Genomic DNA, 57,084 nt, shown 5'->3' with positions numbered 1-57,084 from the left:
AAAAGAACTTACACAGTTTTCTTGACACTCCCATAAATGGTGCTTTTTTGTTGTCTTTTCATAGTTAGGATGGTATATATTTATTTTTATAAACTTAATAACTCTTTCTTTTTCTTCTCAAATTCTTCTTGTGATAATATACCTAGATTAATAAGTTCTTCAAGTTTTTTGATTTCATTTAAAGTGATATCAGTAATGTTTTGTGAATTATTATCATTATCTTCCTTTAAAACCGAATGGTTTTGCCTAACAATTTGTGTAAGTAAATCAATAATTTGCTTATTTTGTTCTTCAAGATTTAACATATGTTTTAAAAATAGATAATTTTGGTTATACATAGCAATAGAAGCGTATTGTGCTTCATAAGTGGCTTTTGAAAAATGCTTTTTTCTTGTGCTTATATTGATAGAGTATAATAAACTTTTTATCATATTTAATTCATTATCATCTAATGTTTCTAATCCAAAAAGATGAATAAATTCCTCAGTAGTTAAATCTTTATCAATCATATTTAAATCCTCACTTTCATTTATACTTATATTATATCGCATTAAATAAAAATAACAACAAATAAACATAAGGAGGTGTTTATATGGAAAATGAAATAGTATTAACTTTAGATAGAATTTCAGAAACATTAAAGAATTTAGACTTGTCAGTACGATCAATTACTAGACTTAGTGAAGAATTAATTGGATTAAATGAATCATTTAAAACTTTATCGAATACAACATCACAATTAGACTCTAATAATATATTTACGTTTTTTAAAGCTTTTGATAATGTGATAGCTCCAGTAAACAGTATTGCAAAATTAGATAGTACTTTGAGTGGACTTGGGGGATTAGGCGATAGATTAGGAGATACTAAAGATGATCTTTCTAAATTTTTTAAGGAAACAGAAATGGGGGCATCTATAGCTACATCTGCTACAGGACTATTTTCATCTGCGCTTACATTTTTAGCGTCTAATCCTGTGGTGGCTCTTATTGGAGGATTGGGACTTTTAACTGGAGCGGCTTTGGCATTGAATGATGCTTTTGGTAAACAAGATGAAAATTTACAGAAATTGACTGAAAAAAGTAAAGAATTAAGTGAAGAATCAATAAGTCTTAGAGATGCACAAAAACAATTAAATGAGAGTAGTAATGATTCAATGAATTCACAACTTGGAAAATATGAAGTTATCAAGTCATATGCTAGTGAGTTGATTGATTTAGGAAAAGGAAATGTTGAAGAAATTGCGAATGCACAGGGAAAAGTAGATGAATTAAATTCTTATTGTGGGGAAACTGTTGTACAAATTGAAAATGGGAAATTAGCTTGGATAGGAAATACGGAAGAAGTATTAAGAAATGTTGAAGCTATGCAGCTAAGAGCGATGATTACAGCGAATGAAGAAGCATATGGAGAAGCTTTGTTAAACAATGGGGCAATTATGTCAAATATGACAGAATCTCAGCAAAATTTAGCAGAGGTTCAACAATTATTTAATGAAAAAGTTCAAGAGTATATTGACAAAGGAATGAGTTATAGTGATGCGTATGCACAAGCATCTATATGGAATAGTGATTTGAAAACAACTATGGATGAATGTTCTGAAGCATATAGAAATTCAAGTTCTGCTATGGTAGAAAACCAATTTGCTCTGGATAAACAATCAGCTTTGGAAATACAATATATGTCATTATCAAAAGAATCTAAGATAGGCATTGATGAACTTGTAGGAGCATATGTTACCCTCACAGGAAAATATGATGAGCAATTAGGAAAAGGAAATGAAGTAACAGCAACTTGGGGAACTTTATCACAAAAGTTAAATGATTATAATGAAGTTATAGCTGGTCATGGTGATAAATTTAAACAGATGACTGACAAAGAAAAATCAAACGCTCAAGAATCAAGAGATGTTGTTATTAAGATGATGGCAGAAAAAGCTGTGAATTCGGCGCAGTCATATGATGAAATGGTTGTTAGTATGGGAAACGCTTATAATAAAATGACAGATAGCGAGCGTGCGTCTCTTAAAGATCAATATAATGCAATGGTTAGTAACTGTGATAGCGAGGGGGCTTTAATGCTTAGACAATATGCTGCTTTATCATTATATCTTGATAAACATAATATAGACATTAATAGCAAGAAAGGGAAGCAGTACATAAATAGTCTTAAATTAGCACAAGACCAAGGCTCAGCTGAAGGAAAGAAATATTTAGATTCAATTGATGATGAATTTAAAGATAAAGAAAGACACCCTGAACTAGATATAAGCAACAAGACTGCTATGAAGAGTATTGATGATATTCAAACGAGAATCAGTAATTTAAAAGGAACGACAGTATCTGTTAAATTTAAGTCAACTCCAAACGGCTTTGTAGTATCTGGAGATAAGTTTTCAGTTAAGCCTTATATGGCTGGTGGTTTCCCAGAAACTGGGCAATTATTCGTAGCTAGAGAAGCGGGACCGGAGTTAGTTGGTCGCATTAATGGGAAAACTGCTGTTGCAAATAACGATCAGATTGTTACCGGAATTAGTAGTGGGGTTTATAATGCTGTCAGAAGTGCAATGCAAGGTAATGGTGGTAATGGAAATATGAACATTCATGCGACATTTGTCATGGATGGAGAAGTTGTCGGAAAACAAGTGATTAAATATCATAATGGTGTTGTTAAACGTACTGGAACAACACCATTAATGATTTAGGAGGGTAATTATGGATATTTTAAAAATTAATGGTCAAGCTATTCAAAATCCTGTTGCATTGCAGTGGGAAGAGTCAGACTTGGATTCAAGTGAAGGAACAGGTCGTAATCAATTGGGTGATATGTTTAGAGATCGTATTACTATAAAAAGAAAGGTTTCTGTTTCATTTCCACCAATGAGAGATACACAAATGTCTTCATTATTAGAAGCAATTTCTCCAATGTTTTTTGAATTGGAATACCCAGATCCTAAACTTGGTAGACGTCACACGATGACTGTCTATGTGAGTGATAGAAGTGTTCCAGTGTATATGTTTGATAAAACAATGAATCAGTGGATATGGCAAGGCATGTCTATTGATTTTATTGAGAAGTAGGTGAGTTTATGATAACAACAACACAAGCATATAAAGATAAGATTTTAAGTGATCATCGAGAGATGAAAATGAAGGTAATATTTAATGGTCGTCAAGAAATTGACGGCCATTATTTAAAGAATGTTACGATTCATGAAGTGAGTAATGGATTGGATACATTAACAATTGGAGGAATATGTTCAAATAGTATTAAAATTGATATGTTTGATCCTGGAAATATTCCTTTTGAAGGAGGAAGTCTTGAAGCTTTTATTGGGATTCAACTCGCTTCTGATATTGAATGGGTTCCGATGGGTTCTTTTTTTATAAGTGAAATAACAAGAAATAATGATTATGAAGTGAGTCTTGAAGGATATGATGGTATTTCTTTATTAAATGATGAATATACGCCACGTATTGAGTATCCAGCAATGCTTGAAACTGTTGTTTTAGATATAACAAATCAATGTGGTTTAACTCTTAAACAACAGGTTTTCGAAGAAATTATGATAGAGAATCCAATGGATGTTACATGTAAAGAAATGCTTGGATATATGGCTTCTTTAATGGGAATGAATGCAAGAATGAATCGTTTTTCTGAGCTAGAATTTTATTGGTATGAAAGTGGACAATATGTTATTCCATTAGAATCACAATATCAATTGGGATTTAAAAAGACAAACTCAGCTTTGACTATTTCTTCATTGACAAGTGGTGATGAAGAGAATGTGATGAGTGTTGGAAGTGGCTATGGAATTACATTTGCTAATCCATATATGACGCAGGAAAGATTAGAATCTCTTTTTGAGAAAATCAATGGTTTTACATATACACCAGCCACATTAAAATGGCGTGGAGATCCTAGCCTTGAAGTCTGTGATATTCTTCATGTTCAGGAAAGTACCAAGGATATGTCACAAATTCTGATTATGGAGCATACGCTTTCTTTTGATGGTGGTATGAGCAGTACTATAGAAAGCAATGGTCAAAATGAGAAAGAAGTCGTCATGTCTAAAAGTCCTACGGAAATCAAATTAAAGAAATTTTATAATACTTTGATTGAATCTTATAAACAAACAACTGAAAAGATTTTAGGACATGATGGTGGATATTATGTTATTGATGTAGATGATAATGGTTATCCAAATGGATGGACAATTATGAATACACCGACTTTAAGAGATGATACGCATCTATGGAAAATGTCTATGGGTGGTTTTGGTTATAGTCAAGATGGTGGAAAGACTTTTGAAAACTTTGCTTTTGATTTAGATGGAAATTTTAGTGCTAATGCAATTAATACAGGTCAATTAAATGGTGATGAATTTGAACTGAATTTAGAAACAGGTACGATTTTAATTGGTGAAAGAGATTCAGATGGCCAAATTACACATCCTGTCTTTAGTTATGATAGAGAAAATGGTCTAACGATTGAAGCCATGAAAGAATTGAAAAAAGAAGTGAATACCATTAAAAACAATATATCAGTTTCTATCACTAGTAACTTTGTCAATCAGCAGACTTTTGATGAACAACCTCATCACTATTATCCAGATTATACAGTTCAGCCATTAAAACTGAACGCAATTGTTAAAGATACATTGCAAGATGTCATGAGTGAAGCAACAATTACATGGAAAAGAAAAGGACGTACTGATCAAGAATATGTTGATTTACTTGAACATGAAATTGCTGAAGGTTCACTCTTAACAATATCTCAAAATCTTGAAGAAAGTGTTGAATACAAAGCTTATGCATCCGTATTAACAGTTGATCAAGTTGAATTGCATGCAACTGCAAGTTTAACTATGAATTATAGTGTTTTAAAGGACACAAAAGTCAATGGGGAAATTTGTTCTATTGAGGCGTCAGCAACTTCGTTTGTTGAAGATCAAGATAATTATAGTCCTGGTAATATTACTTTAATTCCACATACATTGAATTGCCATTTTGATATTTGGAGTTATTCTACAGATTTAGGTTTAAGTTATATCAATATTGAATCTATTTTAACTTCAGAAGATGATACACATATTTTAAAGACAAATGTTGAAGGTATAACTTTCCATAATGAAACCAATGAACTGATGATTTCTAATGACTGTGTATGTTTTGATTATACAAATATAGTTGTTTTTAAATTAAAATGTGATGTTGAAGATGCTAATGATACTATTGCTTTAACAAAAGAAAGTGATATAGCAACACAAGTCAATCACATTGTGAGTGAAATGAATCAGTTAAGTGAACAATATCATTCGATTGTTCAAGATTTAGATGCTGTTAATGGAACGATTACAAGTAAAGTTGAAGATATGGAAACAAAATATAATGGAAATATTGAGGAAATCAATAAGAAATTAACAACAGTTATTCAGACATCTGAATCTATTGAAGAACAATATCAAACATTAAAAGAAATTATTGATGAAAATGATAGTGATCTTCAAACTATTACAACTTATATTAGGAAAACTGCCAAAGGTATTGAGGTTGGAGAATTAGAAGCCAATGTCAAAACATTAATGGCACCAAGTTATTTTGCTATACTTTTTAATGATGAAGAGGTTATGAAATTAGAACAGAATCTTTTAACAATTGAACGTATCAAAGCTTTATCTGTTTTTCAGTTAGGTGATGCGATATTCACAACAAAAGCGAATGGTTTTGATATAACATGGGGAGGTCAGTAATTATGGCTAGTATTACAATTGGAAGTACAAGTGGATCTCGTCCATATTGTACATTATCAGTCACACAATCATCTCAAAATATTGCTAATAACTCATCAACAGTTTCTTATTCACTTGTTTTACATCGACCAAGCGCTATTTCTTCTAGTGCAACAAAGAAGTGGTCATGTACAATTAATGGAACTGTTCATAGTGGGAGTGGTACCATTGGTGGTAGCGGGAATAAAACCTTATTAAGTGGAACCCAAACTATTTCCCATAATCAAGATGGAACAAAATCTCTTTCTTTTAGTGGAAGTTGTGGTTTAGAGATTACATGGGGAAGTACTTATATTGGAACAATTAGTGGTAGTGGTTCCATGTCATTGACAACAATTCCGCGTGCATCATCTGTTTCAATGAGTGCAAGTACTGCTTATCCAAATGGGAGTATTACAGTAAATATAACACGTGCGAGTTCAAGTTTTACACATACACTGACATATAGTTGTGGAGGAAGTAGTGGAACAATTGCAACAGGAGTGGCTACTTCATATGCTTGGACAATTCCAGCTGCCTTGATTCATAACAGTCCTAATGCGAATCAGGTATGTACAGTGACTTGTTATACATATAATGGAGGAACACATATTGGAACAAAGTCAACAACATTTACAGTTTATTGTTATAGTCCATCAAAATTGAGTTCAACCAGTGGAAGTACAATAGGTAGTCTTTTTTCTATGAACATATCAAGGAGTAGTGGATTGTTTACCCATTCTCTTTGGTACTCATTTGGTAGCAAGACATGGCAAGGTATTGGGAATGGTATTTCTACAAGTAGCAGTTTTACTCCACCAATGAGTTTGTGCAATGAAATTCCTAAAGCAGCCAGTGGCAGTATGACAATTATTTTAAGAACTTATTATGGAAATACGCAAATTGGAAGTGATCAATATTACTATTATACAATGAATGTTCCTAGTTCAGTTGTACCAACTTTGAGTCAAGTTACATGTTCAGAATATATGAGCGATGTTCATAATCTTATTGGTGCATATGTTCAAAATAAAAGTCGTTTATCATTAGCCATTATAGGAGCAACTGGTTCCTATGGGTCAGTTATTACAACCTATAAAATTAGTGTTGCTGGACAAACAATCAATGCTGTTAGTGGTACAACAGGTATTATGACAACAAGCGGCAACCAGACAATTACTGCAACAATTACAGATTCAAGAGGCAGAACAGCAACCAAATCTATATCAGTCAATGTTTTACCTTATATTCATCCAAAAATTAATGGTGTTGGAGTAGAAAGAAACACAGATACAAGTGCTCTTGTCACTGCTAATCTTTTATCAACAAGTTTAATTGTTAATGGTATTGAAAAGAATTTTTCTCGATACTTGATTGAATACAAATCAGTTGATGCATCATCATATACACAAATAGAAGCATCAGCAGAATCTTTAAGTTATGCTTTATCTAAAACAATAACAGGTTTAAACGAAGCCAAAAGTTATGATTTTAGAGTTTATGTAGGTGATGTTTTTGGGTATAACTCTGCTTATGAAATATTACATATTTCTACAGCATTTAAAAGTTTTGATTTTGATGTCAAGACTGGTCGCATTGGGATTCAAAAAGTACTTGAACATAAAGATAGTATTATTGAAGTTCCACATGGTTCTAAACTCTATGTTGGTGAGACACCTATAGATTTAGATAATATTTTAATATTTATAGAAGAATAAAAAAGAAAGGAGGTTTATATCTAAGCAATTATCTCGTTTAAAATAAATGGGTAAGGAAAGGTGGTCAGGTTAATGACTTGGAAAAGTCCTAATGGACAATTATTATATAGAATTGGAGATGTTATGATTTCTACAAATTCGGAAAATCCATCAACATTTTTTGGTGGTACTTGGCAATTATTATGTCCTGGTAGAACATTGGTTTGTGTAGATACTAATGATAGTGATTTTAATACAGTGAAAAAAACTGGTGGAAGTAAATATTTGCATAGTCATAATCACTCAATTGATTCCTCAGGAACTCATACCCATACTGCCTATTCCACAAGTGCAGGAAGTCATTTTCATGCAACAAGTTCTACAGGATATAGAGAAGGAGCAAATAATTGGAGAACATCAGGATACACAGGTACTATAACAAATTGGGGGTATGATATAGCAACTAAATATGCTGGAGAGCATTCGCATAGTGTTGTTATTAATAGTTGTGGAGGACATTCTCATGTTTTGAGTTTAACTGGGAGTGGAAATTCTCAAAATTTACAACCATTCATGGCAGTATATATATGGGTAAGAATTGCTTAGATAAACTTAGAATGACATTTCAAACAATAAATGGGAAACTGTTTTATAGAGTAGGTGATGTTATCATGACAACAAATAAAGAAAATCCTGCTAAGTGGTATGGTGGGACATGGGAAATATTTGCACCTGGAAGAACAGTTGTATGCATTGATACATCACAAAGTGAATTTAATTCTGTAAAGAAGGTTGGCGGAGAGAAATCGCATGTTTTGACAATCAATGAAATTCCTTCACATAGCCATATGCAAAATGCTCATTTACATACAGCATCATCTCAAAGTGCAGGATCACATGGGCATAGAATTAGACAGAGGAATAATGTTTTTGGACAGGGCAATAATGATGCAAACTATAGTTTAGGATATCATACAGATGCTCCAGATAAAAATCCAAGCTGGGTCTCTAGTTCTATTGAACATGCAGGAGAACATACACATACTATTAGTGTGAATGCTACAGTTGGAACGAATCAAACTACAGGGGGCAGTTTATCTCACAATAATTTACAACCTTTTATAACTGTTTATATGTGGATCAGAGTTACTTAGATAGAATTTAAATATGTCATATAAATTTAAATATGGAAATACGGAAATAGAAGTTCCTAAGAAAAGTGAAAGTCTTTGTTATCAATATGATTTAGGAAACAATGTCAATCTCAATAGTTTAACAATGGAGGGATATTATCATCAAGCTATAAATGCAAACGCGTCGACCGCATTAAATTATCCAATAGCAGAGGCAGGTTTATTAACGGTTATAAAAAGAGGTTATATTTATCAAACATATCATACATATTGCAATAGTGGATTTTGGTATCGTAGTCAGTATAATGGAAGTTGGTATCCATGGAAAAAAAGTGCTGATACAAATCTATTAACATGGAATAATATGTCTGGAAAGCCAACGAGTTATACTCCAACTAATCATAATCATGCTTATGCGACTTGGTTAGGAGCACAATATGCAAGTGGAGGAGACTGGTTGGGATTTTATAGTGCATATGGGGGAAGTAGACGTGGTTACTTACAACATACTGCGTCTTCATTCTATATTTTATCAGAAACAGGGAATATTATTCTTTCGCCAAAAACGGACGTATTGTGCAATGCGAATCTGATTTTAGGTAATGTCAATTTTATTAGTGGACGTACAACAAGTGGAGCAAGTGTTGGTATGCTAGTGCGTGGAGATGATAATAATGTATATGTTGGCTATTATAATAATGGTACAATTATTCGAGGATCTTTTTGTAAATTAGGAAGTGCTAGTGGTGCAACAATAACTTCTGATAGAAATTTAAAAAAGAATATAACCCCATTAAATGATTATGAATTGTTTTTTTCAAAACTAAAACCGGTTTCTTTTGTTTATGATATAACTCATCATAAACGAACGCATTTAGGATTTATTTCTCAAGATGTTGAAAAAGCATTAAAAGAATCTTCATTAAATAATGAAAAGTTTTCAGGTTTATGTATAGATAAAATATCGAATTGTCAAATCTATGATGAAGATTCTGATGAAAGAATCTTATTAAATAAGGGTATAAAAGAAATTTATTCTTTAAGATATGAAGAGTTTATAGCTTTAAATACTCATATGATTCAAAAACAACAAACTGAAATAGATTCTCTTAAAAAAGAGATTCAAGAATTAAAAGAAATGATTTTGTCCTTATGAAGACAATAAACTCATTATAACTTTAACAAAAGTATAATTGTTATAAGAAAATAATTTAAAAATCTGGAGGATATCAATGGATATTGTAGATATTTTAAAAAGACATGGATGTCACATGTCTCAAGAACAACTTATGCACTTTAAGAAAGAATTTCATAGACATTATAAAAGCAATGCTGAGGTTGAACATGTCTTTCAAATCAGAAGAAAACAAGAGAAAGATTTAGAAGATTACAAAATATTAGTCAAAGTGATGAGAGAAAAAAATAATAAACTCAATATAGATAATCAAAAAATTAAGAATGAATTGATCATATATTATGGCAAAGAAAAGACCAAACAAGCAGGAGTTGATATAAAGTATATTGATTTTATAACATATAAAATTTTATCACTAACAGATAATATCGATGATTTTGAGATTATATTAAATCATTTTCTTAATACTCATGATGAGTATAAAAACTCAATAAAATCAGTAGAAGTTGAAAATAAAAAAATCACTACTGAAAGGATATAAAGACTATGGAATATAAAGCAATTATTAAAAGTATGAAAGAATACATTATGGGATGTCCCTATCTTGACGAATTGATAACTACCTATGAGAATGATATCAAGAGTTGGTTTCTTGAAGAAGGACCTAATCATAAAGAAAATATTTCTCAACATTATGTTGATGGTAATACCGAGAGAATCTTAAGATTCTCTTTTTCAATTCTTTTGAGTAAAAGTCAGGATTTAAAGATAAGTATAGAAGAAAGTGGATTCTATGAGTTATTTCAATCATGGATTGAAGATAACAACAATCTTCGGATATTTCCAATATTGAGAGATGGAATTCTTCCTCTTTCAATAGAACTTTTAACAACGGGATATTTTATAGACCTTAAACAAGTTGAAGATATAATGAAATATCAAATTCAATTACAATTTAAATATGAAAAGGAGAATGAAAAATGGATAGTGTAAGAGTCAAAAGAAGCCAATTTGCTACATTTTTAAATACAACACCAAATGGAGATACAGCAACTTATGCACGTATGGGTAAAGGAATTACTTCTGCATCAGTCGCTTATAATCCAACCGTGAATGATGAATTATATATTAGTGAGGATGGAGCAAATAAATCATTAGATAGTTATGCTCCTTCTATGGCAAGTGAACAAATTGCTTTTGCTGGTGACCCTGTTTTTGATTATGTTGATAGTTTAAGACAAGCACGTGCTGTAGGAACTGATGCAAAAACAGATATGCTAATGGTATATATTTATGATAAAGAAGCAGATGGTTCATATTGTGCAGAAAAACAGGAAGTTATTGTTTCTATCAATGAATTTGGTGGCGAAGCAGGTGGTGCAGTGACTATTTCTTATGATGCAGGTTTCTGTGGTGAGCCAGTTAAAGGAACAGTGACAATTACTAATGGAAAAGTCATTTTTAAGGAAGCAACAAAGCCAGAAGTGAGTGAATAATAATTTATCAAGAAGGTACAAGTTACCTTCTTTTTGTTATATAAAAGGGGGATAGTATGGAGACAGTTAATACAATAAGAATAAAGAATAAAAATGAATATATTATTCAAGTGAATGAGCAGGGAGATACAATTTCTTTCAATTTAGAAGATCCAGAACTTATGTTAAAACTTGATAAAACTTATCAGGATATTAGACGTATTCAGCAAACTGCAAAAGCACAGGAATTAGTTATTCGTAAAAAACAGGATCAAAAAACAGAAGGAATGCTTTCCCAAAATGAAAAATCTTTAGCTAAGTTAGCAGTAAAGATGTTTCAGGATATGAGAAAAGTCATGGATAACTTTTTAGGAGAAAATGCATGTCAGAAGATTTTTGGTAATCGTAATTATATAACAATGTATGATGATCTTTTTGAACAGTTAGAACCACATTTTGCAAAAATGAAATTGAATGCAGAATTATTTAAAAAACAAATTCAACAAAAATATACTCAAGATCAAGATGACATTCTCCGATGAAATATCCAAAATATGCATTCATTCATGACAAACAATATCAGATCAATACAGATTATCATGTTGCTTTAGAATGCTTACAGATTATTGAAGATGAGTCTATTGGTGATAGTGAAAGAACTTATGCAATCATTTATAAACTCTTTGGAATGATTCCAGAAGACCAGGATATGCATGAATTTATACGTATTGCTGGTCATTATCTTGGTTGTGGAGAACAACAGGAAGTTCAAAAACAAAGAAAAAGAGATATGGATTTCCAACAGGATTGGAAATATATTGTTGCAAGCTTTATGAGTGATTATCATATTGATATACAAGAGAGTCATATGCATTGGTATCAATTTATTCACTTTATACAAGGATTTACAGAAGAGTCTATGATGTCTAGAATTCGTGAGTTACGAAATTATGATTTAAGTGATATTAAGGATCAAAAGGTCAAAAGAAAAGTCATGGAAGCACAAAAAGGTGTGGAATTATCTACAAAGTTATCTTCTGAAGATCAGAAGGCAGTAGATGAATTTGAATCACTTTTTATTTAGGAGGTGATTGCTTTGGCAAATGAAATTATGATAATAGATGTAGAAGTGAAAGAAAAAGAATCAAAAGTTAAATTTGAAAATTTATTAAAGATGGCTGATAAATGTGCAAAGAACATTCAAAAAGTTTTTACGACAATTGGTCCAACTATAAACAGTAGTATTTCCCATACAGTTTCAGGAATTTCTGCTGTTTTGATAGGTACAAAAAATGTGTTGGTTTCATTATCAAAATCAGTATTAGGTTACTTAGGGGCTAATCAGGATATAATAGGGCTTATAAATAATATTAAAAATGTGATTGGAGATATGAGTTCACCTATAGAAAATATTTTAAATAATGGAATTAAAAAGTGTGTTGATTCAGCCAATCAGTTGGTCAACTCTTTTGTGAATGCTGGAGTTGCACAAGGAGCTTGGGCGAGTGCTGGTCAGGTGATGAGCGAAACAATGACAAAAGCATTTGATCAAATCAACAGCTTAATTCAAGTGGTAGGACAAAGTTTTCTTAATATATGGAAAAATGGTACTGGAGAACAAACGTTCAATCTGATTCTAGGAATCCTAGCAGCTATAAGCGATATTGTCAATGTCCTCATTAGCGGTTTCCAAACTGCTTGGGAATCTGCTAGTGTTGGAGAAGCTATTATCCAGAATATTTGGAATCTATTTAATAATGTCTTAAGTATAATAACAACTCTTTTAAACTTTATTGGTCAACTTGTTTCCATGATTGATTGGACACCAATTCTAGCAGGTGTTGAGATCATTTCTCAAGCCTTGGCAGATATTACAAGCATTTTTGATGAAGGATTACAAGGAATTATAGAGTGTTTATTAAATGGTGATTTTAGTGGAGCAGGACAAGTTTTGTCAGATACTTTTCAAAATGTCATTAATTATATTATTGAATTTATTGGATCTATCGATTGGGTACAGCTTGGATTAGATGTTGCTCAGATGATAAGTGATGGGATTGGCGCAATTATAGAATTTATTATGGGAATTGATTGGTTGTCTGTACTCACATCTGTTGGCCAATTATGTATTGAAGGATTAATGGCAGGTCTGCAATTTTTAGGAACTGTTGTTTTAGATTTGTTTGGAAAGATGGTTGATACGGTTTTTGAGTTTTTAGGAATTAATGGGGCGTCGTCTAAGTTTTTTGAAATAGGTTTATCAATATTAACTGGAATAAAAGAAGGTCTAACTGGAGTAGCAGAATGGTTTGGTGAATTGTTTACAAATGCTTATAATAAGGTCAAGGAAGCATTTTCTTCTGTATCAACATTTTTTACTGGGATGTGGGAAAATATTAAAAGTACATTTGGTAATGTTGTTAGCTGGTTTAAAGAACGTTTTTCTGAAGCATGGACGGCTGTTAAGAATGTTTTTTCAAGTGGTGGAAAAATATTTGATGGTATTAAAGATGGTATCTTAAATGGTCTTAAAACTGTTATTAATGGAATTATTGGAGGTATTAATAAGGTCATTAAGGTTCCTTTTGATGGTATTAATTATGCATTGAGACAAATTAGAAACGTAGATATACTTGGTTTTCAACCCTTTAGTTGGATTGGAACAATTAGTGTTCCTCAAATTCCGAAATTAGCACATGGTGGTATTGTTAATCGTCCAACTTTGGCAATGATTGGAGAAGCAGGTAGAGAAGCTGTTTTACCTTTACAAAATAATACCCAGTGGATGAAAGAACTTGCTGATATGATCAGTTTGAATCGTCAAAACAATAATGAAGAATCAACAATTAATCTTTATATAGATGGAGAAAAATTATACCAGTGGTTTATCAAAAAGCAAAGAAAAGAAAGGATTGTTCTTAATGGCTAAACAAGTATTAATTATTGAAGGATGGGAAGTCCCACACCTTATTAAATATGCAGTGAGTTATAACAAAGTTTGGGCAGATGATACTGGGCAAGATATGAGTGGTGAAAAAAAAGGAACTTTAATAGGATTATTTCCAAAATTGAATGTAGAAGTAGGTTCATTTCAAGCAGATGAGATGGCACTTTTTCTTTCTCAAGCAAATAAAGCAAAATTAAAAATTGAATGGCATGATGCAGAAAATCAAGTTATGAGAAGCGGTGAATATTCGCTGGATGATGTTACAATTGATTTGAAGAATGTTGAAAGAATGGTTTATAATCCGTTTTCATTTCAATTGACACCTATCAAAAAGAGGTGACAATATGTTTAAACAAAAGATAGATGAATATGGAAAAATGATTTCTATTCAAATACAATATGATGATATTATGATAGAACGTCATAATGTTATTTCGTGCACAAAGACTTTCAAAGGCGATATGTTTAAGTCTATTATGCAATATATTGATATTGAATTAGAGGGATTTCATAATGTAAAAGATAAAGAAGTTGTGGTTTCTTTTGGAGTGAAGCTAGAAGAAGATGAGAAATTTGAATATATATCATGGGGAACTTTTATCGTTGATAATGAAAGTATAGAGAAAGTTATTGAAACTCATTCTACTCGTTTTACTGCTTATGATAACTTGTATAAATCTCATATTAAATATGATTTGAATTTAGTCTATCCTATGACAGTTAAAGAATTTTTGATAAAGATATGTGAGAAATTAAATTATCATCTTGTAACATATGATTTTATCAATGCTGATAAAATGATTTACGAGGAAAAATACATTGATGAATATGAAGTAACATATCGTGATATCTTAGATGAAATTGCAGGTGTTGCAGGTGGTGGTATTTTATTAAATGGAGATGACTTATCTATTGTTTATCCTAGGACAACTGATTATGTGTTGGATGAGCATAATTTAAAGAGTTTAAATATATGTGATCAATTTGGTCCTATAAATACATTAGTATTATCAGATGATTATCAAGATGATACTTTTTATAAGGAAGATATATTATCAGTTGCTGAAAATGGCAGGACGGAAGTTAGAATTTCTCAAAATCAAATGATGCAAAAGAATAGAGAAGAGTTTATTGATGATTTATTTAATCAAATCAACGGTCTTGAATTCTATCCTTTTGAATTAGAAAGTTTTGGTTTTTGTTATCTTCAACCTTATGATCTTATCGTTATCAAAGACCGATTAGGGCAAGAACACAAATGTCTCATTTTGAATGATGTCATAAGTGTCACAACAGGTTTAAAAGAAACGATAAGTTGTTCTTTACCTGAATCAAATGTTACTGATTATTCTAAAGCGAGTAAGGAAAAGAAAAAGCTTTATCAAACAATTTTAACAGTTGATAAGCAAAAACAAGTTATTGAAAGTGTTGTTAAACAAAGTGAAGAAAGTATAGAACTTGTTAATGATTTTAAAATTTCACTTGATGGTATTGAAAGTCAAGTCGAAAAAGTCTCAAATGCTATTTATAAATTTGAAACGGGTCATCATAATATATTTGAGAATTGTAATCAATTTCTTTATAAAGATATAACTTCTACTGATATTGAATATAAAGATGATATGATTTTAGGAATTAATAAGGATTATATGCAAGGCAAGGATATATGTATTTCTGTAGATATTTGTGTTATTGGTGGAAGAGTTGGAGAACTTGGCAATTATATTGGAGCCGAGTTTGAAATAGGCTATGCAGACAGTACAAAAAAATTGTATAGCACAAGATGGTATCTGGGGCAGTACAGTTTACAATATCTTCTTCAAACAAGTACCATTGACCATGAAGAACGTATATGGGCGCATTTCAAGATTGAAGATAAAGAAATTGTTTCAGTTTCAAACTTGAAAATAATGATTGCTTTAAATGCACAAAAAGCAGTTATAGCTAATCCAAAAGTTGAGTTTGGAACATATCCAAGTGGGTTTGAATTTGATGTAACTTATGTAAGAGATAACGTCGAAACAATCCAAAAAGATTATACTGAAATGAAACAGGAAGTAGGAAGTTTATCTCTTCAAGCTGTTTCGCTGGAAGAACAAATAACAACGATTCAAGGTGATGTCTCGTCAGTAGAAACAAGATTACAAAGTACTGAATTCAAATTAACACCAACCGAAATTACTGCGATGGTTAATGAAAAGATTGGAACTGATGGTGAATTAACATCAATGAAAGTGACAATTAATAAGGATGGTCTTGATGTTAAGAATGGAGCAATTTCCATTACAAACAACAATGGAGTAAAAGTATTATATGCAGATACTTATGGAAATTTGATTGGTAATCAAATTACAATTAATAACTTGAAAACAAGTTCGGGATTGATAGGGAAATTTATAATTGATGATAAAGGATTATCTTATAAAGAAAACTTAAATATCGATCAAAAACCATGTACATTCCAATTGGATATTCATCCTAATGCTCAAGATAGTTTTATGAATTGGAGTCTTAAAACAAATGATCAAAGTGCTGATGAATTTACTGGTTCTTTAACATATTCAGGCATGGATTGTCGTTCTATAAATAGTATGTTTTTTACATCTGCAATGGCAGATATTGGTGATTGTTCAATATCAGAACTAGCAGCCTCATATATAAATATAGAACAAAATTTAAGAGTTCTGGGGACAACAAATTTAAATGAATGTAATATAACTGGACAATGTTATGTTCGAAACAGTAAAGGACAATCAGTATCTATGAAAAGAATTGCCGATTTAGTCGGCTGAGGAGGATGTATGGAATTTAAAAATATAGAAATTATAAATATTGCTAATGCATTAACAAATATCTACAATTGCTCTAAGACAGCAAAACAAAGATTTTATATTGCCAATGTTGCAGATGATTTTCTACACAAAAGCAGTATGTTAAAAATAGAAATTAACAAAATAATCGAAGATGAAGGAAACGTTGAAGATGGCAAAAAGAAATTAGAAATAACAAACGAACATTATGTTGGTTTAATGGATGGTGTTACAAAGATTGAATTTGATAAAGTTCCTTTATCATTGTTGAATGATATTGATGTACAAATAAACGATATGATTGCAATAAAAAAAATAATCAAGGAAGGTGATTGATTGTGAATCCTGAAATAGCACGTATTACATTTAAAGATAAAAAAGATTATCAAGTCCCAAATGCAGATGAAGAATTTCTTATTCGTGCTAAAGATATGAATGAAATAAAAAATACCTTTAATGACAGTGCACAAGCTATACAGAACGCGTTAAATCAAGTAAGTGAAGCATACAACTACTTAGGGGATTATAAGGTAGAAAATGGTTTATTCTATTTTAAAAAGGCTGATGGAGCATGGGGAGAAGGAATCAACCTCAATGTGTCAGTTGAAGAGTTTGAAAGCGTTGTGAGACGTGTGACGAGTTTAGAAACAAACGGTGTTGCAGTTGGGGATACATTGCCACATGGTTCTATTGTTTATGTCGAAGGTGATGAAAAAGATATTCCAACTGGATATCAAAAGCTCGATATAGTTCCCCAGCCATCTAAGCAATTGTTAATCAATAATGATTTTCAGGTTAATCAAAGAGGTCAGACTGCATATAGTGGAGAAATGAAGAAATGCTTTGATGGTTGGTTTTTAATAAGAGGATATGTAACAAATGTCGCTTATGCCACTTATCCAAAACCTGAAAATGGGATATTGATGGTCTATAACACCGAATATGAAAACAATCAGTTATGGCAATTTCTTGATGGAGAACTAGATTATGAAAAATATTATACATTATCCTATATGGTAGATGGAGTTCATTATAGTTTTACATTTAAGCCAACGCCAACTGGATATCAAGAAAATGTCCACGATAAATTTAGGATTTATACTGCATTAGAAAGTTCTAGACAGAAAAGAGCTGTTTGTATTGATCTGTTTAAAGGAAAAGCTATTAATCTGGAATATATAGACCTATTCGAAGGAAAGATTGCGTATCAACATCGAAAAGATTATGCAACAGCATTGATTGAGTGTCAAATGGTCGCTAGAGAAATAGAGATTAATCAATCTGGGTACGTCGCTGGATCAACACCAGTAAAAGGAACGATAAATTTTTGCATAGAGATGAATGTGATACCTACTTTTGTAATTATTAGTGCTGGAACAAGGCAAAATGTAGCTAGTGTCAGTATAGAAGTAAATAGTAAAAGACTTATTTATACAATAACAACATCCGCAGCTGGGTATTTTACATTAGATGGATATAAACTTATTCTAAGCTGTGAAACAGCATAGAAAGGAGGAAACTTATGGGATTTTATGTACAGAAAGTATCACAGACTGCACCAGTATCCAATGTATCTGTAGATGATTTGGAAATAGGAAAAGATGAAGATGTTATAAATATTAAAGGAACAAAAGTTCTCTTAAACAGTATTGGTTTCTACTGCGGTGAAAGAAATGGATGTATTTTAATAGGGAATTATCAGGAATGGTTGGAGGCTGGAAAGCCAGTTATGCCAACAGAATAGGAGGAAAAGGCAATGTTTAAAGAATTCAAATTTACTCTCCGAAAACTCGGGGGGGGGTACAAATCCCCATTATTACAAGAAAGGAGGACGCTATCGCTTAGGGGTAGCAACTCCAAAAAGAGAAGAGGTGGATGCATGTAGCATTCACTGTGATAAGTTATGTTAGCCCTATTGACAGAAGGCAGTTTTGAAAGTGGAAGAAACGACTATGGAGCATATATAAAGTTTCCAGATGGAACATTAATTATGTGTGGATCTGTAAAAATCAACGTAACTGAAAACAACACTTATTCAGGATCTGCAACCGTAAAATATCCAATGTCGCCATCGATAATTCATTATATTGGAGTTACAAACATTTACACTTATTCTCCTGCCAACATATGGTCGACCGCTTCTCGGGAATTATCTGGATGCAAGTTGTATTTTAACAATAGAGTTGGCTTAAACACTGGTCAGTCTGCTGATGCAAATTGGTTTTTAATAGGACGCTGGAAATAACTTATCACAAATGCTATTAAGCAAAACATATGCTAAAAATGCAAAAATACGAAGATACGAAATGGATAACAATTTCGAGTGGAATTTATTATAGAATTATAAATGGAATATTATATATAAGGTTTGTATATGTTAATTTTTCTTTCGATTCATTAAACAAATGGAAGACTGTAGGGTTCTTACCATTTGAAATAGATTCACAGTTTGATTATCAGATAAATAATAACTATACATACAATAATATTGTTGATATAAGAGTTATGAGCAGTGGTGAAATGGTTGCTGCTTCTGCAACAAGCACAACAGTTCAATTGGCTGGTATGGTTATAATTCCACTATAATAGCAATTCTTTTCTTTTAGATAGCAATATAAAAAATGTATATTGTACCAACAAGTGAAAGTTTTAAATGGGAAAAATACAATCTGATCAATCCAGATACCGTAAAATTTGTAACATATAATGGAACTGTATATTACAATAAATATTTAGGGCTTATGCAAATAACATTAGCTCTACAGGATAATAGTCATCACGGTGCCGATTATTATATTATTGGAAAATTTCCAGAGCAACTTAAACATTTAATCAAAAAAACAGTACGATTAAACGATGGGATATGTACATCCATCAATGGAGCAGCAACAGCAATGTATCTGGAAATTATGGAAAACGGGGATTTGCGAGCAGTCACAGCTGTAGGTAATCCAGAAGGGTATAGATATAGATACAACTGTGTATTTAATGTTGATATGTTTGATTAGTTCTCATGCACTCATAGAGTGCTTTTTATATATAAAAAATTGAAGGTGAGGAAAATGAAGAAAATGGAAAAAGTTTTCAATAGCATTGTAGCAGTCATTGCTACATTTTTTACTTATTTGTTTGGAGGATGGGATATAGCTTTAATTGTACTTGTTGCCTTTATGGTTCTTGACTATGCAACTGGCATGATGTGGGCTTATATACAAAAAACTTTAAATTCACAAATCGGATTCAGAGGTTTGATAAAAAAGTGCATGATTTTGGTTGTTCTTATTATTGCAGTTTTACTAGACAGAATGATTAATTCAGGAACAGCTGTATTTCGAACTTTAGTTTGTTATTTCTACATAGCAAATGAAGGAATCTCTTTATTAGAAAATGTTTCTCATTTGGGATTACCTATTCCAGATAAACTTAAAAATGCATTACAGCAATTAAATGAAGTTGAAAAATAAGATGCGATGTATGACTAATCTTAATTAAGGAGGAAAATATTATGGTAAAAATGAAAGTACAAGATTTTATTACAAAAGCTATACAAGTTGAGAAAGTTCCTACATTGTATGGATGGGGTAAGTTTATGAATAGTTATAATGGGAATTATTTACTTTGTGATTGTTCAGGATTAATTAAAGGAATTTTATGGGGATATCCTGAGAAAGGGAAATATGCTTCCAATCAGGTTCTAGATATCAACGCAAATACAATGATTAAGCAATGTTCAAAGGTTTCTACAAACTTTCATAAATTACCTTTAGGAGCGCTAGTTTGGATGAATGGACATATTGGAATTCATGTGGGAAGTGGTGTATGCGTTGAATCTAGTCCTATTTGGGAAGATGGTATCCAATGCACATTTATTAAGGGAAGTGGGTATTCTAATACCAGAAAACTTAAAGAGCGTAAATGGACAAAACAAGGCTTATTTGATAAATATATTGATTATTCCCAAAATCCAGTTCAATCTCATAAATCAATTTTTGAAATTGCAAAAGAAATTATTGCTGGACTATGGGGAAATGGTCAAGAACGTAAGCAAAAACTTGAAAAAGCAGGTTATAACTATCATGATGTTCAATCAGAAGTCAATAAATTAATATCTAATCCCAAAACAACAACAGAACTTGCAAAAGAGGTTATAGCTGGAAAATGGGGAAATGGAACAGAACGTAGAAATAAACTGATTAAAGCTGGATATGATTATGATGCAATTCAGGCAAAAGTAAATGAAATTTTAAAATAATAAAGAATAGTAAGATTTAATTGTTCAAAAGAATGATTAAGTCTTTTTTATTTTCAATTCTCATTTTATTTTGTTATGATAATAAAGAGAAGGTGAAATCATGGCAAAAGGAAGATTATTTGAAATATTATATTATTTAATTGATAAAAAAGAAACAACTGCAAATGAATTAGCAGAGTATTTTGAAGTTTCTGTACGTACAATATATCGTGATTTAGATCGCCTACTGGTTGCTGGAATTCCTATTATTACAAAACAAGGGAGTAAAGGAGGTGTTTCATTAGATAAATCCTATGTTTTAGATAAAACATTATTAGACAATCATGAACAAGAACAAATCTTATTGGCTTTACAAAGTCTATCTTCTTTACAACTAGATGAATATAGTAATTTATTTCAACGTATGAAAAATATCTTTCAAAAAGAGAGTCATGATTGGATAGAGGTGGATTTTACATCATGGCATCAAAATAAAGAAATGAATGATAAATTCAATCTTTTGAAAACAGTGATTTTTAAACATCAAATTATATCTTTTGAATATATCAATGCACATGGTGATAAGAGTTATAGAACAGTTTTTCCTATTAAAATATTCTTTAAAGCCAATGCGTGGTATTTACAGGCATATCAGTCAGATAAAGATGTTTATAGAACTTATAAGTTGTCACGAATGAATGAAATTTGTTTACATGAAGATTATTTTGACTTACACAAACTGACTAACATTCCTCAAGTTTTAGAATACCATGAAGATGTTAAAAAAATAGATGTTATTCTTAAATTTCAAAAGTATCTAGGTAGTTTTGTCTATGATGAATTCCCATATCATGATATAACAGAAGATAACGATGGTTATTTGGTAAAAACAAGTGTACCTAATCATCAATGGCTTTTATCTTTTCTATTATCTTTTGGCAAAGGTATAGAGATTATTGAACCTTTAGAATTAAAACAAGAATATGTGAAAGAAATACAAGATATTCTTAATATTTATAACTAACCTGACATATGTTGTCAGGTTAGTTATGTTATGATGGAAGCAGAAAGAAGGTATAGTATGGAAATGATTACACTAACACCAGAAAATATTAAAAAGGAACATATTTGTTGTGCCATTGCAAGTGAGAAAGATCCACAAGTTCATTCTAAAAAAACTTGGTTAAAAGAACAGATGAATAATGGTTTAATCTTTACGAAAATGAATGTGAGAGGAAAATGCTTTATTGAGTATTTACCACTAGAATATGCATGGGTTCCTATTCAAGGTGAAAATCTTATGTATATTGATTGTCTTTGGGTTGCGGGTAAATTTCAGGGACAAGGTTATGCTTTACAGTTGTTAAACAGTTGTAAGCAGAAAAGTATAGAATTAGGTAAGAAAGGGTTAGTTATCCTTTCTTCACAAAAGAAATTGTCTTATCTTATGGATTATCATTTCTTAGTGAAACATGGATTTAAGAGTGTTGGAACATGGAATGGTATTTATGAATTGATGTTCTGTTCGTTAAGTGATGATGCGAAAGTACCAATATTTGCAGTACCGGAAATGGTTGATGATGGTTTGGTTCTTTATTATACTCATCAATGTCCATTTTGTGTTAAATATGTTCAAATGCTTAAAGACTATTGCAAAGAACAAGATATTCCACTTCAATTAAAACATATAGAAACTCTTGAACAGGCGCAAAACGCTCCTACCCCATTAACAACTTACAGCCTGTTCTATAATAAAAAATTTATGACAAGAGAAGTTCAATCAATAAAAAGATTTGAAAAGACTTGGGGTGAACTTCATGGTTAAATTAGATTATAAAAAAGAATATAAAGATTTATATATGCCTAAGGGCATACCTACATTTATTGATGTTCCACCAATAGCTTATGTGATGGTGGAGGGAAAAGGAAATCCAAATACATCAAAAGAATATCAAGCAGCAGTTGGTATACTTTATGCAATTTCATATGCAATAAAAATGAGTAAAATGGGAAAGAATCAGCCAGTTGGTTATTTTGATTATGTTGTTCCACCATTAGAAGGCTTATGGTGGGGAGATGATGAATATTTTGATGGTAAACGTATAGTTGATAAAGATAAGTTTTATTGGAAGTCAATGATTCGCTTACCTGAATTTGTAACACCTGAATATTTTGAACAAGTCAAAAAAGAAGTTGCTATTAAAAAACCAGAAATTGATGTTAGTTTGTCACAGTATTTTGTATATGAAGAAGGACAATGTGTTCAAATCATGCATAAAGGTTCATATGATGATGAACCTGAAAGTGTGGCGAAAATGAATCAGTATATGAAAGAGCACAATTATATATGTGATATCAATGATCATCGTTATCATCATGAAATCTATTTGAGTGATCCTAGGCGTTGCAAACCAGAAAATTTAAAAACAGTCATTAGACATCCAGTGAGAAAAAAATAAACTGGATGTTTTTTCTATTAATTTTAATGATAGAACTCATCATCACTGATATATTCATAATGATATACAGGATATGATTTATTTTGACTGATTAACTTTATGAGAAAAATTGAAGGGAAAATACATACAAGAGTGATGAAATATTGTGCTATTAAAAATATGACATTTTGTTATTCTCTCAATCTGAATGTCCATTATGGAAGTATGATGAGAACTTTGATGGTTTGTCTTGAAAGATATTGTTATAGTAAAAAAAGAATTTAAAAATTTTATTATTTTTTTCTTCTAGATTGACGATTATAGATGAAATACATCTTTTCCAATCAATTCTAGACAGTGATGAAAGAATAAGAATAATCATTGCAAAAAGAAGTCAAAAAATAAAAATGCATATGATTTGAAAGATTTCTATATCTTATTATACTGTTAAGAAAAAGGAGGTATGTTGCAATGGTTAATATGCAAAAAGTAGCAGTCATTGGTTGTGGGTTTGTTGGTGCAACGTCAGCTTTTAGTTTAATACAAAGTGGATTATTTTCTGAAATGGTATTGATAGATGCAAATCATGAAAAAGCTGTTGGTGAGGCTATGGATTTAAGCCATGGAAGTGCTTATTCAACACCAGTTAAGATATATGCTGGAAGTTATGATGATATTGTTGATGCAGGGTTAATTGTTATTACAGCAGGTGCGAATCAAAAACCAAATGAGACAAGATTAGATTTGGTGAAGAAAAATGTTTCAATATTTAAAAGTATTATTCCAGAAATTAAGGAAAGAAATTGTGAAGGAATTTTATTAATCGTTTCTAACCCTGTAGATATTCTCACATATGTAACATTAAAGTTATCTGGATTTCCAGCAAATCGTGTGATCGGATCTGGAACTGTTCTTGATACTGCTAGATTGAAACATGTATTAGGAGAGCATCTTCAAGTAGACAGTCGTAATATTCATGCTTATGTTATTGGTGAGCATGGAGATAGTGAATTAGCAGTTTGGTCAGGTGCACAAGTTGCTGGAATTCATATTAATCATTTTTGTGAATTACGAGGCCATTTTCAGCATCAGGAAGCTATGAATAGGCTTTATCAGGAAGTACGTGATAGTGCTTATCATATTATTGAAAGAAAAGGTGCAACATATTATGGTGTTGCTGTAGCAGTGAAACGAATTGCTGAAGCAATTGTTAAAAATGAACATGCTGTGTTGCCTATTTCAAGTTTGATGCAAGGTGAATTTGGTTTAAGTGACCTTTGTTTAAGTATTCCAACCGTTGTTGGGAACAAGGGAGTTGAAATGGTTGTTGATATTTATTTGGATAACGAGGAAAAGCAAAAACTCTTAGAGAGTGCCCATGCATTAAAACAGGTTTTAGAAAGTTTGGATATTTAAAAAGGAGTGTATAACTCCTTTTTATTGTGGATAAATATGCTGATCAATTTGAAAATATAAGGATTGTAAATCTCTTTTCAGAATTTCTAATGGACCAATCATATCAGATTTATCCAAAGTTGTACAAGCAACAGACATCATATCTATCATATCAATAGCTTGTGATAAGTGCTGTAAGGTTTCATCTAATAATGTCTTTTCTTTTTCCATTTTGTATACCTCGCTTTTTGATATAGTATACCTAACTCTTATCATTATTATAATATATTGCCGAATATTCGGCAATATTATTGTGAAGAATATCACTTTATAATAAGAAAAGAGAGGAGTGGTTTTCATGATTACTTTTGAACCATTTTTTGAAACTTTAGAGAAAAAGGGCATATCACAATACCAATTAATTAATGATTATGATGTTAGTAGAGGAACGTTAGATGCATTGCGTAAAAATAAAAGTGTGACTTTAAATACTATCGTGGATTTATGTATGATATTAGATTGTGAAATTCAAGATATTGTCAGAGTTATAAGGGATTAGTACAGCCATAAGGGCTGTTTTTTTCTACATTTTTTTTCGAAAATATAAAAAACAAAATAAACCGACTCTACAATGTAAAATATTTATGATATAATAAAATAATTGATTGGAGGGGACAAAATGCATATTCAAGATAAAGAAATTAGAAGGGTGATTCATGATGAAAAAGAATATCGTTATGGGAGATTTATAGATATTCAATCTCAATTAGAAAGAATGACAATTTCTTTAGATGAGGATAATGGCTGTTATCGTATTAATGCAAGAATGAATGATCATAATGAACGTATTATTATATCGATGAAAATTTCACACGATGGAGAAATTATTCAAAGTTCATGTTCATGTCAGATGCATAATCATTGTCGGCATATGGCTGCGATTTTATTTCATTTGAGAAAATTAACAATATCATCTTTTCCATATTTTTATGAACAAAATGGTGAGGATAATAAAGTATTAAAGTTAAAACAGATAGAGCAACAAAGACAAGAACGTATTTTATCAAAGAAACAGCATGATTCATTAGATTTAATACAATTATATAAAGATCAACTGTTAAGAGAATCACTGATTCCACTATCATCTCAGCAGTATCAATTAAAGATTTTTGTTCAAAGGAGAAAAGAAAAACTAATTATTGCATTAAAAGTTGTTAATGAAAATCAAAGTTTTGTAGTTAAAAACATTGAAACTTTTTTAAATGCAATTGTTCATCATGAGAGTATTAAATATGGCAAAACATTTGAATTTATCCATAGTGAAAGTGCTTTTGATGATAATTCATTAGAAATATTAAATTTTATAAAAGAATGCTTTTTAAAGAATCAATTCTTACAAAAAGGTTTAATGAAAGCACTGATTGTCAGTGATGAACATATTGATGCTTTTTATGATCTTATGAGTTCACTTCCTTCATCATATTGTGATATAGGTTTTGATAAAAGAGAATATCGTATTCCAATAGAAATATCTTCAAAAGAAGAAAGTTATATACTAGATTTAAAAGATTATCAGGAATTTGATCAGGTCATGATGACATCAATGTATATGTATACATTAGAAGATGATATAATGTATAAATATGATTTTCACGAACCGGAGAAATTAATAGCATTTTTACGTAAATTATTAGAAAGTCGGGGAGGACTTTATATTTCAAAAGAGATGCTAACTGATTTTTATAAATACATATTGGTTGATTTATTAGATGATATTGATTTAGATACACATCTATTTGATGAATATCGTCAAGAGAATATGATTAATTTATATGGTGATATGAGTAAGGATGATCAGATCTGTATTCAGTTAGAATATATTTATGATGATGGCATCATGTACGGATTTGATAAGGATAATCAACATAAATCAAAGGAAGCTGATTTAATTGAAAACTATCTAAAGCCATATATAGAAGATATTGATGATCATGTTATTTATTTACAGTATGACCATGAGTTTGCATATCAATTTATGAAAGAAAGTCTGCCATATCTTTCAACTTATTGTCAGGTATATGTGACTGATGCTTTAAAAGGTTTTTCAACGAGTCAGGACATGCACATTCAAGTAGGGGTGAATATGAGTCATGGCTTGCTATCAATCCATATTGACAGTGTTGATGTAGATAAAAATGAATTGATAGATATTTTAAAAGCATATAAGAAAAAACGTAAGTTTTATAAATTAAAAAATGGAAAAATTGTTTCTTTAGAAAATAAAGAGTTTAAGGAATTGGATGAATTGACAACATCCTTGCAACTTAAATCACAAGATATTGTGAATGGAAATATAGAAGTTCCAACATATCGTTTATTTGAATTAGATCAAATGATGAATCATGAATCAGTTATTGATTATACAAGAGGAGAAGAATTTGATCAATGGATGAAGCGATTGGAGACATCATCTCAAGATTATCAGGTGCCTACACCTTATCAAAATATATTGAGAGAGTATCAGGTTGAAGGATATCAATGGCTACGTTTAATGGAACATTATGGTTTTGGTGGTATTTTGGCAGATGATATGGGATTGGGAAAAACACTGCAAATGATTGTTTATCTTGAAAGCATGAAAGATCAAGATACTCATTTGGTGATTACACCAGCAAGTTTACTGTTGAATTGGCAGGATGAAATTGAAAAGTTTTCAGCTTCATTACGTGTTTTGTGTATATATGGACAAAAGGCACATCGTGATGAATTGATTGAAAAGCTTGATCAATATGACGTTGTTATTACTTCATATGATTATTTAAGAAGAGATATTGATATGTATGAAAATAAAAATCTACATACTATTGTTCTTGATGAAGCACAATATATCAAAAATCCTAAAACACGCAATGCGATATGTGTCAAAAGATTAAAAGCAAAACAGCGTTTTGCTTTAACAGGAACGCCTATTGAAAATTCATTAGCAGAGTTATGGTCTATTTTTGATTTCTTAATGCCATATTATCTATATCATTATGCTTATTTCTTAGAGAATTTTGAAAAACCTATTGTGAAAGAACATGATGAGGATAAACAGTTAAAACTTAAAGAGATGATTTCACCATTTGTTTTAAGAAGAAATAAAAAAGATGTTTTAACTGAATTACCTGATAAAATTGAACAAACATTATATTTACGATTTAATGAAGAAGAAGAAAAGTTGTATTTAGGGAACCTTGTTCAAGTTAATAAATCTTTACAGGAAAAATTAGATATTCATCAATTAGGAAGAATTGATATTTTAGCAATGTTAACAAGATTGAGGCAACTCTGTCAAGATTCACGTTTATTGTATGAAACAGTTGAAGAACCATCTTCTAAACTCAAAGGATGTATGGAACTTATTCATTCTTTAAAAGAGAATCATAAGAAGATTTTATTGTTTTCATCATTTACAAGTGTCTTGCATTTGATCGAAGAACAGTGTCATAAAGAACATATTTCATATTATTTATTAGATGGAAGTATCTCTAAAGAGAAAAGAAAGAAAATGGTTGATGCTTTTCAAAATGATGAAACAACTTTATTCTTAATATCTTTAAAGGCAGGTGGAGCTGGTTTGAATTTAACAAGTGCTCAGGCAGTTATCCATTTTGATCCATGGTGGAATATGTCAGCCAAAAATCAAGCAACTGATCGAGCTCATCGGATTGGTCAAAAAGAAGCTGTTCAAGTCTTTTCACTCATTATGAAGAATAGTATTGAAGAAAAGATTATGGATTTACAAAATCAAAAGAAGAATCTTGCTGATACTTTTGTGGAAGGAAATGAAGGTATGATTTCTACAATGAGTATTGATGATATGAAAGCATTGTTTGAAATATCATAATATATATAAATGAAGAATTGAGAGGACAAAAAGTCTTATCAATTCTTTTTTATTATAATGAATAGTTGAAAGGAATGACGTCTAGAAGAGGAGGAGAAACAAATAAGTTTTTATCAGATAAAATATATTTTTATATTTATTGATATAGAAAAGGTATTTTATAGAAAATAAAAATACGAAGTCTATATAGTTTGTGAAATACAGAAAAGTCCTGAATAAAGGAGTGAAAAATATCAGGAGATAAATAAAAAATAAAGATAAATATAGAAAAGTGTAAAAATGTATATAAAATTGGTAAAAGTGAAGAATTTACAAATTTTTGAATGTCGAATATTGTAGAATAAAAGACAAATTAATGCTTTATTTGTCATTTTAAAGGTCGTTTTGCGCCTAGATATTGCAAAAGTGCTTGAAAAAGGGTATTTCGTATATAGGGGAGGTATTTATATGAAAGTCACATATCGTGAAGATTCAAAGATGAATCACTATGAAATGCAGTTAGTTGTTCATCCAAAGAATAGGAGACTGGCAAAATTACTAGCGAAACAGTTTAAAGAAACGCTTGGAGAAATTGAAGTTTTGGATGAATATAGAAATAAATATCCTTTATCATTATTAGCAGTTTATTATTTTGAAATGGTTGATCATAAAATGTTTGTTTATACAGAAAATGAGGTTTTTCGGCTTCATTGTGTAACAATGGCTGCCTTAAAGGAAGCTGTAGAATCTTATGGTTTTTATCAGGTTAATGTGAGGACACTTGTCAATGTGAAGCATGTTGTAAAATATAAAAAACAAAAAGGATGTCGTCGCCAAATGATCTTAGATAATGGTGATAGATTAATTTCAAGTCGTCATTATCGTGAAGAATTTGATCGTATGATAGAAGAACGACATGAGTCAAGAATTCTTGAAAAAGACCCAGATAATCTGAGTCATGAAAAGTAATGATGAATTTTATTACGTGGATTTTTGTGGGACATAATTTCTTTTTGTTTATGTGCTGACATATGAGTATAAATCTGGGTTGTTGTGATGGAACTGTGACCAAGAATTTCCTGAATATATCGAATATCTACATCTTCTTCTAACATCATTGTTGCAAATGTATGTCTAAACATGTGTGGAGTAATATGTGAATCGATATGAAACAGATGACAGTATTTAACAATCATAAAACGAATAGATTGTTCAGAGAGATGATGCCCTAATCTATTAATAAAAAAGTAAGGGCTTTTCTCAATTTCATCTTGGAAAAGTCTTTGATAGGATAGTAGAGATTGAATGAGATTTTGATTATCAATATAGATAATTCTCTCTTTACTTCCTTTCCCATTAATAATGATGGTATTCTCACGAATAAAAACATTTGATTTTAAAAGATGGGAAACTTCACTGACTCTTATCCCTGTACAAATTAACAATTCTAAAATAGCGATATCTCGTGTAATAACACGATTTGATGTTTGTTTGGAATAAGCATAGAGAGACTGGTAGAGATGGTTTAATTCATGAAGTGTTATTGTTTTTGGTAAGCGTATGGGTTCTTTAAAGCGATAATCTATTTTATGAAATGGATTCTCTTTTAAGAAATCCTGTTTTTCTAGATAGGTATAAAAAGCTTTAATAGCAGCAATCTTTCTTTTCACAGTTCTTGGTTTATATGTTGTATGAAGTTGTTGGATATATACAGATATATCTTTTTTATTTTTTAAGTTTTTAAACTGCATATAGGTGTAAAACTGGTTAAGGTCAATCCGATAGGCTTTTAGTGTTTTGCCAGTCAATCTCTTTTGATATTGACAATAATTTAAGTAATTTTCTACATGTTTATATTTCATTTTTGTATCCTCCTAATGATATTGCTATATTAGTATGACAAATTTTGACAAAAAAATGAATGGTATGAGATAAGAAAATCATTAAATATTGTCATTAATACGACAATACCAAAAATAAATAAAACAATATATAATGTAAAAGTATAATATTATAGATGGTTTGTAGTTCATATGTTATCTTCATCTTTAGTAAAAATGTGTATATATGGGTAGTTATCCTTGGGGAGGATGACTTTTCTTTTATAGGGTGTTATCGCAATAAAGATAATATTAATATTTGAAATTCCTTTTATAGTAATATATAGGAGGAAATTGTATGAAAATTAGTTATGATCCGTTTTGGAAAACAATTAAAGACAAAGGACTTAATCAATATATACTCATCAATAAGATGGGTGTAAGAAGTAGTTTAATCCATAAATTGCGACATGACTTAGATATCCGTGTCTCAACTTTATCAGATTTATGTGAATTACTTCAATGTAAAATTGAGGACATTGTTGAATTAAAGGAAGAATAGTTTTTAAGCATAAAATTATAATAACTATAATAATAAGGATAACCTAAGGGTTATTTTTATTTTTAATGAAAAGATTATTTGGGAAATGTGGAGACTTCTTAAAAAGAATTTCATATCTGAGATTTTTTATGTTTATTTTTATAAACGGAAGTTATAAAACGATAATGAATGATAAATACACGTTTGTGAATTGATTGGTATTGGGAGATAGTTATTATTGTCGAAATATGTTATAAGAAGATTAAGGACTGCCATATACCTCTATAAAATAATAAATATGTAAGTCAAAAGAGTGCGTATGGCAAGATGATTAATAATTTTGTATGCACTTATTTTTATTTTAAGGAGGTCTATGATGAAAGATAAACCATATCCTTTTATAAAAAATCGTTATTATAAAGGGAAACTACTACGTACTGAAGACTTTGAATGTGAACAGAATTATCATGTTCACAAATTGAATATGCAAAATGCTCTATTTTATGGTGAAGGAATTGTTTGTGGTTTAGATATTCAAAAAATTAATCAACAGCGTTTGCTTATTCGTAATGGTGTTTGTATAAATCAACAAGGTGAATTTATCTATGTTCCTTATGATATAGATATTTCTATTGAAGAAATAGAAGGATATGAAACTTTATTAGATTCTAGAGCCTATTTATATATTCATTATCATGAAAAGGATGAGGATTTAGTATATGCATCAATGAGTGAACATGAAGATCATTTAGAGAATAACTTTATTCAGGAAACATTTCATTTATCTTTAGAGTCAAATGATTATCATCAAAATGATACTTTGTTTAGTGAGTGTATCTTATATCAAGATGAAGAATTAAGTATTATTCAAAGGATACCTCTCTATTTAAATTATGATGATCAGTTTCAAATTGAAGTTATTTTAAGAAATAATAGTCTTCATAAACATAGTATATCTTTTGAATATAATCTTGAGAGTTTGGAAATAAAGGATCAAACAACTTATAAAGATATTCATATTTATGGTCAAGTTCAAAATTTAGAAAAGGAAAAGCATTTGTTTTATCCCATTTTTATTCAAAAGACATGTGGAGGGACACAACATGCTCACGTGACCTTGTTGAAGAATAATGCATGGATTATGGTGGATGGACAGCAGTTTTCACTCAATGTGACATATGAAGCTTCATTGCATATTGTTGAGAATATAAAAACATATTTTCAAAAAAAAACTTCAATGTCAATCATTGAATGCATTGACTGAATCTCATTTACAACAAAGAGTTGTTCTTGGTTGTATTGAAATCATGAGAACAAAAGAAGATGTTCAAATAATATCAATAAATCAATCACTTGTTCATCGTTTTATGACAGAGCGAATTCGTCATATTGAACAAAATATACGAGATGCTTATCATTTACAAGAAAAGCCTAAAATTCTTGAAACTGTGCAACCTGAAATATCACAAACCATATCATTAAGTGATTATATTTCAACAGGTACATTAGAAATAGAAGTTCCAGAATATGGGCGTCATCAGTTACCCATTATTACCAAAGCTATTCCTTATCAATTAGAAGGCAGTGTTATGATTGTATGGTCTATTGAAGAACGTGAACATTTTCGCAATGCAAAAGTGAATCAATATTATTTTGGAGATGCTTACTTATTTCCACAATTAGAACAATATAACTATGAAATTGGTTGTCGTGTGAAAGAATCCATGCAATCTTTTAAAATAGCTGTACGTGCCAAAAAAGGAACACCTAAAAGTACATTGAAACTGCGCTGGTATGCTATAAAGACATCTGATTTTTCACAAGAAGAAACCGTTTTGCTTCCACGCTTTAAAATGACTCCAGAATTTGTGATTTTAAAACCAGGACAAACACAATACTTTCGATTGGAATTTGCTGAAGAAAAATATAAAGAGTTATGTCAGTTTGTTGTGGAAACACCACAAGGAGGTACGATAGATGAAGATGGAAAATATATGGCTCCAGTTACAAAAGGAATTTATAAGATTAATGCTATTGGAAATGAATCACAACATGTTGCATATGCAATGGTTGTTGTTAAAGGAACATAGAGTTTATGTTGCAAAAGAAACAACTGTTATTTAGTGGCCAGGAAATTAACTGTTATATATATGAAGATGATAATCAAAAATATTATGGATATGAATTTATGGATCAAAATATATTTTATATTCTTTTGCCTTATCAGGAAAGTTGGAGATTTCAAGTGACTCTTGCTTATCAATATCCAATCATTCTATTTTCAAATTATCATGATGAAAGATCAGTCTTTAAAGATATCCATCATTTACCTATTGAAAGACGTTTTCAGCTCTGTTTATCTTTTTTAGAAAAAATCATGACTTTACAATTATCTGATTCAGAGATCTATTTTTTCTGTGATGAAAATAATTTATGGTTTGATAAAGATTTCAATTGCGAATTGTTTTATATGCCTCAAGTTTTAAGATTAACAACAACAATGACTCATCAACACATGCTCATATGTTTAAGTCAATTTCTATTTCAACATATTCAATTAGATGCTGTGATTCCTCAAGATGAATTGTCTTTATACAATTTAGAATATATAACATTTTATCAAAGAGTTGTTCATCGTCAAGATTTCACAAGTATTATGGATATCTATGATACACTCTATCAAGCGTCACGGACATATCAACATATGGAAAAGACAGAATGGTCATTAATGAGCCAGTATTCCAAAATAATGGTCGTTGTTGTGAAAGCTGCTCTTGTTATGATTGTGTGTTTATATGCTTTTTATGCAATTGTTATGGTGAAGAATATGTTGACAAAAGATTATAAAGGTATGTATCAGATCGGTAATCAGAATATTGCTGAGGTAGGTGATCCATGAGATGAAAATTGATTTTTTCAAGAATGCTCATAATAAGAATTATATTTATTTTGCTAAGCGTTATATTTATGACAAGGTTTTTTATGGGGGATTGATACTTTTAATCGTTATTCCTGTTCTTTTCTTAAAAGCACCTTGGAATATGTTAGAAATCAAGACAAAAGAAATTATTACTTATCAATATGATGATAAAAAATTAGAAAATGTTTCAGGAACTGTGAAAATTGTTGATGATCAAGGCGTTTTAAGATATCAAGGAGAGGTTGAACAGGGTGTTTGTCAAGGTCAGGGGAAATTATATGATCAAAATGGTCAACTTGTGTATGAAGGAAGTTTTATAAATAATAAATTTGAGGGTGATTTAGGAACATTATATAAAGATGGAGAGGTTTTATATCAGGGAGGATTTCGAGAGAATATGTACCAAGGGATAGGACAGCTCTATCATGATGAACATTATCTTTATCAAGAAGGAAGTTTTATGAATGGTCAGTTAGAGGGTGAAGGAACAGTTTATAAAGAAGATGGAAATATTTTATATACTGGATATTTCTCTAATGGTCTTTATGATAAATCTGGGATTTTATATGATGAAGATTATAATCGTATTTATTATGATGGTGAATTTGTCAAAGGGATTGCTGAAGGGCAAGGGAAACTGTTGGATAATACTGGTTTTACATATTATCAAGGGAAAATGCATGAGGGGAGTATTGATTATTCAGCATTTCTAGGAGAATCTTTAGAGACTTTAGAGAATAGTTTTCGTCATCATTATGAAATTTTTATTTATAAAGATATGACCCTCTTTGTTTATCGAGAAGAGAATATTATGTTTATCACTCATAGTCCATTGACTATTCGTTATTCATCAAAAAAACAATTGAAAGATTTCAATGGACAAGATGTTTTTATTGATGAAGTTGAGTTAGATAAATCATTAGATAAGAAAGATATTCTTATTGATAGTATTTTATTAATGGATTGTCAGTTATTACCTAAAACAAAGGAAGCAAAGACAATTGATGATGTTGATAAAGTAATTGATAAATATCTGGGAGATATGAAAACAGATGTTGAGACCTATTATCCAACCTTTATTGAACTTGTTGAACGTCTTTATGATAAAAAGAGTCTTAATGCAAGTCAACTTGGCAGTTATGTTTATTCTTTTCCATCGGTTCAAAAAACATCATTATCAATGAATATGTATGATATTGAAGATGTCAGATATACTTATGTTTATGCTGATGTTGGAACAATCCAATATATTTTGATTGAAAAAAGCCCAGAAAGGAAGTCATAATCTATGGACGAAGTAAGTTTCAAACTTTGTGAGTATTTACAAAATGCTTTATATCCAAAGTATATTCATTCTAAAGAAGATGTGTGTTTAACTGCTCCCTATGAATCAGATCAAGATTATCGTATTGGAATTATGATGTATGATATGAGTGGAATGCCTTTCTTACAACATCACTATAAAGATGAAGGGCAAAATATTCGTTATCCACCTCAATCTGTAGAACTGTTTTATGTTATTTATTTAAATCAAAAACATCATTTTGGTGGACAAAACCAGTTATTAAAGCAGGAACTGTTAACTCGTATTTTGATGATAATAGAAGAACAACCCCAATTGACTGTTCATGATTATGATGCTTTGATGACTTTAGAAAACCTATCTTTAGATGATAAAATCAGATTATGGCAAAGCCTTTCATCACCATTTCAGTTTTGCTTATATATAAAAGTTTCACCAGTATTTATACCTTCTACGCGAGTTAAAGAAGCACATCGCGTTCAAGAAATAGACTATCAATATACAAGAAAGGAGGAATAGTATGCCTTGCATGATATCATCAGGATGTATGTTAAAGTGTACATTTGGACAGGCTCCAACACCTTTGATGGTCTTGCCACCACGTCCTTTAGCAAATGCTATGCCAGTTGCAACAATGCTGGATTATGTTCCATTCAAGAATATTTTACCTTTTGGAATGTGTAGCAATCCAGCTAATCCAATGGTTGCATCAGCAACTGCTGCAGCATTAGGCGTCCTCACACCTATGCCTTGTCTCCCACTCATACTCTCACCTTGGTTAAATACTTCTACAAAAGTACAGATTCAAGGGGGCATGGCAATCCACGATAAATCACAGTTAATCTGTAGTTATGGCGGGCAAATCACAATTATTCAATCAATGACACCAACAATTAATATACAATAAAGAGAGGAGGAAGATATTATCAAGGATAATATCATATAAATTATGGCTGAATATTTAGCACCAGGAGTTTATGTTGAAGAGTTTGAATCAGGAGTTAAGGCAATGGAAGGTGTTGGAACCAGTACAGCAGGCTTTGTTGGTATGGCAAGTCGTGGACAAACAATTGGAAAACCAAGACTGATCACTGGCGTTGCAGAATTCCGCAAATGTTTTGGAGGTTACCTAGGTGAAGAATTTGGTGAACATCGTTTTTTAAGTTATGCAGTTGACCAATTCTTTGCAAATGGTGGAAGTAGTTGTTATGTTATGCGAGTGGCTTCCTCTGAGCAAGTCAGTGCATTTGCTGATATTGAAGATGCATTAAAAGTGACTGCTACGAGTTCGGGGACTTGGGGTAATGCTATTAAAGTGCAGATTCGTAAAGCTTATCAGGCAAAAACATATGTGACTCGCCAAGCAACTGAAGATGAAGTTAAAAAAAATCAATACACAGTGAATTCATCAGGTGGATTTTATTCTGGTGATGTTGTTGAACTTAATGAAAAGTTTTACACAGTTACAAATGTTTTTGATAACATTTTAGAATTGAATAAACCTTTAGAGGGTGATTATTTTAAAGATGCATTACATCCTAATGTTTTTTTACAAACTGTTGTCATTGATATGCAAATTATATGTGAAGATTTTGGTGAGGTTTATGAGAAATGTTCTCTTAATCCAAGTTCGCCATCATTTGTCGTCAATGTCTTAGAAAAATCGGATTTCATCAATGCTAGTCTTATAGAAACTGCTGAGAAAAAGTTAGATACTGAAGCATTTTATGCAAAATACACAACAGATTTTAAGTCTTATTTATTAGCTGGAGGAACTACGGTTATGCCTGCTGCTGGATATGAAGATATGTATATTGGAAAAGATGATGGACCATCTCAGCGATCAGGAATTCAGGCTTTTATAGAAATTAATGATGTGAGTATTATGGCTGTTCCTGGAATGACGAGTGCGGCTGTTCAAAGTGCTTTAATTACACATTGTGAGAGTACAGCAAGTCGTTTTGCTATATTAGATGCACCATTAGATGTAAGTGCAGTAGATAAGTTAAGTGAACATCGTGAACAGTTTGATACAACTTATGCGGCAATGTATCATCCATGGTTAAGTGTTTTTGATCCTTTATTAAAGAAAAATTCATATACACCACCAAGTGGGGCAATGGCTGGAATTTATGCACGAGTAGATAATACACGTGGTGTCTGGAAAGCTCCAGCAAATGAAGTTGTAAGAAATGCCACTGGCTTATCTGTTCATTATAATGAAGCAGAACAAGGAAAGTTAAATCCTAAAGGTATAAACTTGATTCGTTCTTTACCAGGTATGGGAATTCGTGTTTGGGGTGCAAGAACATGTTCAAGTGATGGGAATTGGAAATATATCAATGTGCGTAGACTATTTATTTATTTGGAAGAATCTATTAAAGCAAATACAAGTTGGGCTGTTTTTGAACCTAATGACGAAAATCTATGGTCAAGAGTTTCTGGGACTATTCGTGTTTTCTTAACAACTTTATGGCGTGATGGTGCATTAACTGGTTCAACATCTGATGAAGCATTCTTCGTAAATGTTGGAAAGTCAACGATGACACAAGATGATATTTTAAATGGTCGTTTGATTTGTGTGATTGGTGTTGCTCCAGTTAGGCCAGCAGAATTTGTTATCTTTAGAATCACGCAAAAAATGGAAGATGCAAGTTAAAGGAGGGAATAGACAATGGCATATGTATATCCATATAAAAAACACAATTATATTGTTTTAATTGATTCAAAAGAAGTTGGTGGTTTCTCTGAAGTCAATGCTGGAGATATCACAATTGATCCTATTGAGTACCGTGAGGGAATTCATCCTGTAAATACTGTTCTTAAGCAGCCAGGACTTGTAAAATATGGCAATGTGACTTTAAAATGGGGTCTCGCTACCGCAACTGAATTGATGACATGGCTACAAAGCACAGTAGATGGAACCTGTGAAAGAAAAACGATTACCATTCAACTTTGTGATGACTTGCATAAAGTGGTTGCTGAATGGGAAGTTATTAATGCATGGCCAACCAAGTACACACCAACTGATTTTAATGCAACAAGTAATGAAATTGCGATTGAAAGTGTAGAGTTGGCACATGAAGGTATTAAACGTATTAAACCATAAGGTAAAGGAGACTTAAAAAAATGAATTTTCAAACAGCATATGATTTTACATTACCCAAAGGTTATGTGGATGAAGCAGGGATTGTTCATCGTCAAGGAACGATGAGGCTTGCAACAGCTGGAGATGAAATACATGCTATGCAGCATCCCAAAGTAAGACAAAATCCAGATTATGCAAGTTTTGTTGTGATTTCTAGTGTCATTACGCAATTAGAAGGTTGTGATAGAGTGACACCTGAAATGCTAGAAAAAATGTATTTATCAGATATAAATTTTTTACAAAATATGTATCAAACAATCAATGAATCAGAAATACCAACGATTCATGTTGTCTGTCCACATTGTGGTAAGGAGTTTACTGATACACTAAATTTTACGAATCAGAAATGAGTTTGTATACATACAATGAACTCATGAAACAAATCTCATTTCTGAGTTATTATTTTCATTGGTCTTTAGATGATATTCTCGATCTTTCTCATCTTTCCAGACAACAGTTCTGTACCCAGATTAATCAGATTCATCGAGAAATTAATCATGAACCAAAAAATATTTTTGAATTATAGGAGGGAGCTTTATGGACGTATTCACAGCATTTCATTTTGTTATATCTATAGATAATCATGTTTATGGTTTTAAAAAAGTGAGTGGTATTGCACGTGATATTGAGACACATCAATATCAGGAAGGTGGTTGCAATGATTACGTTCATATTTTTCCTAAACCTGTTTCTAGCTGTAAGACATTATCACTAGAAAAAGGTGTCAGTCAATCTGGTTTTTTTCCATTCTATTTTATTGGGGAACATATTGAAAGTTTGACATTGGAAGTCAGAGATAGAAAAAATGTATTGGTTAAAAAATATATGTTTCATCATTTAATTGTTACAAAATGGGAAGTCCAAGAATTAAATGCAACGGATAATGGGTTATTAATTGATCAATTTGAGTTACAATATGAAGAATTTACAGTTGTTGATATATCCAAGTAAATATCTTCAGTCCAATATTCTATGTCTAAAAAAAGTTAATAATCATTTATATCCATTTTCATTTATTTATCATCAACCGCAAATACAAACATTATTTAAAGTTATTCATAAATCTGAAATCATTCAAAAACAACCTCAGATCAGTGTTCATTATGATAGTCAAAACATGAGACATATAATTTCATTATCCTATCATAGTCATCCTGAAAAAATGAGAATACAATTTCAGTCATTGTTAAAAAATACGAATGTGATGAGACAGATGTATCCTTTTTATAAACGTATCTGGAACAGTATGATTCAAGAGGAACAACATTATTATAAAAGTAGACCAACTGAAAGTTTAGGGCTTTTAGCACCGTTATTATCTCATCGTCAAACATTTTCTATATTAACACAGTTTTATCTTGGAAAAATGAAGAAATCTGATCTGATGGTCTATGCGCCACAGAGAAGATTGCCATTTTATACAAGTCAAATTTTACAAAATGAAACGTCATCTACATATAAGAGTCTTTCACTTCTGCCACATGCATTAAGAAATATTTCCAAGCGTCAAAGTGACCAAAAATATGAATATTTAAAACCAGTAGAAAGAAATGCTGATATATCGTCGCACACTGAAACAGATAAAAAGGTTATGAAACAATCGACTGTAAAAGAAACAATAGAGACAGTTCGGCAGATGGATGGACAACCTACATTTCATACAATCAGTCATCAGGAAATGAAGCAAATTGTTGATCAGGTCACAGCTCAATTAGAAAAACAATATCGTCAGGAAAGTAAGAGATATGGGAGGAGGTTATCATGAAAAAAGCAAGAATCATGCATTGTGATAGTGGGGGCAGTCCTATTCCAAGTCAAGTCTTTTATGTTCAATTTAATCCAAGTGAATTATCATTGGTCCATACAACTGGTAAGTATCATAAAGTAACAAATGATGATAAGAATGATAATAATTCGTCAGTAGATCAGCAAAATACAGAAGAAGTATCCTTAACATTAAAATTATTTTTCAATACTTTTGAATCAACTTCACAAACAACATATCAGGACGTCAGAGAATTGATGAAGCCATTTAAAGAGTTTTGTAATTATGGTATTACTGATGAAAAACAAATGGAAAAGATTTGTTTTCATTGGGGAACGATGAATATTATTGGTTTCTTAACGGCATATCAAGAAACATATTCTATGTTTTCGCCAGATGGAAAACCTGTTCGTGCAGAAGTATCCTTAACAATAAATGGGAAAGATGATGGCTATGAGAAAGTGACTTCTTCCAAAATAAAAGAACCTGAAAAAAAGGTGGAAACACCATTTGATAAAGCTATGAAAACTTATAATAATCCAGCCCGCTGGAAAGAATTTGCCTCTCAAGATACTGATATGAGAAAAATATTAGGGTAAATATGATGGCAGCTTTAAAGATGAGAGAACTTTATCATAAATATCATTATTTTGAACATTGTACTGTTGATATCTTCATTGATCAAACAAAACTGGATAATTATGAAATATTAACACTTGAGTCTTTACAAATAGAAGAAACAACAAGTGTCAAATCATCAGTTGCTTATTTGAATATGAGTGTTGAAGATTATACAAGTGAAATAAAAAAGACATTACAAATTGGTGCCAAGATGCTCATCAAGGCAGGTTATGAGAAAAATAAGCAGATTGTGTTTTGTGGTTTTATAGAAGAATTAATAATTAGAAAAACAGAAGATAAACAAATGAAAGTAGATATTATTGGAATGGATGTTTTGGCATTGATGACAATGGGAAATCATTATGCTCAAAAGGACCAGAAGACTATTCATATGATTTTAGATGATATAAGTAAAAGAAGTGTTTATAAGAAATATATATCTAAAATAGAGATGCCTTCAGTATCTCAAAGCAATAATCAATTGATTCCTATATATTTAAAAAGTGATTTTGAGATGTTAAAGGAGATATGTTCCTATTTTCATTTTGAGACATTTATTGTGAAAGAGACTTTATATATAGGAAAATTTCAGCAGTATACATTTGATACACTTTATCTTGAAGATGATTTGGGTGTTTATGAAACACAATTAGATTGTAGTGTTTCATCGCTTGCTCAAGAAATTGAGGTCGTGAGTTTTGATTTTAATAGTAAGCAATTAAGTAAGAAAAAGAAATTGAGTTATACTTCATTTCCAGTTTCTTCTCAAGTGACTTCTTTGATGAAAGAAAAAACACAGCGAATTGTTATTGGTGGAATAAATGAAATGGCAGGACTTGATATCTTTATTGATGGTTATAGTCAAAAGATGTTGAATCAATATGGTGAAATCTCTATAACAACAGTATTCTTACCAGAGTTGACATGTGGAATGACTGTTGAATTCACATTAGCAAATCAAAAATTAAAGTGTTATGTCACAAGTGTTCATCATTATTTATTGGATGAAATGAAAACCAGAATAAGGGGGGTGCTGTTTATGATATATGATGATATCTTCAATCAAAATACTTCAATCATGCAAGGACAATCACATTTCTTTATAGGCATTGTAAAAGGATATGGGAAAGATGAAAAAGAAGGGACTTTTGAAGTTGAACATCCTTTTATGGAAAGTGAAAGTAATATCATTAGTGATGTTCAGCTTATGATGCCATATATGGGTAAAGAATATGGAGGCTATTTTATACCTGAGATTGATGATCATGTTGTTGTTGTATTTTTAGGTGATCATCATACAATGCCAGTTATTATGGGGAGTATTGTTCCAGCGGATTCAAAGTTCTACAAAGAGTATATTAAGGATTTACAGAAGTATAAAGTCATGAAAACAAAGGGTGGAAATCTGATCAAGATTGAAGATGAAGATAAGAAACAAAAAATGATAATTCAGACTGCAGCAAAACAGCAACTTATTTTAGATGATGAAAATCAGAAAATTATATTAGGGGATAAAGAGGCTAACAATCAGTTAGAAATCAATATAAAAGATGGATCATTTCAGATTGAATCTCAAAAGGAAATAAAGATTGTTTGTGGGTCTTCACAGCTTCACTTCAAAAAAGATGGCAGTATTGAAATGAAAGGTAAGAAAATAAAGATAGAAGGAACTGAACTTCAAATAAAAGGTCAACAAAAAATTGACTTAGAGGGACAACAGTTATCTATTGATGGCAAAATGTCAACAAAGATGAAAGGTGGTTCTCAATGCGAAGTGAGTTCAAGTGGCGTCTTAAGTGTTAAGGGAGCAATGATTAAACTTGGATAGGTGGTGTGAATGATGAATGATGAAAAAGTTGGATTTAAATTCCCAATTGGATTGGAAACCGCAGGGAAAACAATTCGTTTAAGTGATGAATTTGAAAGTATTAAAGAGGCAATTCTCATTATTCTATCAACACAAAAGGGAGAAAGAATCATGTGTCCAGATTTTGGATGTCGTTTAAAAGAATATATGTTTGAACCATTGAATTCATTAACTGAAGAATTGATTCGACATGAAATTATTCGTTCATTAACCAAATGGGAAAAACGTATTGAACAAATAGAAGTGACTTTTGGAAAGGCTGAACAAGGTGTATTGAAAGCTTATATTCAATATGTTGTTGTAAGTGAGGGTGAAAAAGATGGAACAGAATTTAAAATTGTTATGGTCTGACCAGATAGATTCATCACTTGTTAAAGAGATGATTTTAAGTGTCGATACTTTATCCCAAAGCTATCTTAATGATTTATATGATTTTAGTCATACTCAGGATGCATTACATATGTTGACATTGCTTTGGACGAGTATGTTAAGTGAAAGTGCTCAAAGTATCACACAATTATTTGATAAGCATCAGATTGAATTTTATAATATGATTCATCCAGAATTTAAACCATCTTGTCCCCTGTCAACCCTTGTTCAATTTGTATTGACACCAGGATGTGCAGGGGTCTTTTTGAAACAAGGAACACAAATGGAGGGGATGAGTGAAGAAGGTGAACTGTTATCTTTATTACTTCAAGAAGACATATTTGTTTCACCAGTTCAAGTTCATGATATATTCTTTCAACAAGGAAAGACAGGTCACTTGATTTATTTGGAGCATCCTCATTCTTTTTATGCATTTGATTTTCAACAAGAGTTTTTAGATAAACATATTGTTCGTTTTCATTTTCCTTATTTATTTGAAAATGAGCCACCAAAACAATGGAAACTTTATTTTGAATATTTAAATCAACCATCAGATATTATTGATCAACTTGTCTTGCCTTGTATGCAGTGGAAACTTGTGAGTAATGGGGCTGAAATTTGTGATTTACGGGTTCATAAAAGTGAGACATATATACAAGTGAGTTATGATGATATAGATTATGAGAAAATCAAAGTGAGAAATGAAGATATAATGATTCAAATCAGTTGTCTGGATATTCAACAAATTCATGAGACAGCATTTGATCATATCAGTGTGAGTTGCCATGAAGCTTATCATTCACCTACTTATATTTTTGTAGGAGAGGTTTTAGAGGAACCAGATTTTTTTGCTCCTTTTACAAATACATTAGAAATATCAAGTTGTTGTTATATTGCGATATCAGAGGTTTTTTGTAAAAAAGATGCAATGATTTCTTTACAGTTTCAACTGATTTTTGAAGAGCATGTTCTTAATCCTTATGAGGATATTCGAAAAGAGTATCATGCAATTATGCGGACTTTACCACCAGAACCTAAGGAAATGATTGATGTTTATGCTGATGTTGTGATATTTGAGTATTTTGATGGTGAAGATTGGACAATGATACAAGAATTAAAAGATATGCGATATTTATTTAGACATACTGAACAATTTCAATGTGAATTCTCTTTTTGTTGTCCACAACAATTTTCACCAGTACTTGTTGAAGGCATCGAAGATTATTGGATTCGTCTGCGTTTACTTAAGTGTGAGTCACGCTATCAGTTTCCTTGTTGTTTACATGTTCCTTTCATCAAGAACTTACAAGCACAATATACATATCCTCAAGGAAAATTAAAATTAGATACACTATATCGTGAAGAAGAACTCCATCATGAAGATTTAATGTTGTCATATAAGCAACAATTACCAATTGTTTTATTCCATGAATTTCATCAAGAGAATGACTGTATGTATTTATTTTTTAAAGAACCTATTATTGGAAGTCCTTTTTCTCTTTATATACAATGTGATATTCAAAAGAATCAAAATGTGGAATGGAAATTCTTAATGAGCTCTTTACAAGGATTTCAAAAAGTCATTGTTGAAGATGAAACAGAAGGATTCAGTCATAGTGGATTGATTCATTTCTATTTGAATAAAGAAATGTCAGCTATGTTGTTATTTGAAAAATATGGTTATTGGATAAAAATAGAAAGAGTTGCTAAAAATCAGTATTCTCAATTCATAGCAATGAAAGATATTCAATGTAATGTTGCAACATTAAAAGAAGGTCAATACAATGAATTATCAGGTACAATTCAAGATTTTACACAAGATTTAGAAATTGTCTTGCCAGCTTTTCAATTATTAGATATACATGTTTTTTTAAGGAAAGAGAATAATGAATGGATTGATATCATAGATGAGTGGCAGGATTCGCAATTTTACCATATAACTCAAGAAAAAATATGGATTGATAAATCAGTACTAGCACAGATAGGTGTGAATCAGTATCGTATTCATTTTCTGCAATATCATAAAGTTCAGCAATCAATGCAAAGAGAAACTGAGATTTTCATGGCACAAACAGTTCCTGAAATTTCACAATGTCTAAGTCTGGTTCATAGTTATGGAGCTGTATCACAAGAAATGCAGTCACAAGCTATCAAACGTCTATCCTCATATATAGGATATCATAATGGACTTGTTTCCCCTTCTCAATTTCATCAATTTGTCCAATCTGAATTTCCACAAATTCATGATTTCAAAATGATTGAATTTCAAGATGAGTTTGGACATGTTATACCTCATCAATATACGATAACATATCTTGTAAAGGACTTTCTATTTGGTATTCAATCCTTCTATGAAATCAAAAAAGCATTAAAAAAAATGATTTTTCAACAAACACTTTTTCATGCTTATGATTCAAATATAAAAATTGTTGAACCAGTTTATGTCAAAATGTCATTGTCATTAAAGGTCAAAATCTATGAAGAAGATATTTTAACGATTCAAAAAAGACTGGAAGCAGAATTTCAAAATTACTTTCATCCTATTGAAGGAAGACATCATATGGGATGGAAGATTGGAGAATTTCCTAGAATTGTTGATATTATAGAAGTTGTCAAAAATATAAATGAAAAATATGTAATTGAAGATTGTCATGTAAGTGGGCAATATGTTTATCAGAATAAAATGATGACAAAGAGTACAGAAAATTTATTAAAGATGCAATTAGCAGTCATGATTGGCGGTGAGTCTTCTATTCGAGTCGTGAGAGGAGGATTGAAAGAAAATGTTAGATACAATTCATCTAGATCAAAGTGATTTTACAGAAATGTTTGAAAAAAATAAACAAATGATGAAACTCTTACTGCCTTTTATAGACGTTGAAAGAAGGAGTGAACCAGCAGTCACATTGTTAGAAATGATGACAATGTTAAGTGATATTCAAAACTTCAATATTGATCGTATTTCTTCTGAGCATATTGAAAAGTATTTGGCTTTATTAGGAATCAAAAGACATGAAAGAACATGTGCAAGAGTACTTGTGAATGCTCTTCCTAAAACTGATTGTCATATCATAAAAGGAACTCGCTTTTTAACTGAAAGTTCTCAAAATCCCATTATTTATGAACTTCAGCATGGAGCTTATATTATTAAGAACTTAATTATGGGGCACTATTATCAAATTGCTGGTGAACAAGATATTATGCGCTTTTATCGTAATCAACATTTTTCTTTAAAGGATGTTGATGAACAATATATCTATATCATGTTTGAAAATGAATTACCAAAGATACCTTTTTCTATTTATCTCTATCTTCAAGATCAACAGCGTCATTTACCAAATGATTATCCATATCAAGAAGCTTCTTTAACATATGAATATTATAGTGAATATGGTTGGCAAAAATGTATTGATGTTAAAGATCAAACATATGGATTGATGTATTCAGGTGCAATAACATTAGCAACTTTCTATAAAAGTGAAAAGTTGAAAATAAATAAGGTCTCTGGTTATTGTTTACGACTGGGAATCAAGCAGCACTATGAGATATTGCCACAAATAGAAAATATTATTTTAAATCCACTCTTTTTAAAACAGACACATACCTATATTTATCAAAGACAATATAAATATCAATATTCTATCATTCCTTGTATTCATTATTTAGAAACAACAGGTTATTTAAAGATTTTTCAGGCTGTTGATGATGGATGGCAGGACATCAGTTTACAATGTTATCGTAGTGAAACTTCACAAATTCATCTTCCTCAAGGCATTGAACAAGGTACTGATATTTTAATTGTGAGTATTGATCCCATTTTTCATGAAGAAGAATTTATTTTTCCTTGTTTAGGAATTTCAACACAGAAACTTGAACTTTCTGTCTCACATGTGAAGAGACGTTCTTTAAAAGTTATGATCAAACAAAATAATATTTATAAACCTTTTGAAGATTATGATTATGATGAATTTGAGAATATGATGATTTTAGGGAATGGTAAGAATTATCCTTTACTTCCTTCTGATGCTGAAAATCTTATGATTGTGAGTTTAGAAACATCTCTTGATGTAAAAGGAAGAGTGAGAAAACATACACTTATTTGTGAAAAGGATGATATTAAGTGCTCGCACTTTTTAGATAGTTATGGAGGTAGGGCTAAAGAAAGTTTAGATGATTATAAACAAAGAGCAATCAATGAATATAAAATGGCACAAGTGCCTTTAGACAAGTATCGTGATATTGTTTTTCAAACTCCTTATTTGATATTTAAAAATGTAAAGATTTTATATAGAAAAGATTTTTATCATTCAGCTCAGGCAGAAGGCTTGGTTGTTATTGTTCAAAAACAGACAAGACGTCCACTTACCTATGATCAAATGAATTTAATTCGTGAGCATCTTAAAAAATCTATGTATGTGAATACACAATGTGAAATAGTATCTATGCAATATCAACCCGTAGATATTCAAGTCAAGATAGAATTTTTAAGGGAAGATATTTCTTATCATGAGCGTGTTCAAGAAGTGATATATGCATATATTGAACGTTTAGATATTGATGAGTGGACATTGCGAAAAAGTGAATTAATGGTTTGTCTTTTACAAAAGTCATTTGTTAAAGATGTTAAGTTATTGAAGATATTTATGAATCATCAAAGTATTGAGACATATGAAGTACGTGCAGATATGATGTTGTATATTCAAAATATAGAATATCATTAAGATGAGAAAGTAGGTGATAACTATGAAAACTGAACTGCCTAAACAGTCATTAGCTTTTCAGTCATTATTTTCTGAGACTGACGGGAACTCTGAAATTTCTTTGCGCCCTGTATATCCCGTTATGAGTTCATCTCACTCTGATGAATTGTCTGCTATTCATAAAGGAAAATCTGGTGGAAAAAGGAATTCAACAACATCATCACTTGCTACTCAATCAAAAGTCAGAATAGATGAAATCTCAGATAGTGAAGATGAAGCTGAAGAACCAAAAGTTACACCTCCAATCCCTAAAATGCAAGCTCGTTATAAGCTTGGTCAATATGTATTGTCTATGAGGAATCAACACGTTTATATTGTTAAAGGAATTGTAGAAGATTTAGATGAAAATACAATTGAAATGCACCTACATGGTGTGAATCATCAAGAGACACTTCAGGTTTCGATGAATGATCTCAATTATCAAGTGGCTAGTGCTGATAATGCTATATGGGCAGTCTCAAAAGGATTAGATATTTATTCAGCGGAAAAATTAAAGACTTCTATGATGATGTCTACGAAGGTAGCGATTGAAGAGTTTGCTCAAAAATTCGCTAAGACAACAACTTTCTTAAATGCTGGGAATGCACAATCATATGTTTTTCAACAAATTGTAGAAACAGTTTGTGAAGTCATTCAGGGCTTTCAGTTCCCTGAAGATTTTCTGATTTTAAGATCGCCATTTGCACTATTTGATAAACGTTTTAAAAAAGATGCAAAAACTGTTGCGGATATACTTTCCAATCAATTTGATATGTCATTTAGAAATGAATTGTTATCAACAAACTTATCTTTATTTGGAAATCAAGGTTTGAGTGCAGAAAGTACAGGACTTTTTTTTGCAGGTGATGGGACAGTTGGAGGAGTTGAGATAAAGTTATTGGAAGATTTACGTGATCATTTACCTTTTTCACAAGATAGAAAAGAAAAATTATTTCAAAAGATGGTCGTAGTGTTTAATACTGCAAACAAATTAGGAAAAGAAGCTATGGCGCTATATCAGATTCAGATACCTAATGATTCTCTAAATACATTAGCATATGCATCACAGCCTGGTGGTAAAAAAATAAACAATGGCATCCAAATATTAAACAAAACATTATCAGGAATAAAGAATGTTGGTATGATGCTGGCTGATAAGAATATGGTTGATTTTGCTAATAAAGAACCTAATATGGATGATCAGGAATACTTTGAAACCTTAAATACATATATTTTTAGAGCTTCGCAATTTCCATCTTTTTGGGAGGATAATTGGATAATATCACCACAAGCACGAGTAATTATGAATCCCCAATACTTTTTAAATCCTGATCAAGATATCAAATTAAAAGTCCATCAATCAGATACACTTAAACAATCGCCACAGTTCTCAAGGGAGCTATTAGAGGTAAAACTAGAAATATTGAAAACTCAAATTGATAAAATGGGTTTATTAAATGAAAAGAGATATCAAGATATATTAGAGCAAGAAAGTGTATTACCTTTACAGAATATTATAAATATGTTATGGGGAATCTATTCTCGAGATAGTCAGATCATTTCTTCAAGGGAAAAAATAGCTTTTATGGAAAATAAGATAAGACAGGAAATTGATAAATTATATATCATCGGTTCCCAAAAACAAGCATCTTTAAAGAGTTTATTAAATAAACTAATGATTATTTTTGATAAACAAGAATATCCTCTTTTAGAGAGAATACATAGGCTAACGAATTATAGAAATTATGTCTATAAAAGGGCATGTATAGAACAAGGAAATCTTATACGCTTCATTTTACCAAAACAATTTCAAGAATATGAAAAACGTTTTCTACTTAAAGAACATGATGATTTTTTTGAGGTCTATTTACGTACACAAATATATTATCAGAAAGTCAATAAAATTATTCAATTGCAATATGCAATAAACAGCTGTAATAGTCAAAGCAAGATAGAATTCATGCAAAAAATACTTACTTGTGATAACCTTCGTATAGAAGACGTTATGACTCAATTAGAAGATCTACTCAAGTAAAAGTCAGGAGAGATAAAATGGAAACAGTTATTGATCATTATATATGTTGTGATTTTGATCAGCAGGGGGAATTTTATGAATTTCAATGGAATAAGAATCAATGGTCTCTTTCACAAAAATATGGTTATTACCTAACACATATTATCGATAGTGGGGAATCTCAAAGAGAATGGAATCGTTTAAAGATAAAGTTGAATCATCATGTTGCATGCCGTATTCATATACTTATAACTGATAATTTGAAACTTTTAAAGGATATAGATACAAAATCTTCTTATGAACAAAGACTTTATTTAAGTCAGCATTTCTCTATCAAGACAAAGTCTCTAGATACATTGTTGTATGGTGAGAATATCAAAGGAAGATATTTAAAATGCTGCATTGAATTTTTTAATCCGGAATCTTTACCAATAACAATTCAAGAAATTCATTTCAATTATCCTAAAGTGAGCTTTGATGAATATCTTCCAGTTATTTATCAAGATCAATTGTTTTTACAAAAATATCTGGCTATTTATCAATCATTATATATGGATATTGAGAATCAAATTGAAGAATTTAAAGCTTCTTTAGATTTTGATTATGCAAATGAACAGACTTTGAGAAAAATTGGAACTTGGTTAGGTATTGCTGTTGATGATTTTGATGAGAAAATATTAAGAAGATATATGAAAGTTTATCATGATTTCAATAAAAAGATGGGTACAAAAGTTTATTTTGAAGAACTGATTGAAGTCTTATGTGGAATAAAAGGACATGTCGTAGAAAAAGGAATTGGAAAAGAAGGGGAAAAATTGAATTCTCATACATTTCTTTTATTAATACCTGAAGATAAAGATATAGATAAAGAGTTTGTTGAAAAAATAGTGATGAAAAATGTACCTTTTGCTATGCATTGTCAGATCATTTGGTTAAATGATAGGGGCTGTTTTGATGAGTATTGTTATATTGATTATAATAGTCGATTAATGGATATACAGTTAGATGATTTTCAGGGATATAGTTGTTTTGATGAAGCAAGGATGGTGTAATTATGAAATATCAAGATAATAATGCATTGCTTATTGATTATGTGAATTATTCAGAAATGATTTTAAAGTTATGTCAATTGACTGATCAGGTGGACATGAAAAATTATCTATTGGAAGTCCGTAAGTATTATATGACTATTCAACAAAATATAAATGAGAGTGATTGCTTTTTAGCTTTACCAAATTTAAAAAAGATATTATCACTTAATAAGCTTGAATATCAAACTTTAATATTTGTGACATCTATGGAACTCTCAGGATATTTAAGAAGTCTATATCAATCATTATTTCAAACAGGTTATCTATACTATTCATCTGTATTCACATTATTAAAACATATTGTTAAGATTACATATCAGGAATTTATGATAAGTCTACATCAAAATAAGAACTATGCATTACTGATGCGAGATGATGGAACAAAGCCTTATTATCATATGGAAAGATATATTCTTTTACAGGACTACGTTGCTTCCTATATATTTGATGGACAGATATTTGAAATGCCTGGAGCACAAATTATTGTCACATCAGATATATATTATTTACCTCTTCATCAAGATATTTATACAAAATTGACATTCAAGCCATTTCAGTTATGGGGAAGATCAGGAAGTGGAAAACACAGTTTATGTTATCGTTATTTACAGGCACATGCCTATCAATGTCTGTTAATTGATACAACTTTATTAGATTCTATAGATTTATATGATTATTCAAAATATATTATATTTCAATATCAAGTTTTTCATTTCATACCATGTTTTGATCATATAAGTGAAGCATCACTTCTAAAACTGAAAGTCCTTCTCGCTATGATATCATATACGGATATCCCTTATATTTTAATCAGTGAAGATTATATTCACATATTAGAAAATTGTCATCATATTCCTGATTTTTTGTTACAAGAGGAAAAACAAATGATTATAGAAAAGTATCCGTATTTACATGATGTTAAAAGAGAACTTGCTGTTTATCACTTGAATATTGCTGATATGATATATTTCATTAAATTGAATACATCTTTGACTCATCAGGATATTATTTCATATTTCTATAAGCAGCCAATTGAACAAAAATACTGTACAATGGTTGAAAGTCATTTGAATATGACTTATTGGATTGGGGATGAATCTATTCAAGATAAACTGAATTATTTCCTTTACCTTATACAATATCAAAATGAGGTAAAGAGTGATTTTCAAAATAAGGGACATTTTTTACAAAAGTCAGTAAGTGCTTTGTTTCATGGAAAAAGTGGAACTGGAAAAACTTATGCTGCTAAAGCCATTGCAGGAGAATTAGGAAGAAGACTTTTGGTTGCCAATCTTTCTAAGATAAATGATAAATATATTGGTGAAACAGAAAAGCATCTGGATGATATTTTTTACATAGCTGCAAGGTATAACTGTATTCTTTTTTTTGATGAAGCAGATGTTTTATTTACAAAGCGTACTGAAGTTCAACAAGCTAATGATAAGTATGCCAATGTTTCAACTGCATATTTGTTACAAAAGATTGAAAATTTTGATGGCATTATCATTTTAGCAACCAATCTTATTCATAATTTTGATGATGCATTTTTAAGAAGGTTAAGTATGATTATAAAATTTGAGGAAAGTACTGAAGAAACACGTTATCTTATGTTTAAGGAGTTGTGTTCTCAAGTGAATCATGATTTGGATTATACTACGTTAGCAAGAGTCTATCCATTTTCACTTGCTAGAATTGAACAAATTGTAATGACAGCTTATCTTATGGCAAGACAAAGCAAGCAAATCTTAAACATGGAAATGATGAAGAAAGCAATGCAGTGGGAACTCGCAAAGCAAGGTGAAATATTTGTAGAGAAGTGATAATACATAGATCCTAATATTAGGAAAAAGATTATGAATGCCTCAATAGGCAATGATAGAGAAGACTCAAGTGAAATGTTTGAGATCAGTGATATTAATGATTTTGAAGATGAATCTTCATGATTAAGAAGACAAATTTTAAAAAAATTATGTCTTTTTTTGCGTTTAAGTAAAAAATCACTACGTTCAAGTAAAAATAATTGTGATATGAGATGAAATTCAAGATAATGAGATTATGGGAAGAGTGTTTTTGAAATCATTTTATAGTATGGGGGTGATGAAAATATTAAAGAAATATAATGTAGCGGTTATTGATGATGATATGAAAAGTATTAATCTTATCAAAGAAGAGTTCATGAAGTTAGATAAAGAGTTGGGTTTGCATTTTATAACAATAGGATACTTAAATCCATTAGAGTATCTTGTAGAAGAAAAAGAATATGATTTTATTTTTATAGACATTGATATGCCAAAAATGAATGGTTTTGATTTGGCTAAGAAGATATATGCAATTAATAAAAAAGAAAAAATTATTTTTATGTCTGAATCTTTTGATCATATTCTGGAGGGTTATCTTTATAGACCATATGGTTTTGTATTAAAGAATCATTTATTAGCATTAAACTTAAAAAAGAATGTTCAAAAAGTATTAGATATTTTAGATAAAGAGGATATTTATATGACTCTTATTGCTCAAAATGGATATCAAAAAATTTCATATAAATCTATTTTTTATTGTCGTTTAAATGGAAGAACAATTTCAATATTTACATCTAGTGGTATTTATAGTAAATGTGTGTCTATGCATACTTTAAGTAATGAATTAAATCAACTTGGAGATTTCTTTAGAATTAATAAGAGTGAAATTGTAAATTTGAATTATGTAAAAGAAATCAAGAATCAGCAAGTTATTTTAAAGAATGGTACAGTGTTAATGGCAAGTGTTAGGAAGTGGTTATTGCTAAGGGAGAGATTTTGTAATTATAGGTCAAAAGTTATTTATTAATATGTTATATGAATTTACCTGTAGCAATTTTGATGATATAATTATCATATAAAGATCTCATATTGATTACACTGGTAAAAACACTATACAAGGAGAAGAAAAATGGGAAGAAATACAGTGGTTTGGAGAAAGTTGTACAAGTTGTCAGATCAATTACAGAAGTTAAAGCCATGGGAATATATTTGGAGTGGTGATTATATTTGTATTGAATTGGCACCTGATGATGTTGTGTATTGTATTGTTATGGGAAGAAATGGAGATTGTATTGGGCTCTCTATTTATGAAGGGGAAGAAGGCTATGCTGATTTATGTAGTTTGTCTCGTGAATATGATGATCTTGAGGTTACAAAATATTTAATGTTTGAACAGAATTGTTTGACATGGTATATGGGTGATAGAAGTGAAGTGCCTGCTGAACAAAGAGCTATAATTAAGAATTTAGGATTAAAGTATAGAGGAAGTCAGAATTGGCCTTATTTTATCAGTTATGAGGCACAATATTATCCTAATTCTATTAATGAAGAAGAAGCAGAAAGATTTGTTCAGATTCTAGAAAGATTATTAGATATTCTAGAGGAGTATATTCATAATCATATTGATGTTCAGTTCGAAGATAATGAAATGATATATGCACATCAAAAAGATGAACAATGGATTTATGAATCTATGAGTGTACCCTATGATGTAGACAAGTTCATGCCTATTGAGTTAACTGATTCTGGATTATATGAGGAACTTGAAGAAAGAGAACAAATTAATCAAAACTTATATATTGATTTGTTATATCTGAATACAGTCATTCAAGATGATGATTTTAAAAAACCTGCAAATGCATTAATGTTTATTGTTGTAGATGAAGAGACAGAAGTGATAATGCATGGAGATTTATTAAAACCTGGTGATGATGAAATAGAAGTTATATTAAATTTCTTTATTCCTTTTATTTTAGAAACAGGGATACCAAAGAAAGTCCATGTTAGAAATCCTAATGTTCATGCTGCAATAATCGATATTTGTGAAAGATGTCATATCCAAATAGATATGGGGAATATGGGTGTTGTAGATAATATTATTGATGAAATGAAAGAGATTATGTAGTGGTTAAGCTCAGTTCTAAAAAGAATTGAGTTTTTTCTTTTATAAAATAGTTATTGTAAAACTGGTTTTAGGAAATCTGTATAAAGTTATGTTTAATATTTTAAATATCTCTTTATGTTATTAATTAAGTTATGCTAAATAAATAACAATTCATCACTATACACTTATTTTACACTCACATAATAAAAGCAACATATCTTCTAAATACGTTGCCTTAATACTATAAAACAGTAACTATAAAAATATATAGTTACTGTTTAGAACATAATACACTATCTTTATAAATATATTTATTTATCTTTTAGTAATTTTGGTTTTTCTGGTTCATAAATCCATAACCAAGATGGTGGACCATCGATTGCAACTGCTGTATTAAATAATAATGCAGTTAAAGTTTGTCTAATCATGTTTGATATTTTTTTCATTGTATAACCTCCCTAACATTAAAATTGTGTTCATTGATACAGATAAAAGTATCGCTAAAGAAATCGTTTTATTAAAAAATAAAGATAGTGTAAAGATAATTGCAATAAAAAATGTTTCAAATTTATTTCGTTCAATAGAAAGATAAAAATGACTAGTAAGAAATATAAATAATAAAGGAATAACTGTATTGTGGTAAGGAATATATTTAAGAATTAAACAACATAACAAAATCATTAAATTAGAACATATGAAGCATTGTATGAATTTCTTAAAATGAAAACTTTTATGTCTTATTCTGATAGGTATAAAACAGGCATTAAATATTAAGTATTCAAGTACACAATCTGTATAAGCAGTTAATAAAAATGCAGATATAGCTGTGATAGAGGTAGTTAATATTGCCTCTAAACTATAACTAACCATTTCAGACATATCATCAAGGTATGATGAATTCGTTATAATAATTGCTAACTTTTGTGATAACTTATGCATTTTATTTCTCCTTTTAATTACTTTGTAATTATAATTTATTAGCAATTTATAGGTATATAAATGGTAATAATTTACATTTTATTTACACTTTTTTACAGCGAGATGTTATAATAGAGAATATAATTCCAAAAAATGTAATTTATGAAACTATATAATAGGGGAGATAGCGGTGAACATATTAAATTTAATAGCAATATTTGAGAATATTTTTATAATGAAAACACTAGAATTAATTATTCCAGAAATAAAGATGCATTCTCTTGTTTCCTTTTTAATGTCTATTCTATTAACGGTAGAGTGCCTTACTCTTAGTTTTACTGGAATAGGTGAAAATGAAAAATTATTGATTCCTATATTATCAATTTTCATTTTTTATAGTATTAAAGGGTCAAAAATATTAAGCAGTTTATTGAAAATATTTATTGTGTTTTTAAATTTAACATTAGTTAAATTAAATTATATATGTCTTTTTGACTATCTTTTTATATCTTCTTAAATGTCCGCAAAGCCTTATTTTATCGGCTCTACGGGCATTTTGCTTTTGTGGTAAACCTCACATATCTAGGTCTATCTTCTTATATTTTCGCTATCAAGCGTGGTTAAAATCGTGGTAAATACTTCTTATGCGATTAGACGCTGAACCTCTGATTTTGCGGTATCTATGGACGCATGAGCATACCAGTTCATTGTGATACTGATGTTTGAATGTCCCATGATATACTGTAAATCTTTCGGGTTCATGTTCTTGCTTGCCAGTCTTGTGCAGAACGTATGGCGTAGCGTATGTGGTGTGATATGTGGCAAGGGGTTATCCTTGTGGTGTTTGTTATATTTCTTTACCATACGGACAAATAAGGCGTTGTAATCAATCGCAACTTTAGGATTGCCTTTCGGATTGACGAACAGAAAATCTTTGTATCCGTCTATCTCTATCAGTTTCCCTTTTGTGCGTTTCCTTATGACCCGTTGAAATGCCTGTATCGTTTCTCTGCTTAATGGCACTTGCCTTGTTCCACTCTTTGTCTTAGGCGTTTCAATATAATAGCCCTGTTCCTTGTTTTTTAATAACTGGTGGTCGATAACCACAACCTCATTCTTGAAATCAATATCGGCTACTGTCAGTCCGCACAGTTCCGAGATACGAA

Annotated in this window: 58 protein-coding genes; 52 read left to right on the top strand and 6 right to left on the bottom strand. The window is 30.6% G+C overall.

All coding sequences use genetic code 11. The annotated features are described in order from the left end of the window. Window positions 1-86 precede the first annotated feature (86 nt). The gene (locus AC5M21_RS10185; protein WP_008788431.1) at window positions 87-509 is read right to left on the bottom strand and encodes a hypothetical protein; all 423 of its coding nucleotides are present in this window, start codon (window positions 507-509) and stop codon (window positions 87-89) included. 83 nt (window positions 510-592) lie between these two features. On the opposite strand from AC5M21_RS10185, the gene AC5M21_RS10180 reads away from it, so the two are divergent. The 26 genes from AC5M21_RS10180 to AC5M21_RS10055 all read left to right on the top strand — a co-directional run bounded on the left by AC5M21_RS10180 (window position 593) and on the right by AC5M21_RS10055 (window position 25,052). Next, the gene (locus tag AC5M21_RS10180) at window positions 593-2,704 is read left to right on the top strand and encodes a hypothetical protein (protein WP_008788432.1); all 2,112 of its coding nucleotides are present in this window, start codon (window positions 593-595) and stop codon (window positions 2,702-2,704) included. Window positions 2,705-2,714: 10 nt separating this feature from the next. Then, window positions 2,715-3,080 (top strand): DUF6711 family protein, encoded by a 366-nt coding sequence (locus tag AC5M21_RS10175; protein ID WP_008788433.1) that lies wholly within the window; start codon window positions 2,715-2,717, stop codon window positions 3,078-3,080. Window positions 3,081-3,088: 8 nt separating this feature from the next. Beyond that, a complete protein-coding gene (locus AC5M21_RS10170; RefSeq protein ID WP_302280687.1) occupies window positions 3,089-5,752 on the top strand; it encodes a hypothetical protein in 2,664 nt (887 codons plus the stop codon). A gap of 2 nt (window positions 5,753-5,754) precedes the next feature. Beyond that, window positions 5,755-7,488: a DUF859 family phage minor structural protein gene (locus AC5M21_RS10165; RefSeq protein WP_302280688.1), complete on the top strand. Its 1,734-nt coding sequence runs from the start codon at window positions 5,755-5,757 to the stop codon at window positions 7,486-7,488. Window positions 7,489-7,560: 72 nt separating this feature from the next. Continuing rightward, complete coding sequence (locus tag AC5M21_RS10160; RefSeq protein WP_017144173.1) at window positions 7,561-8,073, top strand: phage baseplate protein; 513 nt, start codon at window positions 7,561-7,563, stop codon at window positions 8,071-8,073. Then, the gene (locus AC5M21_RS10155; RefSeq protein ID WP_008788437.1) at window positions 8,055-8,621 is read left to right on the top strand and encodes a phage baseplate protein; all 567 of its coding nucleotides are present in this window, start codon (window positions 8,055-8,057) and stop codon (window positions 8,619-8,621) included. The genes AC5M21_RS10160 and AC5M21_RS10155 overlap by 19 nt, the downstream gene beginning before the upstream one ends. A 13-nt stretch (window positions 8,622-8,634) precedes the next feature. Continuing rightward, a complete protein-coding gene (locus AC5M21_RS10150) occupies window positions 8,635-9,756 on the top strand; it encodes a pyocin knob domain-containing S74 family peptidase (protein WP_008788438.1) in 1,122 nt (373 codons plus the stop codon). Between the two features lie 76 nt (window positions 9,757-9,832). Beyond that, window positions 9,833-10,276, top strand: coding sequence for a hypothetical protein (locus AC5M21_RS10145; protein ID WP_008788439.1), 444 nt, complete (start codon window positions 9,833-9,835; stop codon window positions 10,274-10,276). Between the two features lie 5 nt (window positions 10,277-10,281). Next, a complete protein-coding gene (locus tag AC5M21_RS10140) occupies window positions 10,282-10,728 on the top strand; it encodes a hypothetical protein (RefSeq protein WP_008788440.1) in 447 nt (148 codons plus the stop codon). Next, window positions 10,716-11,231, top strand: coding sequence for a phage tail tube protein (locus tag AC5M21_RS10135; protein WP_008788441.1), 516 nt, complete (start codon window positions 10,716-10,718; stop codon window positions 11,229-11,231). Before AC5M21_RS10140 ends, AC5M21_RS10135 begins: the two co-directional genes overlap by 13 nt. Before the next feature lie 56 nt (window positions 11,232-11,287). Further along, window positions 11,288-11,752 (top strand): hypothetical protein, encoded by a 465-nt coding sequence (locus AC5M21_RS10130; protein ID WP_008788442.1) that lies wholly within the window; start codon window positions 11,288-11,290, stop codon window positions 11,750-11,752. After that, window positions 11,749-12,294: a Gp15 family bacteriophage protein gene (locus tag AC5M21_RS10125; protein WP_008788443.1), complete on the top strand. Its 546-nt coding sequence runs from the start codon at window positions 11,749-11,751 to the stop codon at window positions 12,292-12,294. The genes AC5M21_RS10130 and AC5M21_RS10125 overlap by 4 nt, the downstream gene beginning before the upstream one ends. Window positions 12,295-12,306: 12 nt before the next feature. Further along, complete coding sequence (locus AC5M21_RS10120) at window positions 12,307-14,139, top strand: phage tail family protein (RefSeq protein WP_008788444.1); 1,833 nt, start codon at window positions 12,307-12,309, stop codon at window positions 14,137-14,139. Further along, window positions 14,132-14,497, top strand: coding sequence for a hypothetical protein (locus AC5M21_RS10115; protein ID WP_008788445.1), 366 nt, complete (start codon window positions 14,132-14,134; stop codon window positions 14,495-14,497). The genes AC5M21_RS10120 and AC5M21_RS10115 overlap by 8 nt, the downstream gene beginning before the upstream one ends. 4 nt (window positions 14,498-14,501) lie before the next feature. Beyond that, on the top strand, window positions 14,502-16,949 hold the full coding sequence (locus AC5M21_RS10110) for a hypothetical protein (RefSeq protein WP_008788446.1): 2,448 nt from the start codon (window positions 14,502-14,504) through the stop codon (window positions 16,947-16,949). Between the two features lie 9 nt (window positions 16,950-16,958). Then, a complete protein-coding gene (locus AC5M21_RS10105; protein ID WP_008788447.1) occupies window positions 16,959-17,303 on the top strand; it encodes a hypothetical protein in 345 nt (114 codons plus the stop codon). 2 nt (window positions 17,304-17,305) lie between these two features. Then, entirely contained in the window at window positions 17,306-18,475 is a 1,170-nt protein-coding gene (locus tag AC5M21_RS10100; RefSeq protein ID WP_008788448.1) for a hypothetical protein, read from the top strand. Window positions 18,476-18,489: 14 nt separating this feature from the next. After that, window positions 18,490-18,711, top strand: coding sequence for a hypothetical protein (locus AC5M21_RS10095; protein ID WP_008788449.1), 222 nt, complete (start codon window positions 18,490-18,492; stop codon window positions 18,709-18,711). Window positions 18,712-19,241: 530 nt separating this feature from the next. Then, window positions 19,242-19,553, top strand: coding sequence for a hypothetical protein (locus AC5M21_RS10090; protein WP_017144177.1), 312 nt, complete (start codon window positions 19,242-19,244; stop codon window positions 19,551-19,553). Window positions 19,554-19,588: 35 nt separating this feature from the next. Further along, entirely contained in the window at window positions 19,589-19,975 is a 387-nt protein-coding gene (locus tag AC5M21_RS10085) for a hypothetical protein (RefSeq protein ID WP_008788452.1), read from the top strand. A gap of 54 nt (window positions 19,976-20,029) precedes the next feature. Next, entirely contained in the window at window positions 20,030-20,431 is a 402-nt protein-coding gene (locus tag AC5M21_RS10080) for a phage holin family protein (protein ID WP_008788453.1), read from the top strand. 41 nt (window positions 20,432-20,472) lie between these two features. After that, the gene (locus tag AC5M21_RS10075; RefSeq protein ID WP_302280689.1) at window positions 20,473-21,219 is read left to right on the top strand and encodes a hypothetical protein; all 747 of its coding nucleotides are present in this window, start codon (window positions 20,473-20,475) and stop codon (window positions 21,217-21,219) included. 100 nt (window positions 21,220-21,319) lie between these two features. Continuing rightward, window positions 21,320-22,222 carry a helix-turn-helix transcriptional regulator gene (locus AC5M21_RS10070; protein WP_302280690.1) on the top strand — a complete coding sequence of 301 codons (903 nt, stop codon included), beginning with the start codon at window positions 21,320-21,322 and terminating at the stop codon, window positions 22,220-22,222. 57 nt (window positions 22,223-22,279) lie between these two features. Then, the gene (locus tag AC5M21_RS10065) at window positions 22,280-23,023 is read left to right on the top strand and encodes an N-acetyltransferase (protein ID WP_302280691.1); all 744 of its coding nucleotides are present in this window, start codon (window positions 22,280-22,282) and stop codon (window positions 23,021-23,023) included. Further along, window positions 23,016-23,657 carry a GyrI-like domain-containing protein gene (locus tag AC5M21_RS10060; protein WP_117599039.1) on the top strand — a complete coding sequence of 214 codons (642 nt, stop codon included), beginning with the start codon at window positions 23,016-23,018 and terminating at the stop codon, window positions 23,655-23,657. Before AC5M21_RS10065 ends, AC5M21_RS10060 begins: the two co-directional genes overlap by 8 nt. A gap of 450 nt (window positions 23,658-24,107) precedes the next feature. Beyond that, a complete protein-coding gene (locus tag AC5M21_RS10055; protein WP_008788458.1) occupies window positions 24,108-25,052 on the top strand; it encodes an L-lactate dehydrogenase in 945 nt (314 codons plus the stop codon). Between the two features lie 21 nt (window positions 25,053-25,073). Here the strand turns inward: AC5M21_RS10055 and AC5M21_RS10050 are convergent, their stop codons facing one another. Further along, window positions 25,074-25,262, bottom strand: a complete 189-nt coding sequence (locus AC5M21_RS10050; protein WP_117599038.1) for a hypothetical protein — start codon at window positions 25,260-25,262, stop codon at window positions 25,074-25,076. Window positions 25,263-25,389: 127 nt separating this feature from the next. Between AC5M21_RS10050 and AC5M21_RS10045 the strand changes: the two genes are divergently transcribed. From AC5M21_RS10045 to AC5M21_RS10035, 3 genes are all read left to right on the top strand, one after another. Further along, complete coding sequence (locus AC5M21_RS10045; RefSeq protein ID WP_017144179.1) at window positions 25,390-25,590, top strand: helix-turn-helix domain-containing protein; 201 nt, start codon at window positions 25,390-25,392, stop codon at window positions 25,588-25,590. Window positions 25,591-25,710: 120 nt separating this feature from the next. Continuing rightward, window positions 25,711-28,920, top strand: a complete 3,210-nt coding sequence (locus AC5M21_RS10040) for a DEAD/DEAH box helicase (RefSeq protein ID WP_302280692.1) — start codon at window positions 25,711-25,713, stop codon at window positions 28,918-28,920. A 447-nt stretch (window positions 28,921-29,367) separates the two neighbouring features. Further along, on the top strand, window positions 29,368-29,868 hold the full coding sequence (locus AC5M21_RS10035; RefSeq protein WP_008788462.1) for a LytTR family DNA-binding domain-containing protein: 501 nt from the start codon (window positions 29,368-29,370) through the stop codon (window positions 29,866-29,868). Here AC5M21_RS10035 and AC5M21_RS10030 read toward each other — a convergent pair. After that, the gene (locus tag AC5M21_RS10030) at window positions 29,856-30,761 is read right to left on the bottom strand and encodes a tyrosine-type recombinase/integrase (RefSeq protein WP_008788463.1); all 906 of its coding nucleotides are present in this window, start codon (window positions 30,759-30,761) and stop codon (window positions 29,856-29,858) included. The genes AC5M21_RS10035 and AC5M21_RS10030 overlap by 13 nt on opposite strands. A 316-nt stretch (window positions 30,762-31,077) precedes the next feature. Here AC5M21_RS10030 and AC5M21_RS10025 point away from each other — a divergent pair, with 316 nt between their 5' ends. The 23 genes from AC5M21_RS10025 (at window position 31,078) to AC5M21_RS09915 (ending at window position 55,021) form a co-directional block, all read left to right on the top strand. Next, window positions 31,078-31,281, top strand: a complete 204-nt coding sequence (locus AC5M21_RS10025) for a helix-turn-helix domain-containing protein (RefSeq protein WP_008788464.1) — start codon at window positions 31,078-31,080, stop codon at window positions 31,279-31,281. Between the two features lie 355 nt (window positions 31,282-31,636). Then, complete coding sequence (locus tag AC5M21_RS10020) at window positions 31,637-32,524, top strand: hypothetical protein (RefSeq protein WP_493531490.1); 888 nt, start codon at window positions 31,637-31,639, stop codon at window positions 32,522-32,524. A 43-nt stretch (window positions 32,525-32,567) separates the two neighbouring features. Then, window positions 32,568-33,350, top strand: a complete 783-nt coding sequence (locus AC5M21_RS10015; protein ID WP_493531489.1) for a hypothetical protein — start codon at window positions 32,568-32,570, stop codon at window positions 33,348-33,350. A gap of 5 nt (window positions 33,351-33,355) precedes the next feature. Further along, window positions 33,356-34,159, top strand: coding sequence for a hypothetical protein (locus AC5M21_RS10010; RefSeq protein ID WP_302378545.1), 804 nt, complete (start codon window positions 33,356-33,358; stop codon window positions 34,157-34,159). A gap of 1 nt (window position 34,160) precedes the next feature. Beyond that, window positions 34,161-35,465 (top strand): MORN repeat-containing protein, encoded by a 1,305-nt coding sequence (locus tag AC5M21_RS10005; protein WP_302378544.1) that lies wholly within the window; start codon window positions 34,161-34,163, stop codon window positions 35,463-35,465. Between the two features lie 3 nt (window positions 35,466-35,468). Next, on the top strand, window positions 35,469-36,002 hold the full coding sequence (locus tag AC5M21_RS10000) for a Pvc16 family protein (protein WP_302378542.1): 534 nt from the start codon (window positions 35,469-35,471) through the stop codon (window positions 36,000-36,002). A gap of 1 nt (window position 36,003) precedes the next feature. Further along, window positions 36,004-36,390 carry a DUF4280 domain-containing protein gene (locus AC5M21_RS09995; protein WP_017144180.1) on the top strand — a complete coding sequence of 129 codons (387 nt, stop codon included), beginning with the start codon at window positions 36,004-36,006 and terminating at the stop codon, window positions 36,388-36,390. A 42-nt stretch (window positions 36,391-36,432) separates the two neighbouring features. Next, on the top strand, window positions 36,433-38,142 hold the full coding sequence (locus AC5M21_RS09990) for a phage tail sheath family protein (protein WP_008788470.1): 1,710 nt from the start codon (window positions 36,433-36,435) through the stop codon (window positions 38,140-38,142). Between the two features lie 15 nt (window positions 38,143-38,157). Further along, the gene (locus AC5M21_RS09985; protein ID WP_008788471.1) at window positions 38,158-38,592 is read left to right on the top strand and encodes a phage tail protein; all 435 of its coding nucleotides are present in this window, start codon (window positions 38,158-38,160) and stop codon (window positions 38,590-38,592) included. A gap of 20 nt (window positions 38,593-38,612) precedes the next feature. After that, window positions 38,613-38,981: a hypothetical protein gene (locus AC5M21_RS09980; RefSeq protein WP_008788472.1), complete on the top strand. Its 369-nt coding sequence runs from the start codon at window positions 38,613-38,615 to the stop codon at window positions 38,979-38,981. Next, complete coding sequence (locus tag AC5M21_RS09975) at window positions 38,978-39,157, top strand: DUF6760 family protein (protein WP_493531488.1); 180 nt, start codon at window positions 38,978-38,980, stop codon at window positions 39,155-39,157. Before AC5M21_RS09980 ends, AC5M21_RS09975 begins: the two co-directional genes overlap by 4 nt. A gap of 11 nt (window positions 39,158-39,168) precedes the next feature. Further along, window positions 39,169-39,582 carry a phage tail protein gene (locus AC5M21_RS09970; protein ID WP_008788474.1) on the top strand — a complete coding sequence of 138 codons (414 nt, stop codon included), beginning with the start codon at window positions 39,169-39,171 and terminating at the stop codon, window positions 39,580-39,582. Beyond that, window positions 39,548-40,396 (top strand): hypothetical protein, encoded by an 849-nt coding sequence (locus AC5M21_RS09965; RefSeq protein ID WP_017144181.1) that lies wholly within the window; start codon window positions 39,548-39,550, stop codon window positions 40,394-40,396. The genes AC5M21_RS09970 and AC5M21_RS09965 overlap by 35 nt, the downstream gene beginning before the upstream one ends. Beyond that, window positions 40,393-40,995 carry a CIS tube protein gene (locus AC5M21_RS09960; RefSeq protein WP_008788476.1) on the top strand — a complete coding sequence of 201 codons (603 nt, stop codon included), beginning with the start codon at window positions 40,393-40,395 and terminating at the stop codon, window positions 40,993-40,995. The genes AC5M21_RS09965 and AC5M21_RS09960 overlap by 4 nt, the downstream gene beginning before the upstream one ends. 5 nt (window positions 40,996-41,000) lie before the next feature. After that, window positions 41,001-42,845, top strand: coding sequence for a phage baseplate assembly protein V (locus AC5M21_RS09955; RefSeq protein WP_412254295.1), 1,845 nt, complete (start codon window positions 41,001-41,003; stop codon window positions 42,843-42,845). Between the two features lie 12 nt (window positions 42,846-42,857). Next, window positions 42,858-43,235 carry a GPW/gp25 family protein gene (locus tag AC5M21_RS09950; RefSeq protein ID WP_282767987.1) on the top strand — a complete coding sequence of 126 codons (378 nt, stop codon included), beginning with the start codon at window positions 42,858-42,860 and terminating at the stop codon, window positions 43,233-43,235. Further along, a complete protein-coding gene (locus tag AC5M21_RS09945; protein WP_412254297.1) occupies window positions 43,204-46,068 on the top strand; it encodes a hypothetical protein in 2,865 nt (954 codons plus the stop codon). The genes AC5M21_RS09950 and AC5M21_RS09945 overlap by 32 nt, the downstream gene beginning before the upstream one ends. Continuing rightward, window positions 46,037-47,974, top strand: a complete 1,938-nt coding sequence (locus tag AC5M21_RS09940) for a hypothetical protein (protein WP_302378538.1) — start codon at window positions 46,037-46,039, stop codon at window positions 47,972-47,974. Before AC5M21_RS09945 ends, AC5M21_RS09940 begins: the two co-directional genes overlap by 32 nt. A gap of 22 nt (window positions 47,975-47,996) precedes the next feature. Continuing rightward, window positions 47,997-50,027 (top strand): hypothetical protein, encoded by a 2,031-nt coding sequence (locus AC5M21_RS09935; protein WP_302378537.1) that lies wholly within the window; start codon window positions 47,997-47,999, stop codon window positions 50,025-50,027. Window positions 50,028-50,044: 17 nt separating this feature from the next. Next, on the top strand, window positions 50,045-51,058 hold the full coding sequence (locus AC5M21_RS09930; protein WP_302378536.1) for a hypothetical protein: 1,014 nt from the start codon (window positions 50,045-50,047) through the stop codon (window positions 51,056-51,058). 2 nt (window positions 51,059-51,060) lie between these two features. Next, window positions 51,061-52,917 (top strand): ATP-binding protein, encoded by a 1,857-nt coding sequence (locus AC5M21_RS09925; RefSeq protein ID WP_302378535.1) that lies wholly within the window; start codon window positions 51,061-51,063, stop codon window positions 52,915-52,917. Between the two features lie 244 nt (window positions 52,918-53,161). Beyond that, entirely contained in the window at window positions 53,162-53,923 is a 762-nt protein-coding gene (locus tag AC5M21_RS09920; protein WP_373115975.1) for a LytR/AlgR family response regulator transcription factor, read from the top strand. Between the two features lie 102 nt (window positions 53,924-54,025). Then, window positions 54,026-55,021 (top strand): DUF7309 domain-containing protein, encoded by a 996-nt coding sequence (locus AC5M21_RS09915; RefSeq protein WP_008788486.1) that lies wholly within the window; start codon window positions 54,026-54,028, stop codon window positions 55,019-55,021. 290 nt (window positions 55,022-55,311) lie between these two features. On the opposite strand, the gene AC5M21_RS09910 is transcribed toward AC5M21_RS09915, so the two are convergent. The 3 genes from AC5M21_RS09910 to AC5M21_RS09900 form a co-directional block, all read right to left on the bottom strand. Then, a complete protein-coding gene (locus tag AC5M21_RS09910) occupies window positions 55,312-55,446 on the bottom strand; it encodes a hypothetical protein (RefSeq protein WP_017144185.1) in 135 nt (44 codons plus the stop codon). Beyond that, the gene (locus AC5M21_RS09905; RefSeq protein WP_008788487.1) at window positions 55,421-55,939 is read right to left on the bottom strand and encodes an accessory gene regulator B family protein; all 519 of its coding nucleotides are present in this window, start codon (window positions 55,937-55,939) and stop codon (window positions 55,421-55,423) included. The genes AC5M21_RS09910 and AC5M21_RS09905 overlap by 26 nt, the downstream gene beginning before the upstream one ends. Before the next feature lie 621 nt (window positions 55,940-56,560). Next, a partial coding sequence (locus tag AC5M21_RS09900) for a site-specific integrase (protein WP_493531487.1) occupies window positions 56,561-57,084 on the bottom strand: 524 nt, incomplete at its 5' end.

The organism is Coprobacillus sp. (assembly GCF_984815275.1).
The sequence above is the reverse complement of the archived record's forward strand: the minus strand, read 5'-3'. Positions and strand labels throughout refer to the sequence as shown.

Bases quoted from the DNA above. Each gene is read 5' to 3' on its own strand.
- AC5M21_RS10075 (WP_302280689.1), top strand. From the start codon at position 20,473: ATGGTAAAAATGAAAGTACAAGATTTTATTACAAAAGCTATACAAGTT.
- AC5M21_RS10105 (WP_008788447.1), top strand. From the start codon at position 16,959: ATGGAATTTAAAAATATAGAAATTATAAATATTGCTAATGCATTAACA.
- AC5M21_RS09940 (WP_302378538.1), top strand. From the start codon at position 46,037: ATGTTAGATACAATTCATCTAGATCAAAGTGATTTTACAGAAATGTTT.
- AC5M21_RS09975 (WP_493531488.1), top strand. From the start codon at position 38,978: ATGAGTTTGTATACATACAATGAACTCATGAAACAAATCTCATTTCTG.
- AC5M21_RS09960 (WP_008788476.1), top strand. From the start codon at position 40,393: ATGAAAAAAGCAAGAATCATGCATTGTGATAGTGGGGGCAGTCCTATT.
- AC5M21_RS10060 (WP_117599039.1), top strand. From the start codon at position 23,016: ATGGTTAAATTAGATTATAAAAAAGAATATAAAGATTTATATATGCCT.
- AC5M21_RS10175 (WP_008788433.1), top strand. From the start codon at position 2,715: ATGGATATTTTAAAAATTAATGGTCAAGCTATTCAAAATCCTGTTGCA.
- AC5M21_RS10040 (WP_302280692.1), top strand. From the start codon at position 25,711: ATGCATATTCAAGATAAAGAAATTAGAAGGGTGATTCATGATGAAAAA.
- AC5M21_RS10130 (WP_008788442.1), top strand. From the start codon at position 11,288: ATGGAGACAGTTAATACAATAAGAATAAAGAATAAAAATGAATATATT.
- AC5M21_RS10090 (WP_017144177.1), top strand. From the start codon at position 19,242: ATGCTAAAAATGCAAAAATACGAAGATACGAAATGGATAACAATTTCG.
- AC5M21_RS09990 (WP_008788470.1), top strand. From the start codon at position 36,433: ATGGCTGAATATTTAGCACCAGGAGTTTATGTTGAAGAGTTTGAATCA.
- AC5M21_RS09965 (WP_017144181.1), top strand. From the start codon at position 39,548: ATGAAGAATTTACAGTTGTTGATATATCCAAGTAAATATCTTCAGTCC.
- AC5M21_RS09945 (WP_412254297.1), top strand. From the start codon at position 43,204: ATGGAACAGAATTTAAAATTGTTATGGTCTGACCAGATAGATTCATCA.
- AC5M21_RS10015 (WP_493531489.1), top strand. From the start codon at position 32,568: ATGAGAACAAAAGAAGATGTTCAAATAATATCAATAAATCAATCACTT.
- AC5M21_RS09910 (WP_017144185.1), bottom strand. From the start codon at position 55,446: ATGAAAAAAATATCAAACATGATTAGACAAACTTTAACTGCATTATTA.
- AC5M21_RS09995 (WP_017144180.1), top strand. From the start codon at position 36,004: ATGCCTTGCATGATATCATCAGGATGTATGTTAAAGTGTACATTTGGA.
- AC5M21_RS10160 (WP_017144173.1), top strand. From the start codon at position 7,561: ATGACTTGGAAAAGTCCTAATGGACAATTATTATATAGAATTGGAGAT.
- AC5M21_RS10180 (WP_008788432.1), top strand. From the start codon at position 593: ATGGAAAATGAAATAGTATTAACTTTAGATAGAATTTCAGAAACATTA.
- AC5M21_RS10020 (WP_493531490.1), top strand. From the start codon at position 31,637: ATGAAAGATAAACCATATCCTTTTATAAAAAATCGTTATTATAAAGGG.
- AC5M21_RS10170 (WP_302280687.1), top strand. From the start codon at position 3,089: ATGATAACAACAACACAAGCATATAAAGATAAGATTTTAAGTGATCAT.
- AC5M21_RS10185 (WP_008788431.1), bottom strand. From the start codon at position 509: ATGATTGATAAAGATTTAACTACTGAGGAATTTATTCATCTTTTTGGA.
- AC5M21_RS10065 (WP_302280691.1), top strand. From the start codon at position 22,280: ATGGAAATGATTACACTAACACCAGAAAATATTAAAAAGGAACATATT.
- AC5M21_RS09925 (WP_302378535.1), top strand. From the start codon at position 51,061: ATGAAATATCAAGATAATAATGCATTGCTTATTGATTATGTGAATTAT.
- AC5M21_RS09950 (WP_282767987.1), top strand. From the start codon at position 42,858: ATGAATGATGAAAAAGTTGGATTTAAATTCCCAATTGGATTGGAAACC.
- AC5M21_RS10025 (WP_008788464.1), top strand. From the start codon at position 31,078: ATGAAAATTAGTTATGATCCGTTTTGGAAAACAATTAAAGACAAAGGA.
- AC5M21_RS10055 (WP_008788458.1), top strand. From the start codon at position 24,108: ATGGTTAATATGCAAAAAGTAGCAGTCATTGGTTGTGGGTTTGTTGGT.
- AC5M21_RS10080 (WP_008788453.1), top strand. From the start codon at position 20,030: ATGAAGAAAATGGAAAAAGTTTTCAATAGCATTGTAGCAGTCATTGCT.
- AC5M21_RS10070 (WP_302280690.1), top strand. From the start codon at position 21,320: ATGGCAAAAGGAAGATTATTTGAAATATTATATTATTTAATTGATAAA.
- AC5M21_RS09905 (WP_008788487.1), bottom strand. From the start codon at position 55,939: ATGCATAAGTTATCACAAAAGTTAGCAATTATTATAACGAATTCATCA.
- AC5M21_RS09970 (WP_008788474.1), top strand. From the start codon at position 39,169: ATGGACGTATTCACAGCATTTCATTTTGTTATATCTATAGATAATCAT.
- AC5M21_RS10135 (WP_008788441.1), top strand. From the start codon at position 10,716: ATGGATAGTGTAAGAGTCAAAAGAAGCCAATTTGCTACATTTTTAAAT.
- AC5M21_RS09955 (WP_412254295.1), top strand. From the start codon at position 41,001: ATGGCAGCTTTAAAGATGAGAGAACTTTATCATAAATATCATTATTTT.
- AC5M21_RS09985 (WP_008788471.1), top strand. From the start codon at position 38,158: ATGGCATATGTATATCCATATAAAAAACACAATTATATTGTTTTAATT.
- AC5M21_RS10050 (WP_117599038.1), bottom strand. From the start codon at position 25,262: ATGGAAAAAGAAAAGACATTATTAGATGAAACCTTACAGCACTTATCA.
- AC5M21_RS10045 (WP_017144179.1), top strand. From the start codon at position 25,390: ATGATTACTTTTGAACCATTTTTTGAAACTTTAGAGAAAAAGGGCATA.
- AC5M21_RS10010 (WP_302378545.1), top strand. From the start codon at position 33,356: ATGTTGCAAAAGAAACAACTGTTATTTAGTGGCCAGGAAATTAACTGT.
- AC5M21_RS10110 (WP_008788446.1), top strand. From the start codon at position 14,502: ATGTTTAAACAAAAGATAGATGAATATGGAAAAATGATTTCTATTCAA.
- AC5M21_RS10095 (WP_008788449.1), top strand. From the start codon at position 18,490: ATGGGATTTTATGTACAGAAAGTATCACAGACTGCACCAGTATCCAAT.
- AC5M21_RS10085 (WP_008788452.1), top strand. From the start codon at position 19,589: ATGTATATTGTACCAACAAGTGAAAGTTTTAAATGGGAAAAATACAAT.
- AC5M21_RS10155 (WP_008788437.1), top strand. From the start codon at position 8,055: ATGGGTAAGAATTGCTTAGATAAACTTAGAATGACATTTCAAACAATA.
- AC5M21_RS09915 (WP_008788486.1), top strand. From the start codon at position 54,026: ATGGGAAGAAATACAGTGGTTTGGAGAAAGTTGTACAAGTTGTCAGAT.
- AC5M21_RS10005 (WP_302378544.1), top strand. From the start codon at position 34,161: ATGAAAATTGATTTTTTCAAGAATGCTCATAATAAGAATTATATTTAT.
- AC5M21_RS09930 (WP_302378536.1), top strand. From the start codon at position 50,045: ATGGAAACAGTTATTGATCATTATATATGTTGTGATTTTGATCAGCAG.
- AC5M21_RS10165 (WP_302280688.1), top strand. From the start codon at position 5,755: ATGGCTAGTATTACAATTGGAAGTACAAGTGGATCTCGTCCATATTGT.
- AC5M21_RS09935 (WP_302378537.1), top strand. From the start codon at position 47,997: ATGAAAACTGAACTGCCTAAACAGTCATTAGCTTTTCAGTCATTATTT.
- AC5M21_RS10125 (WP_008788443.1), top strand. From the start codon at position 11,749: ATGAAATATCCAAAATATGCATTCATTCATGACAAACAATATCAGATC.
- AC5M21_RS10140 (WP_008788440.1), top strand. From the start codon at position 10,282: ATGGAATATAAAGCAATTATTAAAAGTATGAAAGAATACATTATGGGA.
- AC5M21_RS09980 (WP_008788472.1), top strand. From the start codon at position 38,613: ATGAATTTTCAAACAGCATATGATTTTACATTACCCAAAGGTTATGTG.
- AC5M21_RS10035 (WP_008788462.1), top strand. From the start codon at position 29,368: ATGAAAGTCACATATCGTGAAGATTCAAAGATGAATCACTATGAAATG.
- AC5M21_RS10145 (WP_008788439.1), top strand. From the start codon at position 9,833: ATGGATATTGTAGATATTTTAAAAAGACATGGATGTCACATGTCTCAA.
- AC5M21_RS10150 (WP_008788438.1), top strand. From the start codon at position 8,635: ATGTCATATAAATTTAAATATGGAAATACGGAAATAGAAGTTCCTAAG.
- AC5M21_RS10030 (WP_008788463.1), bottom strand. From the start codon at position 30,761: ATGAAATATAAACATGTAGAAAATTACTTAAATTATTGTCAATATCAA.
- AC5M21_RS10000 (WP_302378542.1), top strand. From the start codon at position 35,469: ATGGACGAAGTAAGTTTCAAACTTTGTGAGTATTTACAAAATGCTTTA.
- AC5M21_RS10115 (WP_008788445.1), top strand. From the start codon at position 14,132: ATGGCTAAACAAGTATTAATTATTGAAGGATGGGAAGTCCCACACCTT.